This window comes from Herminiimonas contaminans (genome assembly GCF_015645465.1).
GTDB classification, from domain to species: domain Bacteria; phylum Pseudomonadota; class Gammaproteobacteria; order Burkholderiales; family Burkholderiaceae_D; genus Oxalicibacterium; species Oxalicibacterium contaminans.
Genome location: NZ_JADOEL010000012.1, coordinates 56,925 through 114,595, shown reverse-complemented (window position 1 = coordinate 114,595; position 57,671 = coordinate 56,925). Strand labels below are relative to the sequence as shown.

The following is a 57,671-nucleotide window of genomic DNA, read 5'->3' as shown; positions in this document are numbered from 1 at the left end:
CGGCATGGCCTGGCAGCAGCGACCGAGATTGCGATTGCCTGCGCCACCTTTGGTCTGGTTCTGGGTGGACTGGTCGGCGGCCCGGTGGCGGGGTTCCTGGTGCGGCGCTTCAAGTTGCAATCAACTGCAACCGAGCCGGAAGATGAGGACCAGATACTGCAGAGCTTCGAGCAGCCGAAGGCGGTGCAATTGATTACACCGCAGGCGTTCATAGAAGCGCTGGCCTTGATTGCGATCAGCCTTTCGGTCGGCACCATGTTTGCGAGCCAATTGAACGGCACCGCATTTGAATTACCGACGTTTGTCTGTGTACTGTTCGTCGGTGTGGTGCTGAGCAATAGTTTGTCGGCACTGGTGGGCTACAAGATTTTTGAACGGGCGATCCAGTTGCTGGGTAATGTCAGCTTGTCGCTATTCCTGGCCATGGCCTTGATGAGCTTGCGCTTGTGGGATCTGGCGACGCTGGCTTTGCCGGTCTTGCTGATACTGGCAGTGCAGGCAGTAGCGATGGCGGCTTATGCCGCGTTCGTCACTTTCAAGGTGATGGGTTCCAACTATGATGCTGCGGTGTTGGCGGCGGGGCATTGCGGCTTTGGCCTGGGCGCTACACCGACTGCGATTGCGAATATGCAGGCGGTGACTGAGCGCTTCGGGCCGTCACATGTGGCTTTTCTGGTGGTGCCCATGGTCAGCGCATTCTTTATCGACATCGCGAATGCGCTGGTGATCAAACTATTCCTGGCGCTGCCCATCTACAACTAGCAGATTCGATAAAACTATCAGGCCACCAGTTTTTTGAAGGTTGCGAGTACGGCATCGCCTTTGAATGGTTTGACGATCCAGCCCTTGATACCGGCAGCCTTGCCGCGTTCTTTCATCATCGGCGAGTTTTCGGTGGTCAGCATGATGATATTGACGCTGCTGTTGCCGAGTTCGCTGCGGATTTTTTCCGCCATGGTCAGGCCATCCATATTCGGCATGTTCACGTCTGAAATCACCAGCTTGATGGAGCTGTCGCTTTTCATCTTGGCAAGGCCGTCGCGGCCGTCGACTGCCAGCACCACATCCAGATCATTTTTCTTCAGGTAATCACCGACTTCATTACGGACGGTGGCGGAATCATCGACTACCAGTATTTTTGCCATGTTTTTCTTCTCAAGTAATTTCTAAAATAATTGGTTTAAAACAGTTCAAGTTCGCCGGTGCTGGCGCTTGCTTCATCTTCTGCTACTTCAAAATCGATATCGTCATAAGCACTGACGCACAGGCTGACGTGGAACAAAGGGCTGCCATCGACATCCACCGCGAAGTGCTGGATGTGGCTGCAATTGAGCATCTCTATATAGGACAGGCAGTGACCATCGAGGAAGTTGGGCGTGGACATGCCGATGTGCGGGAAGTAGCTGCCGAGTTCACGATTCAGGATGCCGCAGAACAAATTGCCGTACTCCGCTATCGCGTCATGGAAGGCTTGTTTGTCGTCACCTGTTTCCGACGTTTCATGCAGGCCAGCCATATAGGATCTGGTTTGTGCATCCTGCTTGAAGTGGATCATCACCATCAGGCGGAACAAATAGGAAGAAACGGTAAGGACGACCGCTTCCTGTTCGATCAGGCTGGTGACATCGGAAGTGATGCCGATGTCACTACGCTGCAGCGCCGACGGCAGGCTGGCTTTCAGTGAGCGTATGAGGAGGAGGTCGAAGCCTTCCTGGGCGTGTGGGCTGATCATGATGCTTAAACGGTGAGTGCTTCTTTGGTTTTGTCGTTGACGAGGTTGAGGCCGATGACGGCACCGACAATCATCTTGCCGCCTGCCTGCAGGTCCTGGAAGGTAGTGGTGGTGATGAGGTCGCTTTCGTGCAGATTGCTGCGATAGCTTTTCGAGAGTTTCTCTGCGCGTTGTGCCAGTGAACGTACTTCAGCGGCGACCACCGCGAAGCCGCGGCCATATTCACCGGCCCGTGCTGCTTCTATCGATGCATTCAGCGCAACGATGATGACCTGATTCACGATGAGGGCGAACTCGTCGTTCTTCACGCGCATTTCACGGTTGTGCTTGATCAACACGCCCATGTCGTCGTGCCAGCGTTCAAAGGTTTTGATCAGACCCATTAGACGGGCAATGGTATCGGCAGCGCGTTCGCAATTCTCTACCGCGACTGCATTGCTGTCAGCGTTACGCTCGGACAGACTTTGTATCAGTTGCTCATGCTCCTCTTGCAGCTGTGACAGTTGTTCCTGGTTCACCAGTTTTTCCTGTTCCAGCAATTGCTCATGCTGTTCCATCTTTTGCTGCATGTCGCGCATGACGTTTTGCAAATCCTGTTCCAGCGCTTGCGCTTGTGCGATGTCGACCATGCCGCTCAGGCGTTGTTGCAGCTTGCGGATACGCCATTGCTGCAACAGGCCACAGAGCAGGAAGCCGACGACGAAGAAAATAATAGAGTTAAGCATGATGAATGTGATTCTCGTTTCAGTAGTGCATGTGATGACGCTGCTTAAGCAACGCGGCTATCGTCTTGCACATCCTTGTTGCTGCTGTGTTCGGACAAAGGCGTTTGCAACAACTCGTGCAACAAGTTGTCATCAGCTTCATCGGCCTTGACGCCAAACGCAGCGGGCAGGGCCACAGTGAGGTGGAACTGACGGAAGTCGGCGCCGACTGCATCATCGTCAAACTGGATAGCTATCGTGCCACCTTCACGGCTGACGAAGGCCAGCACCGCATCCATGCCGACGCCACGACCGGACACTTCGCTGACTTTGTCTGCGGTGGAGAAGCCTGCCTGCAGGATCAGTTGTGCCGCAGCCAGGTCATCCAGTTGTTCCGGTGCTTCATGCAAACCTTTTTGCTGTGCGATCTGGCGTATGCGTTTCAATGCCAGGCCGCGACCATCGTCACGCAGGCTGATGTTCAGCATGTGTTCATCCATGCCCATGAGCAGGCTGATCTTGCCGGCTTCTGGCTTGCCGTTTGCGACGCGTACTTCCGGTGTTTCTATGCCGTGATCCATCGCGTTGCGGATCAGGTGCATAAAGACATCCTTGAGCAGGGCGCTGATCTGGTTATGCACGACGTAACCGCCATCCTTGATCTCGATGACAGGTGCTTGCTTACCCAGCTCTTCTGCCAGCGCTGGCATCGAAGCGATCACGCCGGACAGTGCTTCATCCAGGCGCTCGGTGCCGAGCAGGCGCAGCGTGCGACGTACTGCATTACGGACAGCTACCAGTTCATGCAGATTTGCAGTGTTGACGTTTTCCAGGCGATGCAGGCTTTCCTGGATGTGTTTTTTATCTATCATCAGATAGCTGTCGATCTTGCCGCCGCGGCCCGGGCCTTGACGGCTCAGGCTGACTTCATTGATGCGCGCATAGCGTTCAATCGCAGCGCGTACACCGGCCAGCTCATCCAGCAACAATTCCTGGTTCCATACACGGCCGCTGTCCGGTTTGCGCAATTCGTCGTAGTGCTGCTCCGCTTCGTGGACGATGTCGGCCAGGTGCAGCAAACCGTAGGTGCGGCCATTGCCCTTGATGGTGTGCATATTGCGGAATAATTTGGCGATGGTAAATTCGCCGGTGTCGGTGCTGTGCCGGATGATCAGCTCGTTTTCATCGATGAATTTCAGCGAGCTGATGATGAAGTCATGAAATTTATCCTGGCTGACCGCGAGGATTTCACCAATGATTTCGAGTTCGCGTTTTTGTTCGTTGGCTTCTGCTGCCAGTTGGCGCAGTTCAGTCACGTCGCGTACGCACAGCATCAGGCGCACGATTATGTCGTTTTCATCAATGATAGGCGACCAGCTCAGGTCCAGTACCTTGACGCGGCCATCGGCCATGCGTTTTTCGATTTCACCAACCATCAGGTGCTGGTTGAACTCGAAGTTCATTAAGTCTTCACCTATGCAGGCACCACCGATAGCTTCCATCTGCGCCAGTGCATCAGTGCCGAGATTGGTATCAGCAAACACAAAGTCCATGATGTTGCGACCGACGATGTCTTTGGTTTCGAACACGGTTTCCAGATAGGCCGAGTACTCCGGATGGATTTTGTTGCCGTCGACGATGGTCAGGATGCCTTGCGGGATGTTTTGCAGCATGGTCTGGATATCGGCTGTCTTCTGGCGTACCAGCGCTGATGCTTCTTCAATTTTTTCCAGCATGCCGTTAAAGGCTTTGATCGAGTGACCGACTTCATCCATGCGATCGATAGGGACGCGACGGGTGAAATCCTGGCTGGCTGCGATTTCGCTCATCATCTTTTGCATGCGGCTGATCGGGCCGGTGATCTGGCGATACAGCAGGAAACCGATAGTCGCCAGGAAGATCACGGCGAGGATGGTGACGACCGTAATCGCAGTAGTGGTGGTTGCCAGGTTCGCGTTCAAGGCGGCAATCGCGACGTCCTTGCTGCGGTTTTTCTCGATGCGCAGGGTGTCGATGATTTGTTCGAGTTCTTGCTGGAACTGTACGACGTTGCCGAACAATGAGGCCTTGGCGATTTCTTCCTTGCCTGCCAGCTTCAGCTGCATGGTGCTGTCTATCGCATCGAAGTAGTTGACCAGGCTTTCTTTCGCCTGCTCGACCAGACCGCGCTGTGCCTGGCTGTCGACTTGCGCCAGTTGCTTGTCGAGTGCTTTTTCGAGGATGGCTTTCTTGCCTACCAATTTTTCATTGTTCTGTATGGCGATCTGTTGATCCGGCTCGGACACGATGGCCATCGCCGAGAGCTGGACTTCTTTCAGCTGGGCCACCAGATCGGATGAGGCGAGGGTGCTTGGCACCACGCCTTCGGTAACGGTTTTTACTTCGACCGCGCTGCCGCGTGACTGGAATACCGCGTAGCCGCCAATCAGGGAGATGGCGATGAAGGTCAGTATGACGAGTAGGGTGATACGCAGGCGTATGGTCATGGCAGAAGGTCTTCCATTGGATGGTGGGCAAGTGCCGCAGGCGGAGCGCCTGGTGTAAGAGCCGTTTGGACTTGCTTGGATGTGTTTCCGTACGGCATTGTTGCACCGGAGCATGACAGGCTTATGACAAGGAATCAGGTGTTAACAAGGCTATCCACGGCTGTTAACTACTGCGCCATGAGCTGAAGTCCCGAGATTCTTGAGAGGCACCAGCGGAAAAAATGGCCGCTGCCAGCAAACATTTTTTATATATCGTAAAATTACGATATTAAATTCTGATGAAGGCGATATTTGTTTCGCCTTTTAACGAAAAGTAATGAACAGAGACATTTGGAAGGATCACCATCATGGACATAGATGCTATACACAAAGCGCTGGCTAACCCGGTACGCAGGCAAATCCTGCACTGGCTGAAATCGCCTGAAGAGTATTTCGCAGAGCAGGAGCACCCGCTGGATTTCGGTGTTTGCTGCGGCATGATCGACAAGCGTAGTGGCTTGTCGCAATCCACCATTTCCGCCCACTTGGCGACCTTGCAGGCGGCGGAGTTGATTACTCCGCGTCGTGTCGGTCAATGGGTGTTCTTCAAACGCAATGAAGCCACGATCCAGGCCTTTCTGGATTCGATACACGGCGATTTGTAATCCCATATTCAGAAAGACTGTATGCCCTTAGCTTTAGTCATCCTGGCGCTTAGCGCCTTTGCCATCGGTACCACCGAGTTCGTCATCATGGGCTTGCTGCCTGATGTGGCGCGTAGCTTGTCGGTGTCGATACCCAGCGCCGGCTGGTTGATCAGCGGTTATGCCCTGGGTGTCGCGATAGGCGCACCCATCATGGCAGTGGCCACAGCCTCGTTGCCGCGCAAACGTGCCTTGCTCTTATTGATGGGTATCTTCATCGTTGGCAATGTCTTGTGTGCGGTTGCAACCAATTACAACTTCCTGATGGTGGCGCGCATTATCACTGCGCTGTGTCATGGCGCTTTCTTTGGCATAGGCTCCATCGTCGCTGCCAGCCTGGTACCGGAAAACCGCAAGGCTTCCGCAGTTGCATTGATGTTTACAGGCCTGACGCTGGCGAACGTACTGGGCGTACCTTTGGGTACAGCACTGGGTCAAGTCGCTGGCTGGCAAATGCCGTTCTGGGCCGTGGCCATACTCGGCGTGCTGTCGCTGATCGGTTTGTGGCGCGTGATGCCGGTGAACCGTCATGAAGAAAAAACTGACCTGCGCGCCGAGATCGGTCAATTGCGCAATGCCGGTTTGTGGGCTGCATTGGCAACCACCATGCTGTTTTCTGCTGCAACCTTTGCGCTGTTTACATATGTCGCACCTTTGCTGGAAGACGTTACCCATCTGTCGCCGCGCGGTGTGACCTGGACGCTGTTTCTGATTGGCGTCGGCCTGACGGTCGGTAACTACATCGGTGGTCGTCTCGCCGACTGGCGTCTGGGTACGGCCCTGACCGGCATTTTCCTGGCGCTGGCAGTAGTCAGCTCCATCGTGCGCTGGACCAGTCCTGATTTAATTTCTGTAGAGATCAATTTATTCCTGTGGGCCATGGTGTCATTCGCCGCGGTTCCAGGTTTGCAGGTCAACGTGATGATCTTTGGCAAGGCAGCACCGAATCTGGTGGCGACGCTGAATATCGGCGCGTTCAATGTTGGTAATGCGCTGGGCGCGTGGGTCGGTGGCTCCGTGATCAGTGCTGGTTTTGGTTTGCAGGCAGTACCGTTGGCCGCAGGCGTACTTGCGCTGACCGCAGTGTTGGCAATGCGCGTATCGATGCGCCTGGCCGGTGATGAAGCGACAGCACCTGCTGTTGCAGTAGCTTAATCCTGAATAATTTTTTGAAAGAATATGATGACTAGCCATTTATTTACTCCTATCAAAGTCGGTGACCTGACTCTCGCTAACCGCGTCATCATGGCGCCACTGACACGCTCGCGCGCTATTGGCGGCGGCCGTGTACCGAATGACCTGATGGTCGAATACTATGCGCAGCGTGCATCGGCAGGCCTGATCCTGACCGAAGCGACTGCGGTGACGCCACAAGGCGTGGGCTATGCGGATACACCGGGCATCTGGTCGGATGAACAGGTTGCGGGCTGGAAGAAAGTGACCGATGCGGTGCATAAGGCAGGTGGCCTGATTTCGCTGCAGCTGTGGCACGTTGGTCGTATTTCGCATCCTATGTTCCTGAACGGTGATTTGCCGGTCGCACCTAGCGCGATCAAGCCTGCCGGTCACGTCAGCATCGTGCGCCCACAAGTTGAATATGTCACGCCACGTGCGCTGGAGCTCGATGAAATCCCTGGCATCGTTGCCGCTTATCGCAAAGGTGCAGAGAATGCCAAGCGTGCCGGTTTTGATGGTGTCGAAGTGCATGGTGCCAACGGCTACCTGCTGGATCAGTTCCTGCAAAGCAGCACCAATCAGCGTACCGATATCTACGGTGGCTCGATAGAAAACCGTGCACGCCTGATGCTGGAAGTAACCGATGCATGTATCGAAGTATGGGGCGCAGGACGCGTAGGTTTGCACCTGGCACCACGCGGTGATTCGCACGATCTGCACGACTCTGATCCGGCGGCTACCTTCGGTTATGTTGCTGCCGAAGTGGGCAAACGCGGTATCGCATTCATTTGCGCGCGTGAATCGCTGGGCGAAAACCGCCTCGGCCCGCAGCTGAAGAAGGCATTCGGTGGTGTGTATATCGCGAATGAAAAGATGACTAAGGAAATCGCCGAGAACGTTATCGCCACCGGCGAAGCCGATGCCGTCGCATTCGGTAAACTGTTTATCTCGAATCCTGATCTGCCACGTCGTCTGAAAGACGATGCGCCTTTGAATGCGCCGCGTCCGGAAACCTTCTACAGCGGTAACGCTGAAGGCTATACCGATTATCCTGCGCTGGGTTAATCATGGTAGCCAGCACCTGCGCCTGGACGGGCAGGTGTGACCGGCATTAACAGTTGTTACGGAAAGCCGATGCTGAAAATGCGTCGGCTTTCTGCTGATACGAGGGCGTGATGTTGCGGGTTCTTGCGCAGGTAGTTGATGAAAAAACCGCAGATAGGGACGATGCGCTTGCCCAGCGTCTGCACATGTTCGATCGCCCTGGCCGCCATGCGTGAGCCATAACCCTGGCCGCCGAGCTCGGGTGACACTTCGGTATGCATGATCATGCATACCTGATCAAAGACGTAATAGTCGATGAAGCCGATCAGACGATCTTCATCCCGCCATTCGTAGCGCTGCAGGATAGTGTCTTCGTTGAAGGGGACCAGTTTCATGCCTGCAGCATAAAGCAAATTACCCGGCTATGCGCCGCGCTGCAAAGGCAGCCATAGCTGGAATAGCGTTCCCGTGGCACTGGAGCGCCAGCTCACCTTGCCATCCAGCGCCTGTGCGCGCCTGTGCTGGTTACGCAAGCCACGTCCATTTGCATGTGCCAGTGCATGCTCTATATCAAAACCGTGGCCATTGTCTTCGATGCTGATGGTGACGCCATCCACGTCGCGTGCAGTCGCCACGCGTATCGCATCGGCGCGTGTGTGGCGCAGGATATTGGCGATACTCTCCTGCACAATGCGCAAGATATGCAGTGCGCTGGATGGATCGAGCCAGCTCATGGTGGGCAATTCCTGTACCTCCCAATGCAGCGCAATACCGGTGCCTTCCAGCCGTGGTTCGAGGCGGAAGCGCAGGGTGGCGAGCAGTAGCAATAGGTCGGCGTCTACTGGTTCCATCGAGTCTATGGTCAGCTTCAGGTCATCCAGACAATCCTTCAGTATTTGTGACACTTGCAGCTCGCTCATGCCACCGCTTTCCATCGAACGGATCGCGCTGATCAGTGAGGAGCCCAGGCCATCATGCATGTCTTGCATCAGGCGTTGACGTTCGTCGCTAATCGTTTGTCGCAGTTCTATTTCACGCAGGCGCTGATGACTCATTTCCAGTTCGGCTTCCCGCTGCTGCAGGCGCAGGGCGAGGCTGGCGTTGACTTCTTCTATTTCATTGATGGCGTTCACATAGCGACGGTACATCAGCACGCCGAACACGGTAAAGCAGACTGCATTCATGTAAGCACCCAGATACCAGCCTTCCGGGCTGATGAAATTATTCTGCAGCAGCCAGTCATCGACACCGAGCAAGGTGCAAATCAGTATGCCGACTGCGATCAGCCGACCTTCGCTTGAAACACGCCACGCATTGATGCCGCCTATCAGACCGGCAGTCGCACCCATAGTCGCTGCGACCACGTAGATGAGCGGCGTGATCTTGGGTGTATTCGGCAACAGGGTAAACAGCGGGAGGGTCAGTATGCCGACCAGCACGGTAGTGGCGACCAGCGCGCGCGTGAGCCATTTCAGCGGCCGTCCATGTAACTGGCGCAGGAAGAAATGCACCGAGGTGACCAGCCAGAACAGCGAGTTGACCGTCAGCCAGGCAAACCAGTCATTCGCTATCGGTATGCTGCTGTAGAAATGCAGTCCGCGCAGGAAGGCGGTGGCTGCCAGTTGGAAGAACAGCAGGTAAGCGATCTCATGCTTTCTTTGCGTCCAGACCAGCAACGCGAAAATGCCGACTGCGAGAAACGCCATGCTCAACATGGCGGGCAATTCCTGCTGCAGCCATAAGCGGACGTGGTAGCGACTGTAGAGAGATTCGGTCGAGCCTATCCATATCGACGACAGCGCGACCTGGCTTTTGGCGCTGTGTTCGAGGCGTATCAGGATCTCGCGCAGTGGCGGGCTGTCGTCGGTTTTGGCGAATTCTATCCAGAGCGGGGTGCGGCTGCTATTCCATAAAGTGCCGTTTTGCTGAGCGCGGTGCACCAGCTGACCATTCGCATAAATCGCGACAGTGCCACCGGTACGGACCCGGGCGGCGTATAGCGCGAGCGGTTTGTCACGGGTGGAGATATCCGGTAGTTGCAGCCTGAACCAGGTAGTCTGGGTTGCGTCGGGAGTACGCATGGTACTGGCCTGGCCCAGCAAGGCGATCGGCAAGGCAAACGGCAGGTCCACGGACTGCCACTCTGCAGGCAAGGTATGGCTATCGAAATTTGCAGGTGTCAGCGGGTCGTATCCGTTACTTTGCTGTACCTGCCATTCAATTTTCTGCGCGTGCAGGTCAACGCTGGAGTCGCTATAGCCACCGAAAGAAAAAGCCCCCACCAACATCAGCAACACCACCGAAAATATCAGCAGCATGGTCGAGATCAGGGATGGCCGTTGACTCATGCTGGCAGTAGTCCGAATTGGAATATCAAATTAAAGGTAGGCATCGGTGGCTACTAACTCGACAACAAGCCCTGGGTCCTGGCCTCATACAGTGCTTCGGCTTTGGATGTGACCTTGAGCTTGCTATAGATACGACGCACAAAAGTGCGTACGGTGAAATGTGACAGCTGCATCAACTTGGCGATTTCCTGCGTGGTGAAGCCTTTGCTGATGAAATCCAGCACTTCGCGTTCACGCGTGGAAAGCAGGGCGGAATTGTCTTCGGCGGGTGCCTGATCTTCGGTACTGACCGGTGCATTGCCGCGGAAACGCGCCAAGATCTGGCGCGCGATGATAGGGCTGATCGGGCTGCCGCCACTGGCGATGCTGCGGATTTCATCGATCATGCGGCTCGGCGAGCTGTCCTTCAACAGGTAACCGGCCGCACCTGATTCTATCGAGCGCATGACGTGCATTTCGTCGCCAAAATTGGTGCTCACCATGATGCTGCAGCTCGGCCACAGCTGTACTGCCGCCTTGATCACATCGATGCCCGAACCGTCAGGCAGGCCGAGGTCGACCAGTAAAACATCCGCCGGGGCGCCTTGCAATAAGGCCAGGCCTTCAGCACGGGTGCCGGCGGAACCGGCCAGGTGCGTATCGGGTGCGTCCTGCACTACCTTGCTTAAGGCCGAGCGAAAGCCGGGATCGTCCTCGACGATGGCGACGTGGATGGGCAGGGGCTCTGAGTTGTTGACGGGTGAATTCATGGGTCAGCCATTTTACGCCCGGTGTTTACAGTTGTGTGTAGCACATTTGCGCTACATACAAAGACCAGCGCACTCCCTATAGTCGTGGCACAAAAAAATACCATACAAGCGCACACAGTCCCGACGGGACGACAGCGCAGTTGGCCTGGCCGCTTGATGACTGAAACAAGCGCCTGTTGTCGTCTTATAGGGAAGAATATAAATGAACCATATCTATCGGCTGGTCTGGAGTGCCTTGGCACAAGCGTGGGTAGCTGTTGCAGAAAATGCAAGAGCGCATGGCAAAGCAACGCGGGCGGGTAGCTTGGCTGCGGCACTGGGAACGATGTTGATTGTGCCATCGGCCTATGCCGCGAATGCTGCCGATGCGACGGTCACACTGGGTAACGGCAGCGTCAGCACGGTAGGAAACACCACCACCATCAAACAGAATTCCCAAAACCTCGCCATCGACTGGGTCGGTTTGTCGACAGCAGCTAACGAAGCGCTGATCTTCAATCAGCCCAATTCTTCAGCCATCGCACTGAACCGCATTACTGGCTCCAGCCCGAGTACCTTACTCGGCAGCCTGACTGCGAATGGGCAAGTCTTCATCCTCAATCCGAATGGCGTGCTGTTTGGCGCAGGCGCGCAAGTCAACGTCGGTGGCCTGGTAGCCTCGGCGCTGGGCATGAGTAACGCGGATCTGGAAGCCGGGCGCATGGTATTTGCGCTGGGTGGCAATACGAACGGTAGCGTCATCAATAAAGGCAAGATTAATGCAGCTGACGGTGGTTACGTCGCGCTGATCGCAGGTACGGTACGTAACGAAGGTGAGATCAATGCGCAGTTGGGTACCGCCTTGCTGGCTGCGGGCAATAAAGTCACGCTGAATATCAATAACGGCAGCCTGCTCGGTTACAGCATAGACCAGGGCGCGCTGAATGCTTTAGCTGAGAACAAGCAGCTGATACAGGCAAACGGTGGTCAGGTTTTAATGTCTGCCAAGGCCCTGAATAATCTGACCACCGCAGTCGTCAATAACAGCGGCCTGATAGAAGCAAAGACGCTGGAGAACCGCAACGGTCGCATCATGCTGATGGGCGATATGGATGTCGGTACCGTCAATGTTGCAGGCACGCTGGATGCGAGTGCACCAACGACAGGTGACGGCGGTTTCATAGAAACCAGTGCCGCCCATGTCAAAATCGCTGACGATGCACTCATCACCACCAAGGCCGGCAATGGCAACAGCGGCACCTGGCTAATCGATCCGGTTGACTTCACAGTAGCTGCCAACGGTGGCGACATCACCGGCAAGACGCTCTCGACGCAGCTCGCCAATAACGGCCTGGTCACCATTATGAATACGCAGGGGGCGAGCGGCACGGCCGGCGATATCAATGTCAATGATGCGGTCAGCTGGAGCAGCAATAGCGTTCTGGAACTGATCGCGCAGCGTAACATCAACTTCAATGCTGCCGTGACTGCTACCGGCAACACCGCTGGTTTGAAATTGACGTATGCCGGTGACTACAAGGTCAAAGCACCGATCACTTTGAGCGGCAGCAACTCCACGCTGAATATCAATGGCAATAATTACACCCTGATCCGCAGCATGTCGCAGCTGGATCTGCTGGATGGCTATAACGCGGTGACGAATACCGGGACGGTACGTCAGCTCAGCGGCTACTACGCGCTGGCACAAGACCTGGATGCAGCCGGTACGACCTATACCAGGAGTTTGCTGGGCAGTACCAGCAGTACAACCTTCCTTGGCACCTTTGCCGGCATGGGACACACCATCAGCAACCTCACTATCAATGGGACAGGTGGCGCAGGTTTGTTTGCGTTAATAGGCGCGGGGTCCGTGGTGCGTGACCTGGGTATGGTAGGCGGCAATATTTATGGGGCAAACGGCGATGTCGGCGCGATCGCCGGGCGCAACACTGGCGGCACCATCGATAATGTCTATGCCACTGGAGTGACGGTAGGCGGAACGACGCGCATAGGCGGCCTGCTGGGTTACCTGAACGGTGGCACGCTCAGCAATTCATACGCCAATGTGACTGTCGCCAGTGGCAATAGCAGCAGCGGTGGGCTGGTGGGTACCAATAGCGGCAGCATATCCAATTCTTATGCCGAGGGCGAGGTAAACGGCGCCGGGCTGGTCGGTGGTCTGGTTGGCACCAATAATGCAGGCGCGTCGATTACCCAATCCTATGCGAGCGGCAATGTCATCGGTAGTTTTGGCGGCAGTCGTGCCGGTGGATTGGTCGGCTTGAATTCCGGCTCTATCAGCTACGCGTATGCAACCGGTGCGGTGTCGGCGGATAGTCTGGCAGGCGGGCTGGTAGCGTGGAACTACCCTGGCGGATCAATCAGCAATGCATACGCCAGCGGCAATGTCACACTTGTTGCCAATCCGGCTCTTTCCGGTACCTATGCCGGCGGTTTGGTAGGTTTTGATAGCGCACCGACTAACAATGCAGTCTGGGATAGCGGTAGCTCTGGGCAGGTTGCTTATGCAGCGCCTAACGGTAGTGCCACTAATACTACTGAAGTCACTTCAGCCAACCGCTACCAGCACAGTGCTTATAACGTGCTGGGCACATGGCGTGAAACCGCGGCCGGTTCTGGCGTCTGGGTAGCCTATGACGGCAGCAACAATCCGCAATGGGTGATGGTCGAAGGCTCGACCCGTCCCTTCCTCTACAGCGAATGGTCGACCACGGTAGGCAACGCACATCAGTTGCAACTGATGGCCGCGAATCTTTCGGCAAATTACACCCTCGCTAAAAACATAGACCTCAGTACTGCGACCGGTAGCAATGCCAGTGGCATGTGGAGTACGGCTGGTTTTGCGTCCATCGGAAATTCGCAGGCCGCTTTCAGTGGAACGCTGGACGGGAAAAATCACAAGATCAGCAATTTGCGCATCATAAAACCTACGTCTGATAACGTCGGCATGTTTGGTGTGACGGCAATCGGCAGCAAGGTACAGAATGTCAGCCTGGTGTCCGCTGCTATCAGCGGGCAGGACCAGGTTGGTGGCTTGATCGGATATAACCGGGGCGAAGTAAGCAATGTTTCGGTGCAAGGGCAGGTTACAGGAGGAATAAGCGTCGGTGGCCTGGCCGGCCTCAACATGGGTACCATCAATGCCGCTTATGGCAACGTGACAGTTAGTTCACTGGCGGGCTTTGTTGGAGGTCTGGTGGGAGCTAATGGGGGAAGGATCAGCAATTCATATGCCGATGGCATTGTGAGCGGTGATCGGGATGTGGGTGGCCTGGTTGGCAGTAACTATACAGATGGCATTATCGACGGTAGCTATGCGGCAGGTCAGGTAAGCGTCTATCAAGGAGGCGGTGGCCTGGCCGGATCGAACAGGGGCAGCATTTCGAACAGCTATGCCGTAGCAAGTGTCAACGGTGTGGCTGTTACGGGTGGTCTGGTCGGGGTGAATGACGGCACCATTTCGAATAGCTATGCTAACGGCGCTGTGGCGGCTGGAGCTGCGACAGGTGGTTTCATCGGCATCAACAATGGCACCGTCAACAACTCGTTCTGGAATAGCGACACGAACAGCACAGGTGTGGTAGTAGGAACTAACAATGGCTTGACAGGCATCAGCAGCGCCCAGGCACAGCAGGCATCCACCTTCGTGAATGCCGGTTGGGACATGGGCACAACTGGCGGTAGCTCAACCATTTGGCGTATCTATGACGGTCTGAGCGGACCTTTGCTGCGTTCTTTCCTTACACCTATTACGGTCAGCGCTACCACTCTCAGCAAGACTTACGACGGCAGCGCAACTACCGCCAGCAGTTACACTCCCATCGCCGGAGTGACCCTCAACGGCAGCCTGGTTTTCACCAGCTCGAAAAATGCCGGCAGCTATAGCAGCAGCGCCGGTACCTTGCAGCAAGGCGGTTTGTATTCGACCCAGCAGGGTTACGACATCAGCTACGCCGATGCCAGCCTGACCATTAATAAAGCGAACCTGACCGTCACCGCGGGTAGTGCAAGCAAAACCTATGACGGCACTACCACCGCATCCGGCACGATAAACGTGGGCACATTGGCCGGTGCCGGTGATCTGGTTAATTCCGGTGGGTCGCTGGCTTTTGACGATAAAAATGCAGGCAACGGCAAGACCGTCATCGCCAGCGGCGTCACCATCAAGGATGGCGCCAACAATGATGTCACCGATAACTACAACATCAGCTACGTCAACAACAGCACCGGTTCCATCGCGCAAGCGAACCTTACCCTGCATGTGACGGACGTCACCAAAACCTACGATGGCACGAACAATGCAGTGGCGGCACTGGCAGTGCAGAGCGGGCAATTGTACGGTCAAGATGAAGTGACGGCCAGCGGCTTTAGTTTCAACAACAAGGATGCCGGCAATAACAAAACGGTGAGCGCGTCCGGCGTCACAGTGAACGACGGCAATAACGGCAACAACTACAACGTGACGGTAGTCGACAGCAGCAATAGCACGATCAACCGCGCCGCGCTCACGGTGACGGCGAACGATGCCAGCAAATTGTTTAACAACCTGGCTTACGTTGGCGGCAACGGTGTGACACTGAACGGGCTGGTACATGGTGAAACCATAGCCGATCTTCAAGGCGCGTTGACTTATGGTGGCAGTGCGCAAGGTGCGACCGGCGCCGGCAGCTACATCATCTCGGCCAACGGATTAAGCAGTTCCAACTACGCAGTCACTTTTGTTGACGGTGCGCTCGTCATACGTCCGGTCGTATCCGCTCCGAGCGGCGCTGTTCCTGGTGAACTGCTTGCAGCCTACAACACGGCCATACGTAACAACAGCAATGATCTGCCTCAGGGTACAGACGGCAAGGACGAGGACTTGCAAATCGCAGCCATCACGCCACCCAAACCGAATGCTGCAGATCCTTCGCAAGCTACGCCGCGCCTGAGCATTTCTGCGTGCGGCATGACCTTGCCGCCGGCCGCGAACAATGGCGGTTGCTGATGACTACTTTATTCAAGTTCAGGTTTCCCATGTATAGCCATATCCGTAGCAAGAAAGCGCCGTTCCTGTGTGCGCTGACATTGACACTGCTGCATAGCGCAAACAGCGCCGCGCAAATGCTGCCGAATGCCGGCCAGATCCTGCGCGAGTTGCAGCAACAACCCGAGCTGACCGCACCCAAAGCCGGGCCGACGCTGGAAGTGGAAGAACGGGCCCTGAATGCAAGTACCGACCAGGGCAGCAGTTTCGTCCTGAAAACAATCGCGATCACCGGCAACACGACATTTACGCAAGCGGAGCTGCATGCATTGGTAAGTGAGCTGGAAGGTGGCACCCGCAGCCTGAAAGATTTGAACCTTGCGGCTGAACGCATTACTTCGTACTACCGCGAGCAAGGTTACCCGGTGGCGCGTGCGTATTTGCCAGCGCAGGAAATCAAGGATGGTGCGGTAACGATAGCAGTCGTAGAAGGACGCATTGCCGCGCAACAGCTGAATAACAAATCACGCCTGTCCGATGAACGCGCGGCGGCCTATCTGGAGCGCTCCGGCAAAGGTGGCGTGATACGTAGCGACAGCATAGATCGTGGCTTGTTGCTGCTCAACGATACGCCTGGTGTAACGAATGCGCGCGCAACGCTGCAACCGGGTGCCAGCGTCGGCACTTCCGATCTGGTGGTGCAATTGGAGCCGGGCGCAGTCTACAGTGGCAACATCGATTTTGATAACTACGGTAATCGTTATGTCGGCGCTTATCGCCTCGGCGGGACGCTGAATATCAACAGCCCCTTGCAGATAGGCGATGTGTTAACTGCCAATGTGCTGACCAGCGGCAGCGGCCTCAACTACGGTCGCGTGGCTTATCAGTTGCCACTGGGTAGCGATGGTTTGCGCGTGGGTGCGGCTTATTTTGAAACACATTACGAACTGGCGAAGGAATTCAAAATGCTGAACGCGCACGGTAGCGCCAGCAGCGCTAGCGTGTTCGCGACTTATCCATTCATACGCAGCCAGTTCAGCAACCTGAACGGTACCCTGAGCTGGGAGCAAAAGAAGTTAAGCGATAGCGTGGATGCGACCGCTACCGTTACCGACAAGAGCGCCAGACTGGTGACGGCTGGTATCTTCGGTACGCGCCAGGATGCATGGGGTGGCGGTGGTATCAATAGCCTGAGTTTGTCTGCGATATTCGGCCAGCTTGATATCAAATCGCCGTCGGCACTGGTCATCGACAATGCGTCGGCCAAAACCAACGGCAATTACGCGCGCTGGTCATACAACCTGGCACGCCTGCAACGCATTACAGATAGCAATAATGTGTATGTATCCGTCTCCGGACAGGAAGCCAGCAAGAATCTGGATTCATCCGAGAAGTTTGCACTGGGTGGTGCCACCGGCGTCCGTGCATATCCGCAAGGTGAGGGTATAGGGGACGAGGGCGTGCTGGCGACCATCGAGTGGCGTCATAGCTTCACACCCGCTTTGCAAGGCACGCTGTTCTACGATACCGGCTCGGTCAAGATCAACCACACACCGTTCGGCACAGCTGCATCGAATACGCGTACCTTGTCCGGCGCCGGTTTCGGTGTGAACGCTTTTTATGCGAATGTGCAAATCAAGGCCTCACTGGCCTGGCGTACCTATGGCGGCGCGCCAACCTCGGTACCGGAGTGGAGCAGCCGTGGCCCGACTGCATGGTTGCAGGCCAGCCTGGGCTTTTAATACGGTGGAAATGCCGGTCGGCATCTAGTGACAAAACGGAGAGCGGCAAGTACCCTGTACTTGCCGTTTATTTTTTCCGGGAATGATGATGCCGAACACAAGCAATGATTTGAGCGCACGTACGCGTCAACCTGATGACGTCAGCCGTGTGCTGGTGCAGGCGCTGGAGACAGGTGATATCGAAACCTCGCTGGCGGTGTATGAGCCGAGTGCCGTACTGTTTTCCAAATCAGGTCGTACCATGACAGGGCTAGCTGAAATACGTAAAAACAATGCCGCGCTGATTGCACTAAAGCCGAAGTTCGAGATTGCCTTCATCAAATTCACGCTGAGTGGCGATGGCACATTGGCGACCAATCGCATGAAAGCGGATCTGTCGTGGAAGGATGCGGAAGGGAAGTTGGTGCAGGCCAGCGTGGACACACTGGAAGTCTTGCGCAAGCAGGAGGACGGCTCGTGGCGTTACATCATAGACGACCCGTATGGCAGTATGCGAGCCAACCTGAAAGAACGTTGATCGTGTTCAGGCCAGCCCGCCAGGTATAACGATGATTATGATTTAGCCTTGCTGCGACGGCTCAGGAAACGCTCGAGGTCCGAAGTGCGTTGTTCTGCGTGCAGGCGGGTGCAGCTGTAGTATTCGATATCTTTCAGGATGCTGCCCTTGTTGTAGATGCTGATGGTTTTGCAATCCTGCTCTACGAACTGGCTCCAGTCCTTTTGCGCGATACGCAATTGTTTCTTGGTCGCGGTGTAAGGAATGCCTTCCTGGTCCTGGTTAGGGATTTGTTTCAGCAATGCCTTGTAGACGGTATCCAGCTTCTCTTGCGCCTTTTGGCTCGCTTCCTTGGCGCAGGCTGTCATTTCTTGCGGTGTGCCTTTGGAGAGACAAGGATCAACTTGTTGTGCAAAAGCGGTTACCGGGAGCAAGGTCAAAAAAGCCAGTGTAATTTTATTCATCGTATCCCTGTCGAAAAGAAGTTGGTGCGTATATGTAGCTAGGTGTCGCGGACTCTAGGTCTGTAGATTACCGCGACAGCTTGCTTGATATTTTGATTAACGTCAATAAAACTGCTGCCCGGATCAGGTTTTCAGGCGATAACCGGTCTTGAAGATATACCAGACCGCTGCCATACAGGCGCTCAGGAATACCAGCGTCATCACGATGCTGACTGCCACACTGACATCCGATACGCCGTAAAAACTCCAGCGGAAGCCACTGATCAGGTACACCACCGGATTCACCAGCGCGATCTTTTGCCAGACATCCGGCAACATGCTGATCGAGTAAAAGCTGCCGCCGAGGAAGGCCAGCGGTGTGACGATTAGCATAGGAATGATTTGCAGCTTCTCAAAGCCGGTCGCCCAGATGCCGATGATGAAGCCAAACATGCTGAAAGTGACCGAAGTCAGGATCAGGAAGGTAATCATCCACAACGGATGTGCGATTTCAAAGCTGACAAACAGGCGCGCCGTGACCAGTATCAGTACGCCGAGGATGATGGACTTGGTCGCCGCTGCGCCGACATAGCCGATTACAATCTCAACATAGGACACCGGTGCCGACAAGATCTCGTAGATAGTGCCGGCGTACTTGGGCATGAAGATACCGAACGACGCATTGGAAATACTCTCCGTCATCAGAGCCATCATGATCAGGCCCGGTACGATGAAGGCACCGTAGCTGACGCCGTTGACTTCAACCATGCGCGAACCGATGGCCGCGCCGAATACGACGAAGTAGAGCGAAGTGGAGATAACCGGCGACGCGATGCTTTGCATCAGGGTGCGCCAGGTGCGCGCCAGTTCGAATTTATAGATGGCGCGGATTGCGTAGATATTCATGCTGGCGCCTTTACCAAATTAACGAAGATTTCTTCCAGCGAGCTCTGGCTGGATTGCAGGTCCTTGAAGTCAATGCCGTGTTCGCCCAGCTTCTTCAGCAATTCGGCGATACCGGTTTGCTCACTCTGCGCATCGAAGGTGTAGACCAGCTCATTGCCATCGGTGGACAGTTCCAGCTGCCAGTTCGACAGCTCGGACGGTATGGTTTGCAGCGGTTGTTGCAGGTGTAAACGCAACTGCTTCTTGCCTAGTTGCGCCATCAGCGCGGCCTTGTCTTCGACCAGGATCAGCTCGCCTTTGCGGATCACGCCGATACGGTCCGCCATTTCCTCGGCTTCTTCAATATAGTGGGTGGTGAGGATGATGGTCACACCACTTTCGCGCAGGCCACGCACCATTTCCCACATGTCGCGGCGCAATTCAACGTCGACACCGGCAGTCGGTTCATCGAGGAACAGGATTTGCGGTTCATGCGACAGTGCCTTGGCGATCATCACGCGACGCTTCATGCCGCCCGACAGTGCAAAGATCTTGGAATCACGTTTGTCCCACAGCGACAGCGAACGCAGGACTTTCTCTATATGGGCATGGTCTTTCGGTTTGCCGAAAATGCCACGGCTGAAATTAACAGTGGCCCAGACGGTTTCAAATGCATCGGTCGACAGTTCCTGCGGTACCAGACCTATCTTGGTACGTGCGGCGCGGTAATCCTGCACGATGTCATGGCCATCGGCCAGCACGGTACCGCTACTCGGATTGACGATGCCGCAGATGATGCTGATCAGCGTGGTTTTGCCGGCGCCGTTCGGGCCGAGCAGCGCGAAGATTTCGCCGCGCCGGATTTCGAGGTCTATGCCCTTGAGTGCCTGGAAGCCGGACGCATACTGCTTGGTCAGGCCCTGGACGGAAATGATGGATTGCAAACTGCCTCCGTAATAGTGAACGGCGGCGCCAGGCGGGATACGCGGGCGCTGTCGTTTTGAATGTGTGTTGCTGATGCTGCGGTTGGCTGCAAATATACCGCTGCAAACTGACTAGTGCGTCATTATCGCAGTGTCACGATATCTTTGCTTTCGAGCAGTTTTTTATCGCTGCCGCGCCGGGCGACGATGAGCATGGCCTTGCCGACCTGTTCAGTGGTGGTGATTTGATGCGGGAAGATGGCGCGGAAGATGGGGAAGAGTGGCGCAGCCAGCGTGTAAAAGAACTGATAAAGCCGGGTTTTGGAGCGCACGCCGTGTAGCGGCTGGATGATACCGGGACGGAACATATAAGCGCGCAAGGGCAGGCGCAGCAGTGCGTTTTCTGTTTTGCCTTTGACCCGTGCCCACATGACCGCACCTTTTTCCGTGCTGTCGGTACCGGCACCGGAGACATACGTAAACACCATATTCGGATTCAGTCGGGCCAGTACCTGGGCGGCTGCCAGGGTCATGTCGTAGCTGATGCGGGCATAGTCAGCTTCTTTCATGCCGACAGAAGATACTCCAAGGCAATAAAAACAAGCGTCTACACCTGTTAATTCGGATTCGATGTTGCTGTAATCGTACAGATCGGTATGGATGATTTCACGCAGTTTCGGATGCTGTATTCCAGTCGGCCTACGTCCGAGACTGAGCACCTGCGTCACTTCCGGATCAAGCAAAGATTCACGCAGCACACCTTGTCCGACCATGCCGGTCGCGCCAAAAATCAGTACTTTCATTTATTCCCCCGAATTCTTTCCCGATGGTATTTATTATCTGTGGCAATAGGTAGATACTTGTGTGTACGCAATACTCTTTTGCTAAAGATCCTTTACTAAAGACCGCTATTAAATAGGTACGGTTTTCTGATACGCAAGATGAATAGGGCCCCAGCGGCATGACATGTGTATGTTAGTGACTAAACGGATCTTATTATTAGTGACCCTGGTCATGCTCGCATGCGCCGGATGGGCACATGCCGGTACGATTGCGCTGGAGCCCGGACGCCACAGCTACCTGGTGCACGATGTCGTCGATGTGGTGGAAGATCCGCACGCCCAACTGAACTTTGCCGATATCAGTAAAGGCAATGTTGCCTTCAAGGAATATCACACCGGGGTATTCAGTTTCGGTTTCACCAAATCGGCTTACTGGTTCCGCTTCGAAGTCGATAATCCGTCAGCGCAGGCACGCAATATGATGCTGGTCTTGCGTACCGCCTGGCTCGACGACATCAGCGTATACATACCGGAAGCTGCGGGCGGCTATCAGGTGGTACAGCTTGGGGACAGCTTGCCCTTCGCTGAGCGACTGCATCCGAATCCGCAGTTCCTGGCAGACCTGCAAGTGCAGCCTGGCAAGCAAACCTATTACCTGCGCATCCGCAGTACCCAGGCTTTGCTGTCGCCGATAGAGCTGTGGGACGCACAGGCTTTCCATGACAATGACCGTTTACTGCTCGGTTACTTCGGCATGTTCTACGGTGTGGTTTTGGTCATGCTGTTGTACAACGCCTTCATCTGGATTTCGACCTGGGATCGCAGTTACCTGTATTACTGCCTGTACCTGGCGGCGTTCTTCATCATGAATTTTTCGTATAACGGCTTTTCTTTCCAGTACTTGTGGCCGGATGCACCGCGCTGGGCAAACTGGACCTACACCAGCTGGGTGTTCCTGTACCAATTGATGGCCATCATCTTTGCGATGGTGTTCCTGGAAACGGCCAAGCGCCTGCCGCGCATGCATCGCGTGCTGTGCCTGTTCCTGTATGCGATGGTGGCCGCATGGTTGCTCACCCTGGCTTTTGCCGACCCGGTCGTGCATAACGCGACCGGTGTGTACTTCGTATTCCTGTATTCGCCTTTGACTGCGGTGGCAGGCTTCCTGGTATGGCGTTCAGGCTTTCCTGCCGCACGTTTCTTTGTCATTGCGTCTATGGGTAACCTGGTCGGCGCGTTTATCACAGCAATGACGGTCAGCGGTTTCATGCCGTACAGCTTTATCAGTTTCCACGCGGTGGAGTTCGGCATCTTGCTGGACGTGATCCTGCTGTCGCTGGCGCTGGCGGACCGTATCAAATTCCTGCGCCTGCAAAATGAAGTCGCAGAAAAAGCCATCATCGAACAAAAACTGGAATCCAATGCCTTGTTGCAGCAGGCCAAGGATGACCTCGAGCGTATCGTTTCGGAGCGCACAGCCGAGCTATGCAAGGCGCGGGATGAGGCAGAACGCCTGTCGCGGATAGATGCGCTGACTGGTGCTTACAACCGCAGGTACTTCAATGAAGTGGCGACACTTGAGTTTGCCAAGGTGCGGCGTAATCATCATCCCTTGTCCATGATTTCCTTCGATATCGATATGTTCAAGCTGATCAATGACAACTACGGGCATGCGGCAGGCGATGAAGTAATCAAGGCCGCCGCCAGCGTCAGCAAGAATGCGGTACGCGAGATTGATTTTGTCGCCCGGATAGGGGGCGAAGAGTTCGCCATCCTGCTGCCGGGATCAACTCTCGAGCAGGCTGCGGCGACTGCCGAACGCTTGCGCGAACTGGTAAACACGACCGAAATCTATTACCAGGGCAAAAAACTGGCGTTCACTGCCAGCTTTGGCGTCGCCCAGCTCAAGGATAGTGACCAGAGCTTCGAAGCGCTGCTGCAGAGCGCGGATGAAATGATGTATAGGGCGAAGAACCTGGGACGCAACCGGGTGGCAGCCTGAACTGTCCTCTATGAGCAATAAAAAACGCCCGGTAGTTGCCGGGCGTTTTTACTCTACAGACTGCTTATTCAGACGCCGGGATTAACGGTCGAAAACTTCCTGCAGGCCTTTTTGTGTGCTGATGCCATGTTGCAGCGCCAGCATCAGCAGTATGCGTGCCTTCGCCGGTTTCAAATCATCCGCCATCACTGCGCCAGCCTCGAACGAGGTCTTGCCGCCACCCTGGAAGCCGTAGCTAGGCAGCACGCGGCCGTTATGGACGCGGGTCGACACCACGACGGCGACGTTTTTCGAGATCGCATACTTCACTGCTTCCAGCATGGCGACGTTCATATTGCCCATGCCCAGTGCCTGTACCACGATGCCGCGCACGCCGCGATCAACCGCGTTGCGCAAGGCTGCGCCATCGGCACCACCGTACATCGCAATGATTTCAACTTCCGGCATTTTGTCAGTGCGGATAGGGATATGCATGCGACGTAGCTGGGTGTAGGAGAAGGTCACGCGATCCGGATAGACTTCACCGAGGAAGCCATAGTCGCCGGACTTGAAGGTTTCAACGTTGGCGGTATGCGTCTTGGTGACGTAGCGAGCGGCATTGATCTGGTTATTCATGGCCAGCATTGCGCCTTTGTCCTTGGCTTGCGGATCAACTGCGATGCGCACCGCATTCAGCAGGTTGCGTGGGCCGTCAAAGTCGGACACCGACGCGTTGCGCTGCGCGCCGATCAGCACGATAGGCTTGTTCGACTTGACCGTCAGGTCCAGCCAGTAAGCGGTTTCTTCCAGCGTATCGGTGCCGTGCGACACGATTACGCCGGAGACATCGCTGCGATCCAGCGCGGTTTGTACCGCCTTGGTCAGGCCAATCCAGCGTGGCGGATCCATATAGTCGGACGGCACGTTCGACAGATTGTTGACTTCGATGGTCGCGTACTTGGCGACATCCGGTACGGTCGCCAGCAAATCATCACCGGAAATGGCGGGGACCGGTGCATTCTTGACCGGGTCTATCTTCATCGCAATCGTGCCGCCGGTAGCGATGAATTGCACGACGGGCTTGTTTTGCGCGAACGCAGGCAGGGCAGCCAGGAATAGCAGGCTAATTGCGGTTTTCTTGAATGTATTCATCTGTCTCTTGCTCCATTATTTTTAGTGTTAGCCTCATCCAACGACCTTTAATGACGTTGCCATCATTACTTGCTTATGAAAATCCAAGCCCTTCATTAATACCATAATCTGACATATCAGAAACTCCCGTCGCGTTGAAAAATGCAGAAATATTTTGTGTGCTGACGCGACATCTTCGAAGCTCAGTTGCTGTCGTATTTAATCCAGAGGTCTTCTGCCGAGCGCATCACGTAGCCATCGTTGCGGCGCATGATGACGATGTTTTCATTCTCGCTGACGAAGCTGGTTTCCGGTAGCAGCGCCAGGCGTTCAGCCCATGATTTGCCGGTTTGTTGGTACGGATTATCCGCCATCAGGTCGGCCAGCAAGCTGAATAAGCCGAAGTAGCTGATAGGGTGCTTCACTTCCAGCGGCGGCCCTGCTTCCTTGTCGCGTTGCAGCCCGACCAGTTTGATGGCGACTGGTACCAGCGTCAGCCTGGGGCTGGGTATCTCACGTACTCCGGCCGCCTGCAGCGTATCGCCACGCATCGCTACACCGTGCGCCGGGATTAAGATGACGACGGTAGGGCGGCCGCTATGTTCGACTTGTTCGATAAAGTGTTCAAAGTCCTGCAGCAGCTTATCCAGCCGCGGCTTGTAACTTTGTACGCTGTTGACAGGACGGGCGTGGTCTATAGTGGTGCCGTCGTGCAGGGTGATGCTGTTGTAGTACAGCGCAACCGGCTTGGTGCCAGGATGCGCATGGTGCTTGCTCCACCATTTGGATAGCACCGAAAAATCGTCATAGACCGGGGTGCCATCGAAGCCGTGCATGGTGACTGCGCCCCACTTGCCTTCAAGCGCGCGGGTACCGGCATAGGCGCTGAGGGTAGTGCCGAAATCGTTGTAACGGCCGTTGTGATTCATCACTGCGGCGGTGTCGTAACCAGCCTGTTTCAAGCCGGGGAAGAGCGCGCATCCGGGGGCTGCCGCTTCAGCCAGCACGCTATCGCTGGTTTGGCCACAGCTACCGCGCATCAGGCGCTTGGCCGCTGGCGTGCTATGGCTGGTCACGGAGTTGAAATTGAGCATTACCGCATCGAAGCGATTCAGGAATTTGGGATACGGTGCATCGACAAATGCCAGGTCATCCCAGCTCAGTTCGCCCGGCTGCAGGATCACGATATCGAACGGGTGTTTGGCGTGGGCGATGGACGGCAGGCTGAGTTGGCGGCTTTTTTCTGCAGTATAGAAGTTCTGCAACATGACAGTCGGGTCGCGCTCGCTGCCTTTTTCAGCGCTACCGGCCACGACCTCGATATTCGGGTTGGGCAAGCCGAAGTGCGCTAGTACAGGAATGCACAGGATGCCGACAAAGACGAAGCTGCTGAAGCGCAAACGGTTGGCCAGCAACGCATACAGGGCCACCATCGCTGCAAAGATGAGGACATACCAAAGATTGATAAAGCGGGCCAGCAATTCCAGCAGGTAGTCAAAACTGTAGCTGCTCATGCGCGCAAGCTCTGCCAGCAGGCGTGCTGGTGGGGGCAGGCTGGATTCGTAATACAGCAGGGCGACGGCAGCGATGACGGCGATGCTTTGCTGGGCGATGCGCCAGCGCGGATGACGGAAGCTGAAGGTGACAAAAATCGCGAGCAGGAGATTCAGGAACCAGTTGAATTTAATCGCGTGGTTGAAATACAAGGCGAACTTGGCAAAAAAGTACAAGCTCCAGTATTGCATCTCAGGGCCCTGACTTGGATAGGTTGAATTGTGCTTAGCTAAAGGCGCGAAATCCAGGTGCTGCCAAAATCAGTCTAACTACTGCTGAAGCCGCGGGTGATGCAAGGCTCCGCTTAAAGAGTATATTTTTTATCAACTTTCGTTAGCATACCCTTAGTTGCGCTGCTGGTGGAAGTATTTGCAAATTGATATTTGCATGCGCAACGCGGCTTCTATATAGAAGCCGCGTTGGACGGGAGGGAAGCTGGCGGGAGTAGTTCAGGCAGCGTAGCGCTGCTGGTTTTCGGTCTTTTGCGGTGCTGGTGCGGCGTTGTCGGCATCTGTCGACAAACGCAGTTCTTGCGCTGCTGCCGGTTTGGATGCAAGGACGAAGGTGCGCAGCAGCCATTCACGTAACGAACGCTGGTTCTTCACATCCAGGCGGGCGGCGAGTAGATGGAGTGGATCGGGGACTTGTTGCAGCGTCAGGTTGACCGCTTTCTTTGGACGGATGAAAACACGCAGCAACCACAAGCCTGCATCATGCGGCCGCTCGACGCCCAATTGCGTTGCCAGCCAATGCGTCATGCGACGCGCACGACTTGCCAGCAGCGGATGAATCACACGCAAAGTGCCGTCGTCGTTGTTGACGGCGATGGGCTTGATGGAGAGAGGGCGGTGATTGGGTTTCATATCATTCTTTCCGTGGTCGATATGTTTACGGCTGTTACTGGCCTGCTTTCACCTTAGCAAAGCGTTTTGGCACTCACGAGTAAACGTTTGTTAATACGGGTGCAGAGTTGTGCAAAGCTAAACTTAACTTGTGTATTCAATAATGATCTCGGTCTTTGCGCGTGGTTTTCAGTACACGCCTGACTACCGCGCATGCCTCTCTATCGTTTTTGATATATGTCAAAGCGACTACGTCTGACCCTGCTTACACTCTGAACTCATCTGGATGCATCCATGTCGGACGCGCCCGGCAACAGGAGTGAGGTATGGAAGGAACGGTAGGATCGGCAGCACTGCTACCCGTAACGCAAACGGTGGAATTCGATACTGCGCTGATCAGGAAACTGAGCCAGCTCGGGCCGCGCTATACCTCGTATCCGACCGCAGACAGGTTCAATGCCGAGTTCGGTTACCGCGATTACCTGCAGGCGGTGACCGGTGCCACCGCGCGCGGCAATATGCATCCGTTGTCGCTCTACATCCATATCCCGTTTTGTGAATCGATTTGCTACTACTGTGGTTGCAACAAGATAGTCACCAAGGACAGGAGCAAGGCCGCCAACTACCTGATCTACCTGAAACGCGAAATTGAAATGCAAGGCAAGCTGCTGGCAGGTGCCAACCAGGTCGAGCAACTGCATTTCGGTGGCGGTACACCGACCTACCTCAGCGATGCGCAGATGGGCGAGCTGATGCAACACCTGCGTCGCTGGTTCAACTTTGCGCCGGATGCTGAGGGCGAATACTCGATAGAGGTCGATCCGCGTACTGTCACGCCAGAGCGCGTGCACAGCCTGCGGCGCCAGGGTTTCAATCGCATTAGCCTAGGCGTGCAGGACTTCGACGCTGAAGTGCAGAAGGCGGTGAACCGCATCCAGCCGGAAAGTGAAACCGTCGCGATTATCGATGCTGCGCGCGCTGCCGGTTTCCGCTCGGTCAGCGTAGACCTGATCTACGGCCTGCCGAAACAAAACCTGCAGACGATGGAGCAGACGCTGGAGAAGGTGATTGCAGCCGATCCGGATCGTATCGCCATCTACAACTATGCGCATATGCCGCATCTGTTCAAGCCGCAACGACGGATCGCGGAAGCCGACCTGCCATCCGCCGAAACCAAGCTGGACATGCTGGCGCTGTGTATCAAGCGCCTGAATGATGCGGGCTACATCTATATAGGCATGGATCACTTTGCCAAACCGACTGACGATCTCGCAATCGCGCAGCGTCAGGGCAGGTTGCATCGCAACTTCCAGGGTTACTCGACGCATGTCGGTGCGGATCTGGTTTCCTGCGGCGTCTCCGCCATCAGTGCGATTGGTGCGACCTACAGCCAGAATGTCAAAACGCTGGATGAATATTACGAACACATAGAGCAAAACGAGCTGCCGATCGCACGCGGCATCAAGCTGAATATGGATGATTTGCTCAGACGCATCATCATCCAGATGCTGATGTGTAATTTCGAACTGTCGATTGCATCGATAGAGCTGGCGTACCCGATCACCTTCAACAGCTACTTCGCGACGGAGTTGCTGAAGCTGCGTGAGCTGGAGCAGAGTGGCTTGCTCACCATAGACGAAGAGTGGATCACGGTCACGCCGAAAGGTCGGCTCCTGATACGCAATATCTGCATGGTGTTTGATCGCTACCTGGCTTCTGCGCAGGCCGCAAAAGCTGACGATGGCGCGACGCAACCATTGCGTTACTCGAAAACGATTTAAAGACCGATCAATGACAGCTGTGGCACTCATACCCATCTTCATGTTAGGCCTGCTCGGCAGCCTGCATTGCATAGGCATGTGCGGTGGCATCGTGAGTGCGTTCTCGGCTGCGACAGGGCCCGCGAAGCCGCGACCCACTCGTCCATTTCCGGCTGTGGTCGTCACTATCCCTACCGTGCGTTATCAGGCATTAACAGCTGCGACACACGTACTTGCTTATAACGCCGGGCGCATAGGCAGCTATGCCGTCGCCGGTGCTATCGTCGGCGGGCTGGCCGGTGGCGTACACAGCCTGACCAATATTTCAGCGATACAGGTGGCCGGCTACTGGCTGGCGAACCTGATGCTGGTGGCGCTGGGTTTGTATCTGATGGATGCGTGGCATGGTCTGACACGGCTGGAAGCATGGGGGCAGATACTGTGGTCGCGTTTGCGTCCGTTGATACAACCCTTATTGCCGATGGATAGCATGGGCAAAGCATTTGCCCTTGGTGGCATCTGGGGCTGGCTGCCGTGCGGCATGGTGTATAGCGTGTTGCTGACGGCAATGTTTTCCGGTTCAGCTTTATCGGGTGCCAGCGTGATGCTGGCTTTTGGCCTTGGTACTTTGCCTGCGCTGCTTGGCCTCGGCATGCTGGGCAGTCGCTTGTGTGTACTGGCGCAGCAGCGCAGTGTGCGCATCGCTTGCGGACTGATCGTGCTGGCTTTCGGCGTGCTGGGTTTGCTGCGCGCTAGTGGCATGGTCGCCAATGGCTGGCTGGATATCCTGTGCCTGACGCCACAGATCGGAGGGCATTGATGGACATGCTTGCTCAAGTTCACGACTGCTACCACTGTGGCTTGCCGTTACCGGCGGCGGGTGCGTGGAAGGTACAGATAGGCGGGGTCGCACGCGCGATGTGTTGTCCTGGCTGTGAGGCGGCGGCGCAAGCCATCGTCGACATGGGACTGGAAGATTACTACCGCACGCGTTCGGCCTTCGCTTCTACAGTAGACAGGCAAACATTGTTACCGCCTGAATTGCTGCTCTATGACTTGCCGGATGCGCAGCAGCAATTCGATCTGGATGCGGAAAGTGCCGAAGCAACGCTCACGGTGGAAGGCATACGCTGTGCTGCCTGCGTCTGGCTGATAGAGCGACGACTGGCACGTGTACCCGGTGTGCTGGCCGTCAATCTGAACGTGGCGACTGAACGTCTGTATGTGCGCTGGAGTAAAAGCAGCTGCAAGCCCAGCACAGTGCTGCAGGCTGTGCGCGATATCGGTTACGCCGCCTATCCCTACGATGCCGAGCGGCATGAAGCTCAATTGCGTCGTGCCGGTAAAACCCTGTTCCGCCAATTATTTGTCGCCGGTTTGTCGATGATGCAAGTCATGATGTATGCGGTACCGGCTTACATCGCCGACGACGGCACGCTGGATGCGGATATGGCGGGTTTGATGCGCTGGGCCAGCTTGCTGCTGACGATACCTGCGGTCTGCTATTCAGCCTTGCCATTCTTTCGTGGTGCATATGGCTATCTGCGTCAGCGCACGCTGGGCATGGATGTGCCGGTTGCACTCGGCATAGCCGCCGCCTTCGGTGCCAGTGTGTTGGCGGTGTGGCGTGGCAGCGGTGAAGTGTATTTCGATTCGGTGACCATGTTCATCTTCCTCCTGCTATGCAGCCGCTATCTGGAACTGGTGGCACGACGCAAGGCAGCAGGTGCAGTGGAAAAACTGCAGCATGCCTTACCCGCATCGGCAGCGCGCATGCCTGCTTATCCCGGCAACCACCAGGTGGATGTGGTGGCCGCGGCACAGTTGCGCGAAGGCGATTATATCCTGGTCAAGCCGGGTGAGGCGATACCGGCCGATGGTGAAATCGTGGCTGGTGAAAGTTCGTTGGATATGTCCTTGCTGACAGGTGAGAGCGCTGCGATGCGCAAAGGTCAGGGCGATCAGGTGCCAGGCGGTGCGATCAATATTGCGCAAGTGATCGTGCTGCGTGTCAGCAAGCTGGCAGCTGACAGTACACTGGCTTCCTTGCTCAAACTCATAGAGCGCGCAGGCAATGGCAAGCCACGTATTGCACTATGGGCAGATAGTGTGGCGAGCTGGTTCGTGGCGGCCCTGCTATTGTTTGCCATCGCAGTATTCGCATTCTGGCAATGGCATGATCCGGCACGCGCATGGCCGATCGCGATTGCGGTGCTGGTGGTGTCATGTCCTTGCGCCTTGTCGCTGGCAACACCGACCGCGCTGGCGGCGGCGACCGACCGGCTGGTGCGGCAAGGCGTACTCCTCGTGCAGCCGCATGTACTCGAAGTCCTGCATCGCACTACACATATCGTGTTCGATAAAACCGGCACGCTGACAGTCGGTAAGCCAGCTTTGCAAAAAGTGCTTACTTTCGATGAAATGGAAAGTGCCGCCTGCCTGCAATTTGCAGCTGCCCTGGAGGCGAATAGCGCACATCCACTGGCGCAGGCCATCGTTGCGGCGGCTGACCTTACCTTGCTGCCGGAAGTGATCGCAGATGAAGTTGTCACGCAAGCAGGGCAGGGCTTGGAAGGACTGGTTGATGGCATCCCGTATCGTCTCGGCAATGCGGCCTATGTCGCAGAACTGACCGGCTCATCCATACAAGACCAGGTGCCAGCCGGAATGACGCCTGTGTACCTGGGTTGCAGCGGCACCTGGCTGGCACGTTTCGATCTGGCCGATGCTATCCGCAGCGATGCACAGCAAGTGGTACAGCACTTCCAGAAACTGGGCAAGCAAGTCATCCTGCTGAGCGGCGATCAGCAAGCGGTCGCGCAGTATGTGGCGGACCGGTTAGGCATACGTGTAGCGCATGGCGGCTGCCTGCCGGAGCAAAAGCTGGCCTACGTTCAGCAGTTGCAACAGCAGGGCGCTATGGTGGCGATGGTAGGCGACGGCATCAATGATGCAGCCGTGCTGCGTGCGGCCGATGTGTCATTCGCGATGGGCAGCGGCGCCGAGCTGGCGCAAACACATGCGGATACCGTCCTGCTGTCGCCAAGGTTGTCGGCTATAGCTGATACCGCCGAGCTGGCAGCGCGTACCATGCGCGTGATCCGGCAGAATCTGGGCTGGGCCACGGCCTATAACCTGATTGCGATCCCGGCTGCTGCGATAGGCTGGATCAATCCGTGGATGTCCGGCGTAGGCATGTCGCTGAGTTCGGCGCTGGTGGTACTGAATGCCTTGCGCCTGCGTCGCGTATCACGACTCAGATTCAAACCTGAACCGGCACGCCTGGCGCGTCCGCTGCGCGTGTAGGAGGGCAGATGGAAGCGCTTTATCTTTTGATACCGCTCAGTACTGGCCTGGTTTTCTTCGCGATCTGGCTTTTCTTCAAGGCGTCCGATGGCGGGCAGTTTGAAGATCTGCAGGGACCGGCCGAACGCATACTGCAGGACGACGACAGCACTGCAGGCTGATTCCATAATCATATTTGCTTTGATTAAACGACACTTGCTATCAGCATTGCTGATACAAGCGCATGTCGGATAAAAGCCGCGCCACGCCTGCTGTTTCACTTCCGTTTGATGCAAATCAAAACGCCAACACGCACTCGCACTTACTCTCTGATCATCATAGTGAGCTCTAAGGGGAGTGGTCAGTGGATACAGCACTTAATTACAACTACAAGGTCGTCAAGCAGTTCGCGATCGCGACAGTTGTGTGGGGCGTGATCGGCATGCTGGTCGGCGTCTTCATCGCGGCGCAACTGGCATGGCCAGCGCTGAATTTCGATATTGCGTGGTTGAGTTATGGACGATTACGTCCTTTGCATACGAATGGCGTAATCTTCGCTTTCGGTATCTGTGGCCTGTTTGCCACTTCGTATTACGTGGTGCAGCGTACCTGCCAGGTACGACTGTTTTCGGACAAGCTGGCGGCTTTCACATTCTGGGGCTGGCAACTGGTGCTGGTGCTCGCGGTGATTACGCTGCCTATGGGCTGGACCCGCGGCAAGGAATACGCTGAGCTGGAATGGCCTATCGCCATCCTGATCACCATCGTCTGGGTGGCGTATGCAGTGGTGTTCTTCGGCACCCTGATCAAGCGCAAGGTGCAGCATATCTACGTCGCCAACTGGTTCTTCGGCGCATACATCATCGCGGTCGCCTTGCTACACATCGTCAACGGTGCGGTGAGTCCTGCGTCATTGGGCAAGTCTTACTCGGCCTATGCCGGGGTACAGGATGCAATGATCCAGTGGTGGTACGGCCATAACGCGGTGGGCTTCATCCTCACCGCCGGTTATCTCGGCATGGTGTACTACTTCATTCCGAAGCAGGCAGAGCGTCCGGTGTATTCGTATCGTCTGTCCATCGTCCACTTCTGGGCGCTGATCTTCACCTATATGTGGGCAGGTCCGCATCACTTGCACTACACCGCATTGCCGGACTGGACCCAGTCCATCGGTATGGTGTTCTCGCTGATCCTGCTGGCACCGTCGTGGGGCGGCATGATCAACGGCATGATGACCCTGTCTGGCGCATGGCATAAATTGCGCTCGGATCCTATCCTCAAATTCCTCATCGTTTCTTTGTCCTTCTACGGTATCGCTACCTTCGAAGGTCCGATGATGTCGATCAAAACCGTGAATGCCTTGTCGCATTACACCGACTGGACCATCGGCCACGTGCACGCTGGTGCGCTCGGCTGGGTCGGCTTCATCACCATGGGCTCGATCTACTACCTGATTCCACGCCTTTCGGGCAAGAAGCAAATGTGGAGTACCAACCTGATCGAGTTGCACTTCTGGGTCGCGACCATCGGCATCGTGCTGTACATCGCCTCGATGTGGATCGCCGGTGTGATGCAGGGCCTGATGTGGCGTGCGGTGAATCCGGACGGCACCTTGACCTACACCTTTGTGGAAAGCGTGAAAGCGACTTATCCGTACTACGTGATCCGCTTTACCGGTGGCGCGCTGTACCTGGGTGGCATGTTGCTGATGGCTTACAACACCTTCATGACCATGCGTGACGGCGAAGCAGTAGCTGCCCGCATCCCGGTCGTCACGGCTCACGCCTGAACATCGCATATCGAATAGTTGCAAGGAGCAAGTATGAAATTTTCCCATGAGTGGATAGAAAAAAATCCGTGGCTGCTGATCGCGCTGGTGACACTGGTGGTCAGCGTCGGTGGTGCGGTAGAGATCGTGCCGCTGTTCTTCCAGAAATCGACCACCGAACCAGTGGCCGGACTGAAACCGTATTCGCCGCTGCGCCTGGCCGGACGCGATGTGTACACCCGCGAAGGTTGCTACAACTGTCACTCGCAAATGATACGTCCGTTCCGCGCCGAGACCGAGCGCTATGGCCATTACTCGGTGGCCGGTGAGTTTGTCTATGACCATCCGTTCCAGTGGGGCTCGAAGCGTACCGGTCCCGACCTGGCGCGGGTAGGTGGTCGTTACAACGATGAATGGCATCGCGCGCATCTGGATAGGCCGCGTGACCTGGTGCCGGAATCGAATATGCCGGGTTATCCGTGGCTGGCAAAAACCAAACTGGTACCGAACGAAATCATGCCGCGCATGCGCGCCTTGCAACGTCTCGGCGTGCCGTACACGGATGAAGAAATCAAAGCCGCACCAGCCGAGCTGGAAGGCAAGACGGAGCAGGACGCGCTGGTCGCATACCTGCAGGGATTGGGCACTTTGATCAAAGCGAGACGCTAATCATGACACTAGACCATATCAGCATAGATGCCAGCAGCATCGTTACCGTAGTGAGTTTCCTGACCTTCCTCGGCATCCTGGCCTGGACCTTCGTCCTGCATCGTGACACCGACTTCGCCGTCGCGGCGCGGGCACCGTTTGCCGATGAAGAAGATATGGAGCAGCAGGAGAACAAGCATGGCTGATTTCACCAACGGGTTCTGGGACCTTTACATCAGCGTCCTGACACTGCTCGGTATCTTTGGCTGCGGCATCCTGCTGTGGTCGCAATCGAAGGTGAAGGTCAAGATCGATAAGGAAACCGGACGTGCAGCGGAAACCACCGGCCATGTATGGGATGAAAATCTGACCGAGCTGAATACACCGATGCCGCGCTGGTGGATGTGGTTGTTTTACCTGACCATCGCCTTCAGCCTGGCATATCTGGTGCTGTTCCCCGGACTGGGTAGCTACGCAGGCAAGCTCGGCTGGAAGTCGACAGGTGCGTACGAAACCGAATTGAAGAAAGCCGATGCTGAATACGGCCCGCTGTTTGCCAAATATCAGCAGCAGGACTTGAAGGAAGTAGCGGCTGATCCGCAGGCACAGGCCATCGGTGAACGTTTGTTTCTCAATTACTGCGCGCAATGCCACGGTTCGGACGCACGCGGCAACAAGGGCTTCCCGAACCTGACCGACAGGGACTGGTTGTATGGCGGCGAGCCGGAAACCATCAAGACCACCATCCTGCACGGACGGCATGGCGTAATGCCACCGATGGCTGCCGCGCTCGGTTCGGACAAGGATGTGGAAAACGTCGCGCACTATGTGCTCAGTCTGTCCGGCAGTACTGCGGACCCGATCAAGGTGGTATTCGGCAAGCCTAAATTCATGGCTGCCTGTGCTGCCTGCCATGGTGCGGACGGCAAGGGTAACCAGGCGCTGGGCGCACCCAACCTGAGCGACAAGGTCTGGCTGTATGGCGGCGGTGTGAACACCATCATGGAAACCATACGCAAAGGGCGCGACAACAATATGCCGCCGTTTGAAGACTTCCTCGGTGACGCCAAAATACAGGTGCTGGCCGCTTATGTCTGGAGCCTGTCGAACGCTGAAAAGAAAGAAGCAGCTGCTAAGCAATGAGTATGGACAACAGCAAGCCTGAAATCTCCGTCATCAAGATGTATGCGGCGCGGGAAGAGATTTACCCGCGCGAGATCAAGGGACGTTACGCCAGCATACGCTGGCTATGCGTGTGGCTGACGCAGCTGGCTTTCTACGGTTTGCCGTGGCTGAGCTGGAACGGTCGGCAGGCTTTGCTGTTTGACCTGGCGGCGCGCAAGTTCTACATCTTTGGCATCGTCTTGTGGCCGCAGGATTTCATCTACCTGGCAGCTTTGCTCATCATCTGCGCCTACTTGCTATTCCTTGCAACGGCGATCGCAGGACGGGTCTGGTGCGGCTTCACCTGTCCGCAAACGGTCTACACCGAAATATTCCTGTGGATAGAGCGCGTCATAGAAGGCAAGCGTAGCGCGCGCATCCGCCTGGACAAGCAGCCAGCCTCGCTCAGCAAATACGCGAAAAAAACCGCCAAGCATCTGGCCTGGGGCAGCGTGGCACTCTGGACCGGCTTCACCTTTGTCGGCTACTTCACGCCGATACGCGAACTGGCGCTGCAAGTTACCGCGATGACGCTGGGGCCGTGGCAAACCTTTTGGGTACTGTTCTACTCATTCGCCACCTACGGCAATGCCGGCTGGTTGCGCGAACAGGTCTGTAAATACATGTGCCCGTACGCGCGCTTCCAAAGCTCGATGTTTGACAAGGATTCGCTCATCATCAGTTACGACCGCAAGCGTGGCGAGCCGCGCGGCATGCCGAATAAACACAGCGAGGCGCAGGGCAAGCAGTTCGGCTCCTGCATAGATTGCTCGATGTGCGTGCAAGTGTGTCCGGTCGGCATCGACATCCGCGATGGTTTGCAATACGAATGCATAGGCTGTGCCGCCTGCGTCGACGCCTGTAACTCGGTGATGGACAAAACCGGAGATGCACGTGGGCTCATACGCTATACAACCGACAACGCGCTGGCGAACAATCTGTCAGTCAAGGAAATCAAGCGACGCGCATTGCGGCCACGCGTGCTGATCTATGGCGCGATCCTGAGCATGATAGTCATCGCCTTCTTCACCGCGCTGACCATGCGTACGCCATTGAAGCTGGACGTCATTCGTGATCGTGGTGCATTGGGGCGCGAGGTCGAGGACGGCATGATAGAAAACGTCTACCGGCTGCAAATCATGAACACCTCGGAAACAGCCCATTTATACAAAATCACTGTCGATGGCATAGACACATTGAAGTTGGTCAACTCGGACGAAGTCCAGCTGGACGGTACCGAAACACGCGCTGTACCGGTCCGGGTGCAGGCAGAAGCAGGGCAGGGTGCGCCGGGCTCGAATGACATTAGCTTCAGCCTGCAGGCCGTGGATGATGAGAGCCTGCGCGTCACCGAAAAGGCGGTCTTTTTTGTACCACGCTGATAGCAATAACAAGGAGAACATCATGGCAACGACATCACCAGTTCTAAACCGCCTGCCTGAAGAAGCGCCATGGTACAAGCATCGCTGGCCGTGGCTACTGATGCTGGGGCCGTTCATAGTCGTCATCGCCGGTATCTTCACGATATGGATAGCGGTCAAGCAACAGGATGCGCTGGTGGTAGACGACTACTACAAGCAAGGTAAGGCGATTAACCAGGATCTGCGTCGCGACCGTGTCGCCAGCAACCTGGGCATGCATTTCAAGGTTTACTACGACACCGACAAACAGAAGCTGGTCGGTAATGTTTCCAGCGATGCGCGCCAGCAAGCAGGTGAAATCCAGTTACGCCTGATCCACGCCACCTTGCCGGAGAAAGACATCGTGCTCTACGCGAAGACCGATGCCGTCGGACGGTTTGAAATCAGCTTGCCAGATCTGGAGGCCGGACGCTGGCAGATACTGGTTGAGAACAAGCAGCGCGATTGGCGCCTGGGCGGCGTGTGGTTGTGGCCGACACAGGAAAACTTCGCCGTCGACGCCGATGAGAAACTATGAGATAGACAAAGACTCTACCCAGCGTTCCGAGATCCATAGCGCCGCCATACTTGCTCTGCATCCAGGCAGCGCGAGCTGACGGATGTTGATGTGCCGGCCGACCGGTAGCCTGGCGATGTATAGCTATGACCGTCACAGAAAACTCTCATAACTGGCGGCGCTAATTGATCTTTCCCGTGCAAGCCGGTCTTGCGCAGCTGACTTTTGTCCGCTCATGAAGTAACGGCGGCCGACGACCTTTTGCTTCTGGTCGTTTTCTACTATTCATTCCTGTATCGCTACTCTGCGAACACCACCAGCAATTTCCGATGCATCGGCTCTCTTGATAGCTGCGAAGAGGTCGGGGGAGAATTGTTTTTTTACCTGAGTCTGCGTGCGTAATCGCATAAAAGCGATGCGGATAGGATTGTTCTTGAAGCTCGGGGCGCGATGAAATTGCGGGCCTTCTCTCCATTACAGTACTCCCATATCAAAAAACGAATGATTGTTCTAAGGAGTCTGGAACACATTCAACACGCGATTTTGGGTGTGCAAATTATGGTGAGGTTTGTATATGAATTTCTTTGTCAGTGAACAAATTGAGTCTCAGGAAAAGATGACTGTCTCTGCGCAGTACGTCTGTGCCACTGCTGTTCCAGTGCACAAGCGCGTGCCCCTGTCCAATGCGCAAATGGATAAGGTGTGTGCTTATCTTGCAGCGCATTTGAATGGCCGTATGCAGGTCGCCGGACTGGCGGCGCTGATAGGAATGGGACGCACCAGCTTCTTCGAACGCTTCACGATGACGGCAAACATGACGCCGAATCAGTATCTGCAATTTTTGCGCATAGAAAAAGCCAAGGAGCTGATGTGTGATCCTCAGTTCACGTTGCTGGACATTGCGTTTGCCTGTGGTTATTCCGATCAGTCACACCTGACGCGTTTCTTCAAGCGTTATGTCGGCGTATCACCCGGACACTATCGACGTGAGGCCCTGTCGCAGCAATATTCTGCGCAATAAATGTATGGAATAGATACGTCGAGCCGTGCGCAATGCACATGAAAAAATAATTGGATGATCGTGCAAGTTAGAACGATAGTGCAATCATTGCCGTATGGGATTGCGCACAATGGGCTTTCATCCAGGCTCTTGCTTTACCCTATGCTTAGCACCAACCCCTTGCCGTATATATCCCCGCATCATTCAGAAATCAGGATGCATTAGCCGACTGGTTCGCCTGACGAACAACGATGAGTAGTTGCTTAGGTCGGTCTTCAACACTGGATAGTGTTGATCCAGAACTGCATATTTTAATTCAAGCCTAGCAAACAAGAGATGCCGCCTGGTCGGTGTCCGGTTCCGTACGTTTAGCAATAAATGTGCGGGGCAGTCCTTTGGTCTTTTAAAAAATCATGAATGTAAAGTCTGCGTATCTATCCTGGTCACGACCTTTATATTTCTTTGCGACTTTGGGGGCGGCGGCATTGGATGCCGAGAGCCAGAACACCAGTGCGAGTTTCACCACCGTTGGTTTGCGTGCTGCCAATCAGCTCGCCTTGGGTGGTAAAAGCGCGACCGTGCGCGGCGCGTTGGGCTGGCGTCATGCGTTTGGCGATAGCGCACCATTATCGACGCAGGCGTTTTCGGCGGGTAATGTTTTCACGGTGGCAGGCGTGCCTATCTTCAAAAATAGCGCGCTGGTCGAAACCAGTCTTGACTTGCGTTTGTCGTCATCGAGCACGCTCACCTTTGCCTATCAAGGCCAGCTTGGCCTGGATGCGAAGCAGCATTCAGTCAAAGCCAATTTACTGGTGAAGTTTTGAGCAGGGGGAAGCTGTTCGCGTACCTGCCGGTTTAGCTGCAGGTTTCGGTGCCGGCTGCCATCGCCTTCAACAGTGTGAGGTCGAGCAATTCGATTTCACGGTTGTTGACTTTCAGCAGTCCCTGTTTCTTGAACTTGGAGAGCAGGCGGCTGATGCTTTCTATGGTGAGGCCGAGGTAGTTGCCTATGTCTTCACGCGACATGCGCAACTGGAAGTTGGTCGATGAGTAGCCACGTGTGGTGTAACGCGAGGCGAGGTTGACCAGGAAAGCAGCGAAGCGCTGCTCGGCGCGCATATTGCCCAGCAAGAGCATGACGCTTTGTTCACGCGTGATTTCCTGGCTCATCATGCGGTGGAAATGACGCAGCAGCGTCGGCATGGTGCTGAACAATTCTTCCAGGCGCGGGAATGGAATTTCGCAGACTTCGCTATCTTCGAGTGCGACTGCATTGCAGTGGTGGCGATCGGTGCTGATCGCATCCATGCCGAGCAATTCACCTGTCATCTGGAAACCGGTAATTTGTTGTTCGCCGCCGGCATTGATCTGGCAGGTTTTGAAATGCCCGACGCGTACCGCATACAGATTGGTAAAGGCATCGCCCATCCGGTACAGATAATCATCACGCGCCACCTTGCGGCGGCGACCGATGATCTTGTCCAGCCTGTCCATATCGTTTTCACCCAGTCCCATCGGCAGGCACAACTGATGCATGCTGCAGGTGGAGCAACTGGCGCGCAGCGCGTTGACGGTCAAGGCGGGATCAGTGCTGGATGGGAAAGGCTGGCTCATATTCCTGGCTCGTATTCTTTACTCATGTGGACCGCGATGCGAAGCAAGGCGGTAATTGGTTTATCAGGACGGCTGTTATTTCATGTGATCTTGTCATCAATCAGTAGCAAGGGCAACTTGTCTTTGACCTGTGCCCATTTCTCATGCTCGGGCATAGGTTCCTTTTGCTTGCTGATGCGCTTCCACTCAGGATGCTGCGACAGTTCACGATTCAGGGCGACGAAATGCAGCTGTTCCGGTGGCACCTCAGTCGCCCCTATGATGGCATTCACCGGGCATTCCGGTACGCACACCGAGCAATCTATGCATTCATCCGGATTGATGGCCAGGAAGTTGGGACCTTCAAAAAAACAGTCCATCGGGCAAACGACCACGCAATCGGTGTATTTACATTGAATACATGCTTCGGTGACGACAAACGGCATTTCCTGCTTTCATTTCTACGCTCAGATACGACATTGTAAACGGTCATGGCAGATTTGCCCCCGAAGCGGGAAATTGGAGTGGTAATTGAGCAGGTTTTATAGCGTCAGTTTTATTTTTGTCCCCATCTGGCGATGACACGGACATAAACGAGTTCACTGATTAATTCCACTAGCGTTTGCGCCACGATGATGGCCGGCAGGACTGGTATCGCACCGGGAATGGCCAGTGCCAGCGGCAGTATCACCAGTGAATTGCGTGTCGCCGAGCTAAAGGCTATCGCGCGGGAGGATGCTGCTTCCAGCCCGGCCTTGCGGGCGATCCACCAGCCGCAAAGCGGAGCCAGTACCGCATAAGCGACATACAGCGGCAGCACTTGTTGTACCGATGTCAGTGCCGTACCCAGTTGCGGTAGCACCGAGATGATGACGATGATGAGTACCAGTGCAGTGGCCGGAACCGGAGCCAGGCCGAGGTAGTTGCTGATGCTGGTGCCGGTCGCACTGCGCTTGGCGAACAATTGCATGATCGCGGCCAGGAACAGCGGTACTGCGATCAGCCAGGTAAAGGCATGGATGAAGGGAGCCACTTCTATATAGTTGGCGACTTCTGCGCCCAGCATCAGGCGCAGGTAGAGCGGCAGCATCAGCATCTGCGCGATGAGCAGTATCGGTGTGGCTGCGAGCAAGAGTCTGGCATCGGCACGGCCGAGGTGCGCGAAGGTGACGACGTAATCTATGCACGGAGCCAGCAAGACCAGCATCACGCCCAGGCGCAGCATAGTATCTTCAAGAAAGAATCCCACCAGCGCGAAAACCAGTAGAGGAATAACAATAAAGTTGGCGATTAGCAGTGCAGCCATAAAGCGCAATTGTTTAAGGGCCTGGCCCAGTTTGACCAGCGGCACTTGCAGGAAGGTGACAAACAGCATGAATGCCAGCGCAGGATTAATCGCACTCTCGGCCGCGGTGGTGCCAGGTATCAGCAATGCGGTAATGGCGGCGATCACTACTGCCGCAAAGTAGATCGCGACCTGCTTTTCTTCGAGCTGCGATCTTATATTTTCGATATTCATTCGTGCTATCTATCTTTAAAGAATGGCAATTTTCAACGGGATAGTCATTCTGTGCAATGTCGGATTTGCATGAGGCCGGCAGGACATGCCTAGCTGTCTGGTATGACTGCTCGTGTTAAAGTGTCGCCGCCAGCGCGCCTAGCGCTTCAAATCAAGCATCATTTTTGGAATTCCCCCATGGAAATTAAGGTCAACTTTCTCGACAAGCTTCGCCTGGAAGCCAAGTTCGATGATTTCACGGTGATCGCCGATCAGCCTATACGTTACAAAGGCGACGGTTCCGCGCCCGGCCCATTCGATTACTTCCTTGCGTCGTCAGCCTTGTGTGCGGCTTATTTCGTGAAGCTGTACTGCAATACGCGCAACATCCCGACCGAAAACATCCGCCTGTCGCAAAACAATATCGTTGACCCGGAAGATCGCTACAAACAAATCTTCAAGATCCAGGTTGAACTGCCAGCCGACCTGCCGGATGTAGACAGGCGCGGCATCTTGCGTTCGATCGAACGCTGCACGGTGAAAAAAGTCGTGCAGGCCGGCCCGGATTTCGTGATTGAAGAAGTCGACAACCTGGACGCTGATGCGCAGGCACTACTGACCCTGGCACCAACTGCGGATGCGCACACTTATATAGCGGGCAAGGATTTGCCGCTGGAGCAAACCATCGCGAATATGTCGACCTTGCTGGCCGGACTGGGCATCAAGATAGAAATTGCGTCATGGCGCAACATCGTGCCGAATGTCTGGTCGCTGCATATCCGCGATGCGCATTCGCCCATGTGCTTCACCAATGGCAAAGGCGCGACCAAGGAAAGTGCGCTGGCTTCGGCGCTTGGCGAGTACATCGAGCGCCTGAGCAACAACCATTTCTATGCTGGTATCTACTGGGGTGAAGAGTTTGCGAATGCGGAGTTCGTCCATTACCCGAACGAGCGCTGGTTCAAACCAGGCCGCAAAGATGCGCTGCCTGTCGACATCCTCGATGAATACTGCCGTGAGGTATACGATCCTGATGGCGAGCTGCGCGGCTCACATCTGATCGATACCAACTCCGGCAATGTGGAGCGCGGCATCTGTTCCTTGCCATTTGTGCGGCAATCGGATGGCGAGACCGTGTACTTCCCATCTAACCTGGTGGAAAACCTGTACGCCAGCAATGGCATGAGTGCAGGCAACACGCTGGTTGAAGCGCAGGTGCAATGTTTATCTGAAATCTTTGAGCGCGCGGTCAAACGCGAAATCCTCGAAGGCGAAATTGCCTTGCCGGACGTGCCGCAAGAAGTGCTGGCGAAATATCCTGGCATCGTGGCCGGGATTAAAGGTCTGGAAGAGCAGGGCTTTCCGGTACTGGTGAAAGATGCATCGCTGGGCGGTACTTATCCGGTCATGTGCGTGACCCTGATGAATCCGCGCACCGGTGGCGTGTTCGCTTCCTTCGGTGCACATCCTAGCCTGGAAGTCGCGCTGGAGCGCAGCCTGACGGAATTGATGCAGGGGCGCAGCTTTGAAGGTTTGAACGACTTGCCGCGTCCTACCTTCGCCAGCAATGCCGTGACCGAGCCATACAACTTCGTTGAACACTTCATTGATTCCAGCGGCGTGGTGTCTTGGCGCTTCTTCAGCGCCAAGGCTGACTATGAATTCGTCGAATGGGATTTCTCAGGGCAGGGCGAGAACTCAAATGCGGAAGAAGCAGCGATGCTGTTCGGCATACTCGAAGGCATGGGTAAGGAGGTTTATACAGCCGTATACGACCAGCTGGGCGCGACTGCATGCCGCATCCTGGTGCCTGGTTACTCCGAGGTCTACCCGGTAGAAGATTTGATCTGGGATAACACCAACAAATCGCTGCTGTTCCGCGCTGACATCCTGAACCTGCATACACTCGACAAGAAGAAGCTGGCAGCATTGCTGGATCGCCTGGAAAACAATGAGCTGGATGAGTACTCGGATATCGCCACCCTGATCGGCGTCGAGTTTGACGAAAACACAGACTGGGGTCAGCTGACCGTGCTTGAATTGAAACTGCTGATCAATCTCGCGTTAAAGAAATTCGAAGACGCGCATGACCTGGTTGGCGCCTTCCTGCAATACAACGACAACACAGTAGAGCGCGGCTTGTTCTATCAGGCGTTGAATGTGGTGCTGGAAGTCGTGTTGGATGATGATTTGGAGCTGGAAGACTACGAGGTTAACTTCCGTCGCATGTTTGGCAATGCGCGCATGGATGCGGTGCTGGGCTCGGTCGATGGCAGCGTGCGCTTCTATGGATTGACACCTACCAATATGCAACTGGACGGGCTGGATAGACACCATCGCCTGATGGATAGCTACCGGAAACTGCATCAGGCACGGGCCAGGGCAGCCGCTGCCAGCTAAAGCTCGCTATATATACATGGCTACAAAGCACCCGTATCGGGTGCTTTTTTATTGCCTGTCGCCTGTGCAAATACCCATACTTCATTACTGTATGTAATCGCTTGATAAGCAGAAGTTATCAAGCGATGCTCATTCTCATATTTCTTCGTTTTTGCGCATCAATTTCTTGCGTAGTGACGATCAACGCTATATCCTTCCGTGCATATCGAAAGTGCGGGCTTAAATGCATGTTTCGTTACCACCGAAAATTGATAGCTTAAAGAATGAACAACATGAAAGAACTTCGTATTCTTGCCGATGCTTGTTTCTCGGCGCAGGTAGGTCAGGCAGTGAAGCGTTTCAACGCAAGCCACCCGGAAATAAAGGCAGTAGTCAGCATCGCAGGCGCAAAAGATAGTCTGCAACAACTGAAAACCGGCGATGTATACGATCTGGCTATTCTGGCAGACAGCGGCGTGGCCGCTGCGATGATGCCGGAGCATACCGACGGCTATTACGTCTTTGCCGGTAACAGCATGGTGCTGGCCTATGCACCGGGAAAAATCCTGAATGCGAAAAACTGGCGTGAAAAACTGAGCGATCCGAAAGCATCGATCGCCCACTTCGAACCAAATGCACACTCGGTAGGTTATGCGGCCGTGATGGCATGCATGTTGGCGGATAGCGTAGCGCCCGGCATGTCGCGCACCTTGTTGAACCATCCTGGCCGCAAGGTAGTGGCAGCCGACACGGAAGTGACTGACTATGCATTCGCTTACCGCACGGAGTGCATCGCAAAAAAGATATCGTACGCATCCTTGCCAGACACGATGGATCTTTCTAATCCGGCATTCAATGCGCATTATTCCTCAGCAAAGCATGACCTGACTGGCGATGGAAAAAACATCGTGCAAGCTTCCGCCATCTCGCATGCAGTAACGATTCCGCTGGCAGCCAAGCAGCCGGAAGCGGCACGTGATTTCATCGAAATCTTCCTGGAACACAATTTCACTGCACAAGGCTTCATTGCGCGCAGCGAGATAGTCGGCAAATCGCCACGCAAAATACATGCGGCGCTCGAGGTCCGCAAGCCGCCACGTGTAGAAAGCGCCAACTACGAAGATGAAGCGGACGTCCATCTGCTGCAAAGAGCGCGTTTGCTGCATCGCCCGTCTCCGGCACCAGCAGTACAGGCAGGTTAAAATTCTGGCTTTCGGGCCAGCAATTTCTTTGTAATGATTATTCGTCGTGCGATAGCAGCAGATTTCGGTGCCATGTGGCCTATTTTTCAAAAGGTCGTAGCGCCGGGTGTGAGTTATGTCTTCGCTGCAGATACCAGTTATGAAGATGCATACGCATACTGGTTTGCGCCTGGCGTGACTTCATATGTTGCAGAAGACGACGGACGTATCGTTGGTATGTACAAACTGATCGCCAATCAGCGTGATCTCGGTTCGCACGTCGCGAATGCTTCCTTCATGGTTGATCCGGATTGCAGCGGCAAGGGCGCAGGCAAGCTGATGGGGCAGCATTGCCTGCAAACCGCCAAAGCCGCCGGCTTCAGCGCCATTCAATTCAACTTCGTCGTCAGCAGCAATGAAGCAGCCGTCGCCTTGTGGAAGAAACTGGGCTTCGCCATCGTTGGCATCGTACCCAAGGCTTACCTGCATAGCGAGCTGGGCTATGTCGATGCCTATGTGATGCATCGTTTCCTTGACGATATCAGCGCCTGAGTACGCGCTGTTGTTCACTGACCACAGCTGCAAACTTCTGATTCCTCCTCTGTAGCGCTGCCGCTGCCTGCATATAGGCAGCGGGAAAACGTACGTCTGCCCAAAGATCAATTGCGGCGCTTTTATGCAAAATTTATAATGAGAATCATTTCTATTATTGTTTGCAACTGTTTCCAGTGGTCAACAACTGTCTATCTACTCCCAGAACAAAGGAAACATCGATGGCTGCCCATCTCAATCTTCCGGCTTTTATCAAACCAACTTTGTTAGTGTGCGCTTTGCAGGCAGCGCTCCCGTTTCTCATAAGTACAGCGCATGCACAGACTACCCAGGCGCCGACTACCACGCAGCTGGAAGCGATTACGGTGACATCGAGTGCCGATGCATCAGCTGAAGGTTTGTCGAAGGCATATGCCGGTGGGCAGGTGGCGCGCGGCGGACGTGCTGGTATTTTAGGTACGCAGGACAATATGGATACGCCGTTTTCCATTACCAGCTATACCAATGAACTGATACAGAATCAACAGGCGCGCAGCGTTGGTGATGTTTTACAAAATGATCCATCGATACGTGTAGCGCGTGGCTTTGGTAATTTCCAGGAATCGTACTTTGTACGTGGCTTCCTTTTGAGTTCCGACAACATTGCTTACAACGGCCTCTACAGTTTGTTGCCACGTCAGTACATTTCTTCCGAACTGTTTGAACGCGTCGAAGTACTGCACGGTGCGAGCACCTTCCTGACTGGTATCACACCTAGTGGTGATGGCATAGGCGGCACGATTAACCTTTTGCCTAAACGCGCTGGTAACGATCCGTTGACACAAGTCACTGCAGGTACAGCCAGTGGATCGCAAGCGTATGTCGCGGCAGATCTTTCGCGTCGCTTTGGCCCGAACGACAGCACAGGTATACGCATCAATGCTGCGCACAGGGATGGCGGCACTGGTGTTAGCCGTGAAAATGTAAATCTGAATGTGGTCTCGGTCGGTGTCGACTGGCGTAGCAGCAATGCGCGACTGTCCGCCGATATCGGTCATCAGAATCATCGCCTGAATGAAACACGCACTAACGTGGATGTCAGTGGCGTCACTTCGGTGCCGCGTACACCGGACGCTTCCAGCAACTGGGCGCAGCCGGGCAGCTACTCGGATGAGCGCGATACCTTTGGCACTGTGCGCGGTGAATATGACATCAATTCGAATGTGACGACCTGGTTTGCCGCTGGCATGCGTCGCGGCAAGGAAGCCAACTCGCTCGGAAATATCAGATTGAGCGATGCGCTCAGCGGTGCCGGCACCACGTATCGCTTCGATAATACGGCGATAGAAACAGTGAAGGCAGGGGAGCTCGGTATCCGCGGCAAGCTGGTGACCGGTTCAGTCAAACATACGCTGGTAGCGTCATATGCCTACTTTGATTCAGAGCGGAAAAATGCCTACACATATGATGCGGGCAATACGCAAAATACGAATTTGTACAATCCAGTGTTAACCACACTCCCGGCGTTCAGTGCTGGCGCAATAGGTGGTGGCAGTCTGGCAAATCCGACATTAACTGCAAAAAATCAGCTCACCAGCTATGCAATCGGCGACACGATGTCTTTCCTCGACGACAAAGTCTTGCTCACGGTTGGCGCCCGTCACCAAACAGTGGATACCAGGGGTTACGCCTACGGTAGCGCCATCCAAACCAGCGCATATAAAGCAAGTCGTGTGAGTCCGGCCGCTGGCATAGTCTATAAGCCTGCAAAAGAAGTTTCCATTTATGCCAACTACATAGAGAGTCTCAGCCCGGGCAAAGTAGCACCTACGCTGGACGGCACGCGTCCGGTGGCAAATGCCGGGGAAATACTCTCGCCTTATGTCGCGAAGCAAAAAGAAGTGGGCGTGAAATATGATGGCGGCAGACTGGGTGCATCTGCGGTTGTGTTCACAACTGATAAACCTCGCGTATTCACCAATGCGGCCGGTATCTATGGCGCGCAGGGAACGGATAACCATAAAGGCCTGGAGCTGACAGCCTTCGGTGAAATTACGCGCGGCCTGAAGATTTTGGGCGGCGTCACTTTCCTGGATGCGAAACAGGAATCCAGCGGTAGTGCCACGACTGATGGCAAGCGTGTGATCGGTGTGCCTAAAGTGCAGGGTAGCCTGGGCGCCGAGTGGGATGTCGCGAGCGTGCAAGGATTCTCGGTGAATGGCCGTGTAACAGCGACTGGCAGCAGCTACGCAGACGCGGTCAATACCTTGAAAGTGCCGGGCTGGGCACGTCTGGATATAGGTGCACGTTATCTGACCGAAGTGCAGGGCAAGCTGGTTACCTTCCGTGCCCGCGTGGATAACGTCACCGATCGCAACTACTGGGCTTCCGTTGGTGGCTCCGAAGGCAGCGGCTATCTGGTTCTGGGCAATCCACGCACCTTCAGCCTGACCGCTTCCGTCGACTTCTGATGACAGGTACCAAACTCAGGCGCTGGGCCTGGATCCATAAGTGGTCCAGCCTGGTGTGTACAGTGTTCATGCTGCTGCTATGCGTGACCGGCTTGCCACTGATCTTCCATCACGAGATCGGGCATTTGCTCGGCACCGAGATAGAGGCGAAGGAAATGCCTGCGCATACGCCGCGCATCAGCATGGATCGCGTGATGGAGATTGCGCTGGCGCAGCATCCGGACAAGGTCGGCATGTTTGCTTCGCAGGAGCCGGACGATGATCGCATCTGGTTCGTGACACTGGCGACGACGCCGACTTCTGAAGTGGATATGAAGCAGGTAGCGGTAGATGCGCGTACTGGCGAGGTACTCGGCCAGCCGCCGTTAAGCAGCGGCTTTATGTACATCATGTTTTCGCTGCATGTGAATCTGTTTGCCGGTCTGGCGGGCATGCTGTTCCTCGGCTTCATGGGCATCTTGCTGCTGGTGGCCATCGTGTCTGGTGTGGTGTTGTACGGGCCATTCATGAAGAAGCTGGAGTTCGGTACGGTACGTGCGGAACGATCGAATCGCCTGAAGTGGCTGGACCTGCACAATCTGCTCGGCATCGTGACGCTGTCCTGGTTATTGGTGGTCGGTGCGACAGGTGTCATCAATACCTGGGCCGATCTGCTGGTGAAGTACTGGCAGTTCGATCAGATGGCAGAGATGGTTGCGCCATACAAGGGCAAGCCGGCGCTGACCGAATTGGGTTCACTGCAAAAAGCGGTTGATGCCGCGATCACACTGGAGCCTGATATGAAGATGGGCTTTATCGCATTCCCCGGCACCAGCTTTACCAGTCCACATCATTACGGCATTTTCATGCGTGGTACCGAAGCATTGACTTCGCGCTTGTTCAAGCCGGTGCTGGTGGATGCGACGACGGGTGAGGTAACGGATAGCCGTACCTTGCCGTGGTACCTGACGGGCTTGTTGTTGTCGCAGCCTTTGCATTTCGGTGATTACGGCGGACGTCCTATGCAAATCATGTGGGCGATACTCGACCTGATTTCCATCGTGGTACTGGGGAGTGGTTTGTATTTGTGGATAGTGCGACGCAAGACGAATGAAGCGCGCATGGAGAAACTGATACAGGCGCATCAGCTTGAAACTTGAAAGAATATGAAAGCTACTCATACTGCAAAACGCAGTCACTTCTGGTTCGTCTGGCGCATGCCCATATTGCTGGCTGCACTGACTTTGTTCGGCCTGATCATCGCGCTGGTCAAGACTGGTGTCTGGCACTGGTTTGCATGGGGCGCTTTGGCTGCGCCCATCGCAGTAGGGTTGTGGTATAGCTTCGCGCGTACGCGCAAATAACTCCTCTGAAGATTGCAAGGCGAGAGCCGCTTGGCTCTCGCTTGCTGCAGTAAGGTTTCCTGTTATTCAGGAATAATCGCAGTCACGCGTATCTCTATACGCATCTGTGGCAGTCCGAGTGCAGCAACGCCAAGCTGGGTCCAGATAGGTGAGTGCTGTGGCATGTACCGCCGGAACAGCTTGACCATAGTTGCATTCACTTCCGGCGGAAAACCACCGACATGGTAAGAGTTAACGTGGATCACATGCTCCCAGCTTGCACCTGCAGTAGCCAGCGTGCGTGTGATGTTGTCGAACGCTTTAGCGATTTCATCTTCTACGGATGCCGGAAAGTTAAACGCGTCATCCCAGCCACCTTGTCCTGACGTTTCGACACGATTGCCTATCTTGACTGCCTGCGAGTAGTGCAACTCCTTGAGCATGAAATCGCCATAGCCGGGAGTGATAAAAAATTCTGGCTTACCCATTGCGTTCCTCCAGTAGTTTCAGGTGGTACGCGACAGCCTGCCGCGTACCTGTTGCTGACTAGTGATTAATAGCGTTCCAGCCAGTGCGCGTAAGGCGCAGGCAATACCCATGACGCGCGTTCGACCTTGAGTTCTTTCGCTGCCTGGTAAGGCCAGTGTGGATTGGCCAGGTGCGAGCGGCCGACCATGACGATGTCCAGTTGCTGGTCAGCGACCACACGTTCAGCGATCTCTGGAGTACCAAAGCCCCATGCCGATGAAACCGGTACATCAGCTTCACGACGTACACGTTCAGCGATGGGGCCGAGGAAGGCCGGACCCCATGGAATCGAAGTTTCCGGAATGGTGAAGCCGATGCTGACACTGATCATGTCCATGCCGGATTTTTTGAATTCGCGCACCAGCTTGATGGATTCGATCAATGTTTCTTCATCGCGGCCATCGTATTCGAGCACACCGAAACGCACGGTCAGCGGCAGGTTCTCTGGCCACACGGCACGGACTGCACGCAAGGTTTCGAGCAGGAAGCGCGCGCGGTTTTCTGCGCTGCCACCATAGATGTCGTCACGCTGGTTGGAGTGGGCGGAGAAGAAGCTTTGCGCCAGATAGCCGTGTGCGAAGTGCAGTTCCAGCCATTCGAAGCCGACGTCACGTGCGCGGATAGCGGCGTCGACGAAGTTTTGGCGGACACGGGCGATGTCATCCAGCGTCATTGCTTGCGGTACCTTCGGCAAACCTTTGCCGTAGGCGAGGGCGGATGGAGCGATTGTTTGCCAGCCGCGTGCGTCGCCGTCCGCAATGTGGTCGTCGCCTTCCCATGGACGGTTGGCGCTGGCCTTGCGTCCGGCATGTGCGATCTGGATGCCGGGTACCGAACCTGCAGCCTTGATGGCTTGCACGATAGGGACGAATGCTTGTGCCTGCGCTTCATTCCAGATGCCGGTGCAGGCTGGTGTGATGCGACCTTCCGGGGCGACCGCAGTTGCTTCGACGATCACCAGACCGGCACCGCCACGTGCCAGGCTGGCGTAGTGGGTCTGGTGCCATTCGTTGACGACGCCGTCAACGGCCATGTATTGGCACATGGGCGGGATGGCTATGCGGTTGCGGAGGGTGACGTCTTTGAGGGTGTAAGGCTGAAATAGAGCGGACATGATGGCTTTCAGTAAGTTGTTTATAAGTAATTGATCGGTATTGCGTGCTAATTGCTTCGTTAGTTCGTAAATATACGAACAATGGAAGAAGTATAGCGCAACGCGTATAATGTTGCTCATGCGTCCTTTTAAACATCCTGCTGCCAGTGAGTTTTCGCTCGAACGTGTGCTGTATGCATTGAGCGATTCGATACGTCTGGACATCGTGCGCCACCTGGCGCGCGTTGATGCTGCTACCTGCGGTGAGCTCGATGGCGGGCGTCCCAAATCCACCGTCTCCCATCACTTCAAGGTCTTGCGCGAGTCCGGCCTGGTGCATACGGAAAACAGCGGCACCATCCACATGAACACGCTGCGACGGGCCGATATTGAAAGCCGTTTCCCCGGCTTGCTGAACGCCATCCTGACGCAGCACAATTCCTGAATAGAGAACTGCGCCGCGCTTAGCGATCGCTTATCAGGCGGCACTAGCCGCTGTTTTGGTATTCGGCTTCAGTGCCGGAGTCATGACAAGCAGGAGCACACTTGCTGCTGTTAACAAGCCATACGAAGCAGCGTAACCATGCGTCAGGTCACGCAGCAAACCAAAGCTCACCGGGCCGAGTGCAGCAATCAGATAACCGATGAAGAGCATGAACACGGTCCATAAATTGGCGTCGTTGGCACTCGCGGTATTGTCCAGCGGCAGCGTCATCACCAGCGGGAAGCAGATGCCTTGTCCTATTGCGACGAGGATGATGTCAGCCATCGCATAAGATGTCGGCCAGAAGCAGAGACCCGCGAAGCCAACAATCGTCAACAACATGGCAAGCAGCAGCCAGCCGCGTCTGTCAGTCGAATGACGTGCGATATACCCGGCCGCAAAGCTGGCAATCGCGAAGGTCAGAGTGAACAGCGCCAGCAATACACCAGCACTGATGTGCGGAAGATTCATTTCCGTGCTGCTGGGTGCGATCCACGCGAAGCAGGCGTAGACCATGAATTGGCTGATGCCGAAGTAGAGTGCGATAAGCCAGGCTTTGCCATTGCGGAACGGCAGGACGATGGAAGTCGCTTGTTGCGTCACTGATTTATTTGCGTCTGTAGACGGGAATTTCCTGGTCAATGTGCGCCAGCTCAGGATGGCTGTCACACACAGCAAGGACCACATGGCAGCAGCCCAGCGCCAGTCCTGGTTGATCTGCGCGACTACATCTGTTAACACCGCTGCTGCGGTCGCGCCTACGCTCAGGCCTGCCGCATAAATCCCCATAAAGAACGACGCCTCACGCGGGAAGTGGGTTTTGATCCAGCCGCCTACTAGCGAACCCGAAACCGCTATGCCTATGCCAACAAAGAGCGTGGATAACAGCAGGGTGGAAACTGAGCCGGACAGTCCGCGCAGCAAGGTGGCAGCTGCCAACAAAAACAATGCAGTGATGACGGCGCGGTCGCTACCCAGCGAGCGGGCTATCCGCGGGACGAACAGGGCAAACACACCCATGCAGATATCCGGAATGGCGATCAGCAACGACGATTTGGTATAGCTGAGTGCGAACTCATGCTGGATCTGCAGCAGGATAGGCCCGATGGAAACGATGCCGGGTCGCAGTGCGAGTGACAGGATGAGCAAGCCGATGATGGCGGTGATGCGGTGTGTATGCGCGACTGTGGTCGCCGCGGTCGATGAATGCGTGTTGTGATGCATGATGGTATTTCCCTTCGTCCGATAACAATGTTTGCTACATGCTGTATGGGCAAACTATAATTTTTGCCATCGTGAGGGTAAATATCAATGAATGCCAAAAATCGTCGAAAAAGTGACAGTTACGCTAAAGGGCGCAGCGAGAATGCCGACGATTATCAATTATGTGCGTCAGCCGATCACTGCGCTGGCGCGTGACCAGGAGACTGGCAGCTACAACACGCCGCATCAGCATGCGCGTGGACAATTGCTGTACGCGACCAAAGGATTGATGCGCGTCGCCAGCAACAATGGCATCTGGTTCATCCCGCCGACACGCGGCTTGTGGATACCGGCAGGTATCGTGCATGACCAGTTGATACTCAGTGCAGTACAAATGCGCACACTGTATATAGATGAAAATCATGCTGCACACCTGGGTGACAAGGTACGCGTGATCGAAGTCAGTCCCATGCTGCGCGAACTGATACTGACGCTGGTCGAAGAGCCTGTCGAATACGAAGACAATGAAAAGAATCGCGCGGTCGTGACGCTGATCCTGCATCAGCTACAGCATTCCAAAACCATCCCGCTCGCCATACCTTGGCCGACCGATCGGCGTTTGCTTGCGGTGTGCCAGACGATACTGGATGCGCCCGAGCATGCGATGAGTATTGAGTACTGGGCAGAGCAGGTCGGGGCGAGTAGTCGTACCCTGATCCGCTTGTTTCTCAAGGAAACCGATCTCACTTTCCGTCAGTGGGTGCAGCAAGTAAAGCTGGCGAGTGCCTTGAGTCGCCTGGAAGATGGCGTGCCGATAGCAACGCTGGCAGATGAACTAGGCTATGCCAGTCCCAGTGCTTTTTCAGCGATGTTCAAACGTGTACTTGGCGAATCACCGAGCAGCTATCTGAACAAAAGATAAGCGTTGACTGGATATGAACTGCTGGGAGTGCTGAAACAGTAGAGATGCATGTGTTTCAGTCAGGAATTGGTACCGGTATATTTTCGAACCGCCGGCTCCGGTGTGATGGGAAACATCATATCGAAAGATAAAAAATTGCGATGTCAGCGTAGCTTGTGACCTGTTGTAAGAATGCAGGAAGTGAAGTGAGGCAATTATGAGTTTTCCATATCGGAACGTTGCATCATTTCACTCGGCGTCATCCCCATGATTTGGCGGAACGCGTGACCAAAGGCGGCGACGCTGCTAAAGCCCAGTTGCGCTGCCAGTTGCTTGATGGAAGTCTGGCCATTGCCCAGCACTTCGACCGCCGCCATGATGCGCGCGCGTTGTCGCCATTCCTTGAACGTCAGATTGGTTTCAGCCGGAAACAAACGCGTGATGGTGCGTGCTGATGCGCCTGCAGTGTGTGCCAGTAATTCGAGTTCACTGTCATTCGCCGGATCGGCCAGGATGATGTCTGCGACGCGGCGCGCACGTACGTCGGTAGGCATGGGCATGAAGGTCGCTGCATCTTCATCTTCGGCCAGTTCGAACAAGGCCAGCTCAACCAGCAGGGCGATGCGGCGCGGATGCTGGGCTGAATGTAAACCTGGTTTGAACGCGCCGAGTATGGTTTCGCGCAGCAGCGGACCGACGGCGACGACAAACTCTTTTTCCAGACGCGGCGCCTCCGGATGCTGGGCCAGCATTTCGGACGGAATCAGCAGGGCGCGCATTTCTATATCGGCCAGCATATCGACTGCATGTTCGATACCAGGTGGCAGCCAGACCGCACGTGCAGGCGGCACCAGCCAGCGGCCTTTCGGCGTCGTCACTTGCATCACGCCGCTGGACGCGAATAGCAATTGCGCTTCGCGATGTACATGCAAGCCGAGGTGTGTACCACGCGGATAAGACCGGGCGACTATGTTCATTGCACTTCCTGAGGTGGGAGCTGTAGGAAAGACCTGCAACTTGGCGCATCGGCGATGTTGCTTGTCTTCTTATCGATGACTGGTCATATTAACCTAGTGGCTGTTTTAAAGGAAAGCAACTCATGGATCAGCTACGGAACGAACCCCGCACCGTCATCGCCTACATCAACATCGCCCACTTTATCGACCACTACGCCATGCTGGTATTCGCAGCGGCGGTGATCGTGATCGCGCCGGTATTTGGCATGAGCTATGGCGAGTTGTTGCCGTACGCGACGCCGGGCTTTGTTGCCTTTGGTGCCGGTGCACTGGTCACCGGCTGGCTGGGTGATCGCTGGAGCCGGCGGCACATGATGGTGGTGTTCTTCCTCGGCATCGGTGCTGCCATGATGGCAGTCGGCCTGACGCAGACACCGCTGCAACTGGGCATTGCCTTGCTGGCGGTTGGTTTGTTCGCCGCGATCTATCATCCGGTCGGCACCGCGATGCTGGTTGCACATGCCGAGAAACTGGGGCGTGAAGTCGGTATCAACGGTGTGTGGGGCAATCTGGGCGTGGCGTCGTCGGCTTTGATTACCGGCATCGTTTGCCAGTATCTGGGTTGGCGCTGGGCTTTCCTGTTGCCTGGCCTGGCTACGATAGTCATAGGCATCATGTTTGCCATTAGCGTCCGGCATGAAGTACGCGCCGTACGTAAAGGAGGGCAGCCGGGTTCGGTGCGCGTCTCCAAGGATGCGATGTGGCGCGTGATCGTCGCACTGGTCATCACCATCATTGCCAGCTCGACGACCTTCAATGCTTTCACTGTCGCCATGCCTAAATTGTTTGCCGAACGTTTGTCAGGGATCACAGTGAATGCCGCATTGCTCGGTGTGATCGTCGCCGGGACGTATGTGTTCGGTGCATTGGCGCAGTATGTTATCGGTCATTTGCTGGATAAGCACTCACTGAAAACCCTGTTCCTGCCACTGGCATTCACGCTGGCACCACTGCTGTACTTCAGTGCCAGCCTGTCCGGTTTGCCGCTGATATTGATCTGCATAGGCATCGTGATCTGCATCTTCGGCCAGGTCACGGTGAATGACGCGATGATAGGCAAGTACACCAGCGACGAATGGCGCGCCCGTGCATACTCAGTGCGCTACTTCCTGGGTTTCACTGCGGCTGGCGTATCGGTCGGTGTGGTGGCGAGCTTGCATGAACGCGGTGGCTTTGGCTTGATGCTGCAGGCGCTGGGTGCTTTGTGCGTGCTGGTGATCGTAGGTGCGATTTGTTTTCCGCAAGAGCAGCGCGTACCGGCTTAAGGGTGCAGGTATCGATCTGCCTATAGAAGTTTTTTGCTGTAAACCAAGAATCGCATATCCGCTGGCGGAGGCTCTGGCTTGGTGGTAAAGTGCGTCGATTATTTTGTTATGGGGTTCCAGCATGGGCTGTTCCAGTTGTAGTTCTCACACAGGCAGGACACTGGCAAGGTAGCCCATCTCCTCATCGCTACCTTGCCGCAATGGCGGGTAGTGGTATACCGGACTGACGGTTCTCGTTGGTTCTTTATCTACTCCCTTCTTATCGTTTATCTGTTTCGCCCTGCGTTGCCCGTGTGCACCGAGCAGGGCGCGACCGCGTTGTATCTGGCTACTGAGGTGGCGGCATGCATGGCCGCACCGGATGATGGTTGGCGGACGTAAGCATGTTGTCACATGCAGCTGTCATCCTGTCTGGCTGGGGAAATCCATACATTTTCCCCAGCTGGCCCAAGCCGATACCCTGAATACAAGGTTTTACTAATATGTTTGAGGCTATCGTTCCTCGCAAGACAGAGCGCTCCCTGCTCGCGGTCACACCCAATCGCTGGGATTGGGCTTTGCTGCCGCTGGTGCTGTCGGTACTGGTCGCCGTCGGTTTCGGCGCGATGCAGATGACGCGACCATTCGTGGTCGGTGAAGTCACGCCTATCTCGCTGGACCCATCCAATCTTCCTTATTACCTGCTGCGTACCATCTTGCGCATGTTTATCGCACTGGGCTGTGCCTTGTTGTTCAGCTTTGTCTTTGCTGCGATTGCGGCCAAGTATCGTGCTGCCGAAAAGGTGATGATCCCGACGCTGGATATTTTGCAGTCGGTGCCTATCCTTGGTTTCCAGGCGATCGCCATTGCGCCGTTCATTGCTTTCTTTCCTGGCAGCCTGTTAGGTGTCGAGTGCGCGGCGATTTTTGCGATCTTTTCTTCGCAGGCCTGGAATATGGCGTTCAGCCTGTATCAGTCGATACGTACGGTACCGTCAGAGTTGAATGAAGCGGCGCGCGTGTTCCGTTTGTCTGGCTGGCAGCGCTTCTGGCGGCTGGAGTTGCCGTTTGCGATGCCGGGCTTGTTGTGGAACATGATGATGTCCATGTCCGGCGGCTGGTTCTTCCTGGTTGCGGCCGAGGCGATTTCAGTCGCCAATCAGGATATTAAATTGCCCGGCATCGGTGCTTATATTGCAGTGGCGATCGAAGAGAAGAATTTGCACGCGATCTTGTGGGCTATCGGTGCGATGTTGGCCGGTATCATCTTGTATGACCAATTGTTTTTCCGTCCCTTGTTGGCCTGGGCCGATAAATTCCGTTTCGAAGAGTCGCAGGGCGAAACCGGGCAGCGTTCGTGGCTGCTGAACTGGGGACGGCGCAGCCGCTGGATGCGTGCCGGTACCGACCGCATGTGGGCGATGCTGCGCAGGACCTTGGGCTGGTTCAGTGTGTCGTACGACGGCACGGCACCACGTGCGAGCGCACGCGCTATCCATCCGATGTGGATGCAGGCGTGGAACATTTTCCTGCTGATCGCCGCCTGTCTGGCTTTGTATCGCCTGGTGATTTTTGTCCATAGCGATGTCGGCTGGGCCGAGGTCGGGCATGTGGTGTGGCTGGGGCTGATTACGTTGACGCGTGTTTTATTGCTGATCGCACTGGCATCGCTGGTGTGGATGCCGATAGCAGTGTGGATAGGTCTGCGTCCCAGGTATTCACAACGCGTGCAGGGACTGGCGCAATTCCTCGCGGCCTTCCCGGTGAACCTGATGTTCCCGCTGGTGGTGTATGTACTGCTGACTTTGCAGCTGAATCCGAATATCTGGCTCAGTCCCCTGATGGTGTTCGGTACACAGTGGTACATCCTGTTCAATGTGGTGGCAGGTGCATCGACCATCCCGAATGAATTGCGCCTGGCTGCGGACAACCTGGGCTTGAAAGGCTGGTTGAAGTGGAAGCGGGTTTATTTGCCTGCAGTGTTCCCCAGCTATATCACCGGTGCGATTACCGCAAGC

The 57,671-nt window shown here is 55.3% G+C and carries 51 protein-coding genes (2 of these 51 cut by a window edge); 30 read left to right on the top strand and 21 right to left on the bottom strand.

All coding sequences use genetic code 11. The features are described 5' to 3' along the window. Nucleotides 1–762: the 3' portion of a sodium/glutamate symporter gene (gltS, locus tag IXC47_RS14350; RefSeq protein WP_175626023.1), read on the top strand. The gene continues 450 nt to the left of window position 1, outside the view; the window shows 762 of its 1,212 coding nt (coding positions 451–1,212); its start codon lies beyond the left edge, outside the window; it ends in the stop codon at nucleotides 760–762. 17 nt (nucleotides 763–779) lie between these two features. On the opposite strand, the gene IXC47_RS14345 is transcribed toward gltS, so the two are convergent. The 4 genes from IXC47_RS14345 to IXC47_RS14330 are packed head-to-tail and all read right to left on the bottom strand — an operon-like array spanning nucleotide 780 to nucleotide 4,922. Then, nucleotides 780–1,145, bottom strand: coding sequence for a response regulator (locus IXC47_RS14345; protein ID WP_195876054.1), 366 nt, complete (start codon nucleotides 1,143–1,145; stop codon nucleotides 780–782). Nucleotides 1,146–1,180: 35 nt separating this feature from the next. Further along, nucleotides 1,181–1,732, bottom strand: a complete 552-nt coding sequence (locus IXC47_RS14340; protein WP_195876053.1) for a hypothetical protein — start codon at nucleotides 1,730–1,732, stop codon at nucleotides 1,181–1,183. Nucleotides 1,733–1,737: 5 nt separating this feature from the next. Then, nucleotides 1,738–2,457, bottom strand: a complete 720-nt coding sequence (locus tag IXC47_RS14335) for a methyl-accepting chemotaxis protein (protein ID WP_175626020.1) — start codon at nucleotides 2,455–2,457, stop codon at nucleotides 1,738–1,740. Nucleotides 2,458–2,501: 44 nt separating this feature from the next. Continuing rightward, entirely contained in the window at nucleotides 2,502–4,922 is a 2,421-nt protein-coding gene (locus IXC47_RS14330) for a HAMP domain-containing protein (protein WP_195876052.1), read from the bottom strand. A 347-nt stretch (nucleotides 4,923–5,269) separates the two neighbouring features. On the opposite strand from IXC47_RS14330, the gene IXC47_RS14325 reads away from it, so the two are divergent. From IXC47_RS14325 to IXC47_RS14315, 3 genes are read left to right on the top strand one after another with little or no spacing between them, the layout of a single operon-like run. Next, entirely contained in the window at nucleotides 5,270–5,566 is a 297-nt protein-coding gene (locus tag IXC47_RS14325) for an ArsR/SmtB family transcription factor (RefSeq protein ID WP_175626018.1), read from the top strand. Nucleotides 5,567–5,587: 21 nt separating this feature from the next. Then, a complete protein-coding gene (locus tag IXC47_RS14320; protein ID WP_195876051.1) occupies nucleotides 5,588–6,760 on the top strand; it encodes an MFS transporter in 1,173 nt (390 codons plus the stop codon). A gap of 27 nt (nucleotides 6,761–6,787) precedes the next feature. Continuing rightward, the gene (locus tag IXC47_RS14315) at nucleotides 6,788–7,846 is read left to right on the top strand and encodes an alkene reductase (protein ID WP_303049238.1); all 1,059 of its coding nucleotides are present in this window, start codon (nucleotides 6,788–6,790) and stop codon (nucleotides 7,844–7,846) included. A 56-nt stretch (nucleotides 7,847–7,902) separates the two neighbouring features. Here IXC47_RS14315 and IXC47_RS14310 read toward each other — a convergent pair whose 3' ends face one another. The 3 genes from IXC47_RS14310 to IXC47_RS14300 are packed head-to-tail and all read right to left on the bottom strand — an operon-like array spanning nucleotide 7,903 to nucleotide 10,922. Then, nucleotides 7,903–8,220, bottom strand: a complete 318-nt coding sequence (locus IXC47_RS14310) for a GNAT family N-acetyltransferase (RefSeq protein ID WP_230089570.1) — start codon at nucleotides 8,218–8,220, stop codon at nucleotides 7,903–7,905. A 27-nt stretch (nucleotides 8,221–8,247) separates the two neighbouring features. Then, on the bottom strand, nucleotides 8,248–10,173 hold the full coding sequence (locus IXC47_RS14305) for a sensor histidine kinase (protein ID WP_195876049.1): 1,926 nt from the start codon (nucleotides 10,171–10,173) through the stop codon (nucleotides 8,248–8,250). Nucleotides 10,174–10,226: 53 nt separating this feature from the next. Beyond that, nucleotides 10,227–10,922, bottom strand: coding sequence for a response regulator transcription factor (locus IXC47_RS14300; RefSeq protein ID WP_175626013.1), 696 nt, complete (start codon nucleotides 10,920–10,922; stop codon nucleotides 10,227–10,229). Nucleotides 10,923–11,124: 202 nt separating this feature from the next. On the opposite strand from IXC47_RS14300, the gene IXC47_RS14295 reads away from it, so the two are divergent. From IXC47_RS14295 to IXC47_RS14285, 3 genes are all read left to right on the top strand, one after another. Then, nucleotides 11,125–15,909 carry a beta strand repeat-containing protein gene (locus tag IXC47_RS14295; RefSeq protein WP_195876048.1) on the top strand — a complete coding sequence of 1,595 codons (4,785 nt, stop codon included), beginning with the start codon at nucleotides 11,125–11,127 and terminating at the stop codon, nucleotides 15,907–15,909. Beyond that, nucleotides 15,909–17,630, top strand: coding sequence for a ShlB/FhaC/HecB family hemolysin secretion/activation protein (locus IXC47_RS14290; RefSeq protein WP_195876047.1), 1,722 nt, complete (start codon nucleotides 15,909–15,911; stop codon nucleotides 17,628–17,630). Before IXC47_RS14295 ends, IXC47_RS14290 begins: the two co-directional genes overlap by 1 nt. 88 nt (nucleotides 17,631–17,718) lie before the next feature. Then, complete coding sequence (locus tag IXC47_RS14285) at nucleotides 17,719–18,147, top strand: YybH family protein (protein WP_175626010.1); 429 nt, start codon at nucleotides 17,719–17,721, stop codon at nucleotides 18,145–18,147. A 35-nt stretch (nucleotides 18,148–18,182) separates the two neighbouring features. On the opposite strand, the gene IXC47_RS14280 is transcribed toward IXC47_RS14285, so the two are convergent. The 4 genes from IXC47_RS14280 to IXC47_RS14265 all read right to left on the bottom strand — a co-directional run bounded on the left by IXC47_RS14280 (nucleotide 18,183) and on the right by IXC47_RS14265 (nucleotide 21,180). Next, complete coding sequence (locus tag IXC47_RS14280) at nucleotides 18,183–18,590, bottom strand: lysozyme inhibitor LprI family protein (protein WP_175626009.1); 408 nt, start codon at nucleotides 18,588–18,590, stop codon at nucleotides 18,183–18,185. Nucleotides 18,591–18,713: 123 nt separating this feature from the next. Then, nucleotides 18,714–19,475, bottom strand: a complete 762-nt coding sequence (locus tag IXC47_RS14275) for an ABC transporter permease (RefSeq protein WP_124574014.1) — start codon at nucleotides 19,473–19,475, stop codon at nucleotides 18,714–18,716. Next, nucleotides 19,472–20,398, bottom strand: coding sequence for an ABC transporter ATP-binding protein (locus tag IXC47_RS14270; RefSeq protein ID WP_195876046.1), 927 nt, complete (start codon nucleotides 20,396–20,398; stop codon nucleotides 19,472–19,474). Before IXC47_RS14270 ends, IXC47_RS14275 begins: the two co-directional genes overlap by 4 nt. A gap of 122 nt (nucleotides 20,399–20,520) precedes the next feature. Beyond that, nucleotides 20,521–21,180: an NAD-dependent epimerase/dehydratase family protein gene (locus tag IXC47_RS14265; protein ID WP_195876045.1), complete on the bottom strand. Its 660-nt coding sequence runs from the start codon at nucleotides 21,178–21,180 to the stop codon at nucleotides 20,521–20,523. 211 nt (nucleotides 21,181–21,391) lie between these two features. Here IXC47_RS14265 and IXC47_RS14260 point away from each other — a divergent pair, with 211 nt between their 5' ends. Next, a complete protein-coding gene (locus tag IXC47_RS14260; protein ID WP_230089569.1) occupies nucleotides 21,392–23,161 on the top strand; it encodes a sensor domain-containing diguanylate cyclase in 1,770 nt (589 codons plus the stop codon). Between the two features lie 81 nt (nucleotides 23,162–23,242). Here the strand turns inward: IXC47_RS14260 and IXC47_RS14255 are convergent, their stop codons facing one another. From IXC47_RS14255 to IXC47_RS14245, 3 genes are all read right to left on the bottom strand, one after another. After that, nucleotides 23,243–24,292, bottom strand: coding sequence for an asparaginase (locus IXC47_RS14255; RefSeq protein ID WP_175626005.1), 1,050 nt, complete (start codon nucleotides 24,290–24,292; stop codon nucleotides 23,243–23,245). A gap of 182 nt (nucleotides 24,293–24,474) precedes the next feature. Next, the gene (gene bcsG, locus IXC47_RS14250; RefSeq protein ID WP_175626004.1) at nucleotides 24,475–26,016 is read right to left on the bottom strand and encodes a cellulose biosynthesis protein BcsG; all 1,542 of its coding nucleotides are present in this window, start codon (nucleotides 26,014–26,016) and stop codon (nucleotides 24,475–24,477) included. 258 nt (nucleotides 26,017–26,274) lie between these two features. Further along, nucleotides 26,275–26,688, bottom strand: coding sequence for a hypothetical protein (locus tag IXC47_RS14245; RefSeq protein WP_195876043.1), 414 nt, complete (start codon nucleotides 26,686–26,688; stop codon nucleotides 26,275–26,277). Nucleotides 26,689–26,993: 305 nt separating this feature from the next. Between IXC47_RS14245 and hemN the strand changes: the two genes are divergently transcribed. The 12 genes from hemN (at nucleotide 26,994) to IXC47_RS14185 (ending at nucleotide 39,033) form a co-directional block, all read left to right on the top strand. Continuing rightward, nucleotides 26,994–28,448, top strand: coding sequence for an oxygen-independent coproporphyrinogen III oxidase (gene hemN / locus IXC47_RS14240; RefSeq protein WP_195876042.1), 1,455 nt, complete (start codon nucleotides 26,994–26,996; stop codon nucleotides 28,446–28,448). Nucleotides 28,449–28,458: 10 nt separating this feature from the next. Further along, nucleotides 28,459–29,247 carry a sulfite exporter TauE/SafE family protein gene (locus tag IXC47_RS14235; RefSeq protein WP_195876041.1) on the top strand — a complete coding sequence of 263 codons (789 nt, stop codon included), beginning with the start codon at nucleotides 28,459–28,461 and terminating at the stop codon, nucleotides 29,245–29,247. Further along, nucleotides 29,247–31,733 (top strand): heavy metal translocating P-type ATPase, encoded by a 2,487-nt coding sequence (locus tag IXC47_RS14230; protein ID WP_195876040.1) that lies wholly within the window; start codon nucleotides 29,247–29,249, stop codon nucleotides 31,731–31,733. The genes IXC47_RS14235 and IXC47_RS14230 overlap by 1 nt, the downstream gene beginning before the upstream one ends. A gap of 8 nt (nucleotides 31,734–31,741) precedes the next feature. Next, nucleotides 31,742–31,894, top strand: coding sequence for a cbb3-type cytochrome oxidase assembly protein CcoS (gene ccoS, locus IXC47_RS14225; protein ID WP_124574024.1), 153 nt, complete (start codon nucleotides 31,742–31,744; stop codon nucleotides 31,892–31,894). 182 nt (nucleotides 31,895–32,076) lie between these two features. Next, a complete protein-coding gene (gene ccoN, locus IXC47_RS14220; RefSeq protein ID WP_175625999.1) occupies nucleotides 32,077–33,501 on the top strand; it encodes a cytochrome-c oxidase, cbb3-type subunit I in 1,425 nt (474 codons plus the stop codon). Nucleotides 33,502–33,534: 33 nt separating this feature from the next. Continuing rightward, nucleotides 33,535–34,149 (top strand): cytochrome-c oxidase, cbb3-type subunit II, encoded by a 615-nt coding sequence (ccoO, locus tag IXC47_RS14215; RefSeq protein ID WP_175625998.1) that lies wholly within the window; start codon nucleotides 33,535–33,537, stop codon nucleotides 34,147–34,149. 2 nt (nucleotides 34,150–34,151) lie between these two features. Continuing rightward, complete coding sequence (locus IXC47_RS14210) at nucleotides 34,152–34,334, top strand: cbb3-type cytochrome oxidase subunit 3 (protein WP_175625997.1); 183 nt, start codon at nucleotides 34,152–34,154, stop codon at nucleotides 34,332–34,334. Beyond that, the gene (gene ccoP, locus IXC47_RS14205; protein ID WP_195876039.1) at nucleotides 34,327–35,271 is read left to right on the top strand and encodes a cytochrome-c oxidase, cbb3-type subunit III; all 945 of its coding nucleotides are present in this window, start codon (nucleotides 34,327–34,329) and stop codon (nucleotides 35,269–35,271) included. The genes IXC47_RS14210 and ccoP overlap by 8 nt, the downstream gene beginning before the upstream one ends. Before the next feature lie 2 nt (nucleotides 35,272–35,273). Beyond that, nucleotides 35,274–36,674 carry a cytochrome c oxidase accessory protein CcoG gene (ccoG, locus tag IXC47_RS14200; protein WP_175625995.1) on the top strand — a complete coding sequence of 467 codons (1,401 nt, stop codon included), beginning with the start codon at nucleotides 35,274–35,276 and terminating at the stop codon, nucleotides 36,672–36,674. Between the two features lie 22 nt (nucleotides 36,675–36,696). Continuing rightward, nucleotides 36,697–37,230 (top strand): FixH family protein, encoded by a 534-nt coding sequence (locus tag IXC47_RS14195; RefSeq protein ID WP_195876038.1) that lies wholly within the window; start codon nucleotides 36,697–36,699, stop codon nucleotides 37,228–37,230. Between the two features lie 595 nt (nucleotides 37,231–37,825). Then, a complete protein-coding gene (locus IXC47_RS14190) occupies nucleotides 37,826–38,230 on the top strand; it encodes a helix-turn-helix domain-containing protein (RefSeq protein WP_230089568.1) in 405 nt (134 codons plus the stop codon). Between the two features lie 392 nt (nucleotides 38,231–38,622). Beyond that, nucleotides 38,623–39,033 (top strand): autotransporter domain-containing protein, encoded by a 411-nt coding sequence (locus IXC47_RS14185; protein WP_195876037.1) that lies wholly within the window; start codon nucleotides 38,623–38,625, stop codon nucleotides 39,031–39,033. A 31-nt stretch (nucleotides 39,034–39,064) separates the two neighbouring features. Here the strand turns inward: IXC47_RS14185 and fnr are convergent, their stop codons facing one another. The 3 genes from fnr to IXC47_RS14170 all read right to left on the bottom strand — a co-directional run bounded on the left by fnr (nucleotide 39,065) and on the right by IXC47_RS14170 (nucleotide 41,321). Beyond that, on the bottom strand, nucleotides 39,065–39,823 hold the full coding sequence (fnr, locus tag IXC47_RS14180) for a fumarate/nitrate reduction transcriptional regulator Fnr (RefSeq protein WP_195876036.1): 759 nt from the start codon (nucleotides 39,821–39,823) through the stop codon (nucleotides 39,065–39,067). Nucleotides 39,824–39,903: 80 nt separating this feature from the next. Beyond that, the gene (gene fdxA / locus IXC47_RS14175; protein WP_195876035.1) at nucleotides 39,904–40,248 is read right to left on the bottom strand and encodes a ferredoxin FdxA; all 345 of its coding nucleotides are present in this window, start codon (nucleotides 40,246–40,248) and stop codon (nucleotides 39,904–39,906) included. A gap of 110 nt (nucleotides 40,249–40,358) precedes the next feature. After that, a complete protein-coding gene (locus IXC47_RS14170) occupies nucleotides 40,359–41,321 on the bottom strand; it encodes an arsenic resistance protein (RefSeq protein ID WP_230089567.1) in 963 nt (320 codons plus the stop codon). Between the two features lie 177 nt (nucleotides 41,322–41,498). Between IXC47_RS14170 and IXC47_RS14165 the strand changes: the two genes are divergently transcribed. From IXC47_RS14165 to IXC47_RS14140, 6 genes are all read left to right on the top strand, one after another. Further along, entirely contained in the window at nucleotides 41,499–43,700 is a 2,202-nt protein-coding gene (locus tag IXC47_RS14165) for an OsmC domain/YcaO domain-containing protein (RefSeq protein ID WP_195876034.1), read from the top strand. A 272-nt stretch (nucleotides 43,701–43,972) separates the two neighbouring features. Next, nucleotides 43,973–44,881, top strand: a complete 909-nt coding sequence (locus IXC47_RS14160; protein WP_195876033.1) for a substrate-binding domain-containing protein — start codon at nucleotides 43,973–43,975, stop codon at nucleotides 44,879–44,881. Nucleotides 44,882–44,914: 33 nt separating this feature from the next. Continuing rightward, on the top strand, nucleotides 44,915–45,412 hold the full coding sequence (locus IXC47_RS14155; RefSeq protein WP_195876032.1) for a GNAT family N-acetyltransferase: 498 nt from the start codon (nucleotides 44,915–44,917) through the stop codon (nucleotides 45,410–45,412). 221 nt (nucleotides 45,413–45,633) lie between these two features. Then, nucleotides 45,634–47,862 (top strand): TonB-dependent receptor, encoded by a 2,229-nt coding sequence (locus IXC47_RS14150; RefSeq protein ID WP_195876031.1) that lies wholly within the window; start codon nucleotides 45,634–45,636, stop codon nucleotides 47,860–47,862. Continuing rightward, on the top strand, nucleotides 47,862–49,001 hold the full coding sequence (locus tag IXC47_RS14145; RefSeq protein ID WP_175625984.1) for a PepSY-associated TM helix domain-containing protein: 1,140 nt from the start codon (nucleotides 47,862–47,864) through the stop codon (nucleotides 48,999–49,001). The genes IXC47_RS14150 and IXC47_RS14145 overlap by 1 nt, the downstream gene beginning before the upstream one ends. A gap of 6 nt (nucleotides 49,002–49,007) precedes the next feature. Beyond that, on the top strand, nucleotides 49,008–49,205 hold the full coding sequence (locus IXC47_RS14140) for a hypothetical protein (protein WP_175625983.1): 198 nt from the start codon (nucleotides 49,008–49,010) through the stop codon (nucleotides 49,203–49,205). A 62-nt stretch (nucleotides 49,206–49,267) separates the two neighbouring features. Here IXC47_RS14140 and IXC47_RS14135 read toward each other — a convergent pair whose 3' ends face one another. Together IXC47_RS14135 and IXC47_RS14130 are read right to left on the bottom strand one after the other, a co-directional pair. Further along, the gene (locus tag IXC47_RS14135) at nucleotides 49,268–49,672 is read right to left on the bottom strand and encodes a RidA family protein (protein ID WP_175625982.1); all 405 of its coding nucleotides are present in this window, start codon (nucleotides 49,670–49,672) and stop codon (nucleotides 49,268–49,270) included. A gap of 65 nt (nucleotides 49,673–49,737) precedes the next feature. Next, nucleotides 49,738–50,826, bottom strand: a complete 1,089-nt coding sequence (locus IXC47_RS14130) for an NADH:flavin oxidoreductase/NADH oxidase (protein WP_195876030.1) — start codon at nucleotides 50,824–50,826, stop codon at nucleotides 49,738–49,740. 118 nt (nucleotides 50,827–50,944) lie between these two features. On the opposite strand from IXC47_RS14130, the gene IXC47_RS14125 reads away from it, so the two are divergent. Next, nucleotides 50,945–51,250: an ArsR/SmtB family transcription factor gene (locus IXC47_RS14125; RefSeq protein ID WP_195876029.1), complete on the top strand. Its 306-nt coding sequence runs from the start codon at nucleotides 50,945–50,947 to the stop codon at nucleotides 51,248–51,250. A 33-nt stretch (nucleotides 51,251–51,283) separates the two neighbouring features. Here the strand turns inward: IXC47_RS14125 and IXC47_RS14120 are convergent, their stop codons facing one another. Beyond that, nucleotides 51,284–52,513, bottom strand: coding sequence for an MFS transporter (locus IXC47_RS14120; RefSeq protein WP_195876028.1), 1,230 nt, complete (start codon nucleotides 52,511–52,513; stop codon nucleotides 51,284–51,286). Nucleotides 52,514–52,655: 142 nt separating this feature from the next. Between IXC47_RS14120 and IXC47_RS14115 the strand changes: the two genes are divergently transcribed. Then, nucleotides 52,656–53,414, top strand: a complete 759-nt coding sequence (locus IXC47_RS14115; protein WP_195876027.1) for an AraC family transcriptional regulator — start codon at nucleotides 52,656–52,658, stop codon at nucleotides 53,412–53,414. Between the two features lie 194 nt (nucleotides 53,415–53,608). Here the strand turns inward: IXC47_RS14115 and IXC47_RS14110 are convergent, their stop codons facing one another. Further along, complete coding sequence (locus IXC47_RS14110) at nucleotides 53,609–54,370, bottom strand: AraC family transcriptional regulator (protein WP_195876026.1); 762 nt, start codon at nucleotides 54,368–54,370, stop codon at nucleotides 53,609–53,611. Between the two features lie 122 nt (nucleotides 54,371–54,492). Between IXC47_RS14110 and IXC47_RS14105 the strand changes: the two genes are divergently transcribed. Together IXC47_RS14105 and IXC47_RS14100 are read left to right on the top strand one after the other, a co-directional pair. Next, complete coding sequence (locus tag IXC47_RS14105) at nucleotides 54,493–55,674, top strand: MFS transporter (RefSeq protein WP_195876025.1); 1,182 nt, start codon at nucleotides 54,493–54,495, stop codon at nucleotides 55,672–55,674. A 482-nt stretch (nucleotides 55,675–56,156) separates the two neighbouring features. Then, a protein-coding gene (locus tag IXC47_RS14100) for an ABC transporter permease (RefSeq protein ID WP_195876024.1) crosses the window boundary here: on the top strand, nucleotides 56,157–57,671 show its 5' portion. 219 nt of this gene lie beyond the right edge of the window; the window shows 1,515 of its 1,734 coding nt (coding positions 1–1,515); its start codon is at nucleotides 56,157–56,159; its stop codon lies beyond the right edge, outside the window.

Bases quoted from the DNA above. Each gene is read 5' to 3' on its own strand.
- IXC47_RS14345 (WP_195876054.1), bottom strand. From the start codon at position 1,145: ATGGCAAAAATACTGGTAGTCGATGATTCCGCCACCGTCCGTAATGAA.
- IXC47_RS14340 (WP_195876053.1), bottom strand. From the start codon at position 1,732: ATGATCAGCCCACACGCCCAGGAAGGCTTCGACCTCCTCCTCATACGC.
- IXC47_RS14335 (WP_175626020.1), bottom strand. From the start codon at position 2,457: ATGCTTAACTCTATTATTTTCTTCGTCGTCGGCTTCCTGCTCTGTGGC.
- IXC47_RS14330 (WP_195876052.1), bottom strand. From the start codon at position 4,922: ATGACCATACGCCTGCGTATCACCCTACTCGTCATACTGACCTTCATC.
- IXC47_RS14325 (WP_175626018.1), top strand. From the start codon at position 5,270: ATGGACATAGATGCTATACACAAAGCGCTGGCTAACCCGGTACGCAGG.
- IXC47_RS14320 (WP_195876051.1), top strand. From the start codon at position 5,588: ATGCCCTTAGCTTTAGTCATCCTGGCGCTTAGCGCCTTTGCCATCGGT.
- IXC47_RS14315 (WP_303049238.1), top strand. From the start codon at position 6,788: ATGACTAGCCATTTATTTACTCCTATCAAAGTCGGTGACCTGACTCTC.
- IXC47_RS14310 (WP_230089570.1), bottom strand. From the start codon at position 8,220: ATGAAACTGGTCCCCTTCAACGAAGACACTATCCTGCAGCGCTACGAA.
- IXC47_RS14305 (WP_195876049.1), bottom strand. From the start codon at position 10,173: ATGAGTCAACGGCCATCCCTGATCTCGACCATGCTGCTGATATTTTCG.
- IXC47_RS14300 (WP_175626013.1), bottom strand. From the start codon at position 10,922: ATGAATTCACCCGTCAACAACTCAGAGCCCCTGCCCATCCACGTCGCC.
- IXC47_RS14295 (WP_195876048.1), top strand. From the start codon at position 11,125: ATGAACCATATCTATCGGCTGGTCTGGAGTGCCTTGGCACAAGCGTGG.
- IXC47_RS14290 (WP_195876047.1), top strand. From the start codon at position 15,909: ATGACTACTTTATTCAAGTTCAGGTTTCCCATGTATAGCCATATCCGT.
- IXC47_RS14285 (WP_175626010.1), top strand. From the start codon at position 17,719: ATGCCGAACACAAGCAATGATTTGAGCGCACGTACGCGTCAACCTGAT.
- IXC47_RS14280 (WP_175626009.1), bottom strand. From the start codon at position 18,590: ATGAATAAAATTACACTGGCTTTTTTGACCTTGCTCCCGGTAACCGCT.
- IXC47_RS14275 (WP_124574014.1), bottom strand. From the start codon at position 19,475: ATGAATATCTACGCAATCCGCGCCATCTATAAATTCGAACTGGCGCGC.
- IXC47_RS14265 (WP_195876045.1), bottom strand. From the start codon at position 21,180: ATGAAAGTACTGATTTTTGGCGCGACCGGCATGGTCGGACAAGGTGTG.
- IXC47_RS14260 (WP_230089569.1), top strand. From the start codon at position 21,392: ATGCTCGCATGCGCCGGATGGGCACATGCCGGTACGATTGCGCTGGAG.
- IXC47_RS14255 (WP_175626005.1), bottom strand. From the start codon at position 24,292: ATGAATACATTCAAGAAAACCGCAATTAGCCTGCTATTCCTGGCTGCC.
- bcsG (WP_175626004.1), bottom strand. From the start codon at position 26,016: ATGCAATACTGGAGCTTGTACTTTTTTGCCAAGTTCGCCTTGTATTTC.
- IXC47_RS14245 (WP_195876043.1), bottom strand. From the start codon at position 26,688: ATGAAACCCAATCACCGCCCTCTCTCCATCAAGCCCATCGCCGTCAAC.
- hemN (WP_195876042.1), top strand. From the start codon at position 26,994: ATGGAAGGAACGGTAGGATCGGCAGCACTGCTACCCGTAACGCAAACG.
- IXC47_RS14235 (WP_195876041.1), top strand. From the start codon at position 28,459: ATGACAGCTGTGGCACTCATACCCATCTTCATGTTAGGCCTGCTCGGC.
- IXC47_RS14230 (WP_195876040.1), top strand. From the start codon at position 29,247: ATGGACATGCTTGCTCAAGTTCACGACTGCTACCACTGTGGCTTGCCG.
- ccoS (WP_124574024.1), top strand. From the start codon at position 31,742: ATGGAAGCGCTTTATCTTTTGATACCGCTCAGTACTGGCCTGGTTTTC.
- ccoO (WP_175625998.1), top strand. From the start codon at position 33,535: ATGAAATTTTCCCATGAGTGGATAGAAAAAAATCCGTGGCTGCTGATC.
- IXC47_RS14210 (WP_175625997.1), top strand. From the start codon at position 34,152: ATGACACTAGACCATATCAGCATAGATGCCAGCAGCATCGTTACCGTA.
- ccoP (WP_195876039.1), top strand. From the start codon at position 34,327: ATGGCTGATTTCACCAACGGGTTCTGGGACCTTTACATCAGCGTCCTG.
- ccoG (WP_175625995.1), top strand. From the start codon at position 35,274: ATGGACAACAGCAAGCCTGAAATCTCCGTCATCAAGATGTATGCGGCG.
- IXC47_RS14195 (WP_195876038.1), top strand. From the start codon at position 36,697: ATGGCAACGACATCACCAGTTCTAAACCGCCTGCCTGAAGAAGCGCCA.
- IXC47_RS14190 (WP_230089568.1), top strand. From the start codon at position 37,826: ATGACTGTCTCTGCGCAGTACGTCTGTGCCACTGCTGTTCCAGTGCAC.
- IXC47_RS14185 (WP_195876037.1), top strand. From the start codon at position 38,623: ATGAATGTAAAGTCTGCGTATCTATCCTGGTCACGACCTTTATATTTC.
- fnr (WP_195876036.1), bottom strand. From the start codon at position 39,823: ATGAGCCAGCCTTTCCCATCCAGCACTGATCCCGCCTTGACCGTCAAC.
- fdxA (WP_195876035.1), bottom strand. From the start codon at position 40,248: ATGCCGTTTGTCGTCACCGAAGCATGTATTCAATGTAAATACACCGAT.
- IXC47_RS14170 (WP_230089567.1), bottom strand. From the start codon at position 41,321: ATGAATATCGAAAATATAAGATCGCAGCTCGAAGAAAAGCAGGTCGCG.
- IXC47_RS14165 (WP_195876034.1), top strand. From the start codon at position 41,499: ATGGAAATTAAGGTCAACTTTCTCGACAAGCTTCGCCTGGAAGCCAAG.
- IXC47_RS14160 (WP_195876033.1), top strand. From the start codon at position 43,973: ATGAAAGAACTTCGTATTCTTGCCGATGCTTGTTTCTCGGCGCAGGTA.
- IXC47_RS14155 (WP_195876032.1), top strand. From the start codon at position 44,915: ATGATTATTCGTCGTGCGATAGCAGCAGATTTCGGTGCCATGTGGCCT.
- IXC47_RS14150 (WP_195876031.1), top strand. From the start codon at position 45,634: ATGGCTGCCCATCTCAATCTTCCGGCTTTTATCAAACCAACTTTGTTA.
- IXC47_RS14145 (WP_175625984.1), top strand. From the start codon at position 47,862: ATGACAGGTACCAAACTCAGGCGCTGGGCCTGGATCCATAAGTGGTCC.
- IXC47_RS14140 (WP_175625983.1), top strand. From the start codon at position 49,008: ATGAAAGCTACTCATACTGCAAAACGCAGTCACTTCTGGTTCGTCTGG.
- IXC47_RS14135 (WP_175625982.1), bottom strand. From the start codon at position 49,672: ATGGGTAAGCCAGAATTTTTTATCACTCCCGGCTATGGCGATTTCATG.
- IXC47_RS14130 (WP_195876030.1), bottom strand. From the start codon at position 50,826: ATGTCCGCTCTATTTCAGCCTTACACCCTCAAAGACGTCACCCTCCGC.
- IXC47_RS14125 (WP_195876029.1), top strand. From the start codon at position 50,945: ATGCGTCCTTTTAAACATCCTGCTGCCAGTGAGTTTTCGCTCGAACGT.
- IXC47_RS14120 (WP_195876028.1), bottom strand. From the start codon at position 52,513: ATGCATCACAACACGCATTCATCGACCGCGGCGACCACAGTCGCGCAT.
- IXC47_RS14115 (WP_195876027.1), top strand. From the start codon at position 52,656: ATGCCGACGATTATCAATTATGTGCGTCAGCCGATCACTGCGCTGGCG.
- IXC47_RS14110 (WP_195876026.1), bottom strand. From the start codon at position 54,370: ATGAACATAGTCGCCCGGTCTTATCCGCGTGGTACACACCTCGGCTTG.
- IXC47_RS14105 (WP_195876025.1), top strand. From the start codon at position 54,493: ATGGATCAGCTACGGAACGAACCCCGCACCGTCATCGCCTACATCAAC.